35 protein-coding genes and 1 pseudogene (1 of these 36 running past the window's edge) are annotated in these 57,671 nt (G+C 59.5%); 22 read left to right on the top strand and 14 right to left on the bottom strand.

The genetic code is table 11. The features are described from left to right. Nucleotides 1–1,424 carry the 5' portion of a helicase HerA-like domain-containing protein gene (locus EJA71_RS25240; RefSeq protein WP_158960432.1) on the bottom strand. It extends 64 nt beyond the left edge of the window, so 1,424 of the gene's 1,488 nt are visible here — the first part of the coding sequence; its start codon is at nucleotides 1,422–1,424; its stop codon lies beyond the left edge, outside the window. Between the two features lie 189 nt (nucleotides 1,425–1,613). On the opposite strand from EJA71_RS25240, the pseudogene EJA71_RS27900 reads away from it, so the two are divergent. The 5 genes and pseudogenes from EJA71_RS27900 to EJA71_RS25220 all read left to right on the top strand — a co-directional run. Beyond that, nucleotides 1,614–2,645 (top strand): annotated as a pseudogene (locus tag EJA71_RS27900) (cache domain-containing protein); the annotation flags it as partial. 93 nt (nucleotides 2,646–2,738) lie between these two features. Then, a complete protein-coding gene (locus tag EJA71_RS27895) occupies nucleotides 2,739–3,503 on the top strand; it encodes a methyl-accepting chemotaxis protein (protein WP_371043227.1) in 765 nt (254 codons plus the stop codon). Between the two features lie 176 nt (nucleotides 3,504–3,679). Beyond that, nucleotides 3,680–4,771 (top strand): glycosyltransferase family 1 protein, encoded by a 1,092-nt coding sequence (locus EJA71_RS25230; RefSeq protein ID WP_178113746.1) that lies wholly within the window; start codon nucleotides 3,680–3,682, stop codon nucleotides 4,769–4,771. Next, nucleotides 4,764–5,540: a DUF2334 domain-containing protein gene (locus EJA71_RS25225; protein ID WP_158960427.1), complete on the top strand. Its 777-nt coding sequence runs from the start codon at nucleotides 4,764–4,766 to the stop codon at nucleotides 5,538–5,540. Before EJA71_RS25230 ends, EJA71_RS25225 begins: the two co-directional genes overlap by 8 nt. Then, entirely contained in the window at nucleotides 5,537–6,535 is a 999-nt protein-coding gene (locus tag EJA71_RS25220) for a lysylphosphatidylglycerol synthase transmembrane domain-containing protein (RefSeq protein ID WP_158960424.1), read from the top strand. The genes EJA71_RS25225 and EJA71_RS25220 overlap by 4 nt, the downstream gene beginning before the upstream one ends. Here EJA71_RS25220 and EJA71_RS27405 read toward each other — a convergent pair. After that, nucleotides 6,519–6,695, bottom strand: a complete 177-nt coding sequence (locus EJA71_RS27405; RefSeq protein WP_178113745.1) for a hypothetical protein — start codon at nucleotides 6,693–6,695, stop codon at nucleotides 6,519–6,521. The genes EJA71_RS25220 and EJA71_RS27405 overlap by 17 nt on opposite strands. Before the next feature lie 85 nt (nucleotides 6,696–6,780). Beyond that, complete coding sequence (gene purU / locus EJA71_RS25215) at nucleotides 6,781–7,629, bottom strand: formyltetrahydrofolate deformylase (protein ID WP_158960421.1); 849 nt, start codon at nucleotides 7,627–7,629, stop codon at nucleotides 6,781–6,783. 338 nt (nucleotides 7,630–7,967) lie between these two features. Between purU and mvaT the strand changes: the two genes are divergently transcribed. Next, complete coding sequence (gene mvaT / locus EJA71_RS25210) at nucleotides 7,968–8,345, top strand: histone-like nucleoid-structuring protein MvaT (protein WP_007912775.1); 378 nt, start codon at nucleotides 7,968–7,970, stop codon at nucleotides 8,343–8,345. Nucleotides 8,346–8,443: 98 nt separating this feature from the next. On the opposite strand, the gene sbcB is transcribed toward mvaT, so the two are convergent. Further along, nucleotides 8,444–9,874, bottom strand: coding sequence for an exodeoxyribonuclease I (gene sbcB, locus EJA71_RS25205; protein WP_158960418.1), 1,431 nt, complete (start codon nucleotides 9,872–9,874; stop codon nucleotides 8,444–8,446). Between the two features lie 181 nt (nucleotides 9,875–10,055). Between sbcB and EJA71_RS25200 the strand changes: the two genes are divergently transcribed. Genes EJA71_RS25200 through EJA71_RS25175 form a run of 6 tightly spaced genes read left to right on the top strand, consistent with a single transcriptional unit; the run spans nucleotide 10,056 to nucleotide 16,784 of the window. Then, a complete protein-coding gene (locus EJA71_RS25200; RefSeq protein ID WP_158960415.1) occupies nucleotides 10,056–10,781 on the top strand; it encodes an RDD family protein in 726 nt (241 codons plus the stop codon). Beyond that, complete coding sequence (locus EJA71_RS25195; RefSeq protein WP_158960412.1) at nucleotides 10,778–11,755, top strand: stage II sporulation protein M; 978 nt, start codon at nucleotides 10,778–10,780, stop codon at nucleotides 11,753–11,755. The genes EJA71_RS25200 and EJA71_RS25195 overlap by 4 nt, the downstream gene beginning before the upstream one ends. Further along, nucleotides 11,742–13,298, top strand: a complete 1,557-nt coding sequence (locus EJA71_RS25190; protein ID WP_158960410.1) for a DUF4129 domain-containing protein — start codon at nucleotides 11,742–11,744, stop codon at nucleotides 13,296–13,298. Before EJA71_RS25195 ends, EJA71_RS25190 begins: the two co-directional genes overlap by 14 nt. Beyond that, nucleotides 13,295–14,458 (top strand): DUF4350 domain-containing protein, encoded by a 1,164-nt coding sequence (locus EJA71_RS25185; RefSeq protein WP_158960407.1) that lies wholly within the window; start codon nucleotides 13,295–13,297, stop codon nucleotides 14,456–14,458. The genes EJA71_RS25190 and EJA71_RS25185 overlap by 4 nt, the downstream gene beginning before the upstream one ends. Further along, nucleotides 14,455–15,456: a MoxR family ATPase gene (locus EJA71_RS25180; RefSeq protein WP_158960404.1), complete on the top strand. Its 1,002-nt coding sequence runs from the start codon at nucleotides 14,455–14,457 to the stop codon at nucleotides 15,454–15,456. The genes EJA71_RS25185 and EJA71_RS25180 overlap by 4 nt, the downstream gene beginning before the upstream one ends. Further along, nucleotides 15,453–16,784, top strand: a complete 1,332-nt coding sequence (locus EJA71_RS25175; protein WP_158960402.1) for a DUF58 domain-containing protein — start codon at nucleotides 15,453–15,455, stop codon at nucleotides 16,782–16,784. Before EJA71_RS25180 ends, EJA71_RS25175 begins: the two co-directional genes overlap by 4 nt. A gap of 9 nt (nucleotides 16,785–16,793) precedes the next feature. Here EJA71_RS25175 and EJA71_RS25170 read toward each other — a convergent pair whose 3' ends face one another. The 6 genes from EJA71_RS25170 to EJA71_RS25145 all read right to left on the bottom strand — a co-directional run bounded on the left by EJA71_RS25170 (nucleotide 16,794) and on the right by EJA71_RS25145 (nucleotide 32,910). Further along, nucleotides 16,794–21,134 carry a hypothetical protein gene (locus EJA71_RS25170; protein ID WP_158960400.1) on the bottom strand — a complete coding sequence of 1,447 codons (4,341 nt, stop codon included), beginning with the start codon at nucleotides 21,132–21,134 and terminating at the stop codon, nucleotides 16,794–16,796. Beyond that, entirely contained in the window at nucleotides 21,127–25,209 is a 4,083-nt protein-coding gene (locus tag EJA71_RS25165; protein ID WP_158960397.1) for a neuraminidase-like domain-containing protein, read from the bottom strand. Before EJA71_RS25165 ends, EJA71_RS25170 begins: the two co-directional genes overlap by 8 nt. Before the next feature lie 320 nt (nucleotides 25,210–25,529). Continuing rightward, nucleotides 25,530–28,916 carry a Tc toxin subunit A gene (locus tag EJA71_RS25160; protein WP_256671809.1) on the bottom strand — a complete coding sequence of 1,129 codons (3,387 nt, stop codon included), beginning with the start codon at nucleotides 28,914–28,916 and terminating at the stop codon, nucleotides 25,530–25,532. Between the two features lie 146 nt (nucleotides 28,917–29,062). After that, the gene (locus EJA71_RS25155; RefSeq protein ID WP_158960394.1) at nucleotides 29,063–31,771 is read right to left on the bottom strand and encodes a hypothetical protein; all 2,709 of its coding nucleotides are present in this window, start codon (nucleotides 31,769–31,771) and stop codon (nucleotides 29,063–29,065) included. Nucleotides 31,772–31,932: 161 nt separating this feature from the next. Further along, nucleotides 31,933–32,292, bottom strand: a complete 360-nt coding sequence (locus tag EJA71_RS25150) for a PilZ domain-containing protein (RefSeq protein WP_158960391.1) — start codon at nucleotides 32,290–32,292, stop codon at nucleotides 31,933–31,935. Between the two features lie 231 nt (nucleotides 32,293–32,523). Beyond that, complete coding sequence (locus tag EJA71_RS25145) at nucleotides 32,524–32,910, bottom strand: tol-pal system YbgF family protein (protein ID WP_064391841.1); 387 nt, start codon at nucleotides 32,908–32,910, stop codon at nucleotides 32,524–32,526. Nucleotides 32,911–33,082: 172 nt separating this feature from the next. On the opposite strand from EJA71_RS25145, the gene pyk reads away from it, so the two are divergent. Further along, nucleotides 33,083–34,534 (top strand): pyruvate kinase, encoded by a 1,452-nt coding sequence (gene pyk, locus EJA71_RS25140; RefSeq protein ID WP_122589649.1) that lies wholly within the window; start codon nucleotides 33,083–33,085, stop codon nucleotides 34,532–34,534. Between the two features lie 291 nt (nucleotides 34,535–34,825). Then, nucleotides 34,826–36,214 (top strand): hypothetical protein, encoded by a 1,389-nt coding sequence (locus EJA71_RS25135; RefSeq protein WP_158960389.1) that lies wholly within the window; start codon nucleotides 34,826–34,828, stop codon nucleotides 36,212–36,214. A gap of 168 nt (nucleotides 36,215–36,382) precedes the next feature. Here the strand turns inward: EJA71_RS25135 and EJA71_RS25130 are convergent, their stop codons facing one another. The 4 genes from EJA71_RS25130 to EJA71_RS25115 all read right to left on the bottom strand — a co-directional run bounded on the left by EJA71_RS25130 (nucleotide 36,383) and on the right by EJA71_RS25115 (nucleotide 39,882). After that, nucleotides 36,383–37,132 (bottom strand): enoyl-CoA hydratase-related protein, encoded by a 750-nt coding sequence (locus EJA71_RS25130; protein ID WP_158960386.1) that lies wholly within the window; start codon nucleotides 37,130–37,132, stop codon nucleotides 36,383–36,385. 29 nt (nucleotides 37,133–37,161) lie between these two features. Then, nucleotides 37,162–38,097, bottom strand: a complete 936-nt coding sequence (locus EJA71_RS25125) for an iron-sulfur-binding ferredoxin reductase (RefSeq protein ID WP_158960383.1) — start codon at nucleotides 38,095–38,097, stop codon at nucleotides 37,162–37,164. Beyond that, entirely contained in the window at nucleotides 38,090–39,196 is a 1,107-nt protein-coding gene (locus tag EJA71_RS25120; protein WP_158960380.1) for a diguanylate cyclase, read from the bottom strand. Before EJA71_RS25120 ends, EJA71_RS25125 begins: the two co-directional genes overlap by 8 nt. A gap of 269 nt (nucleotides 39,197–39,465) precedes the next feature. Continuing rightward, a complete protein-coding gene (locus EJA71_RS25115; RefSeq protein ID WP_158960377.1) occupies nucleotides 39,466–39,882 on the bottom strand; it encodes a hypothetical protein in 417 nt (138 codons plus the stop codon). A gap of 392 nt (nucleotides 39,883–40,274) precedes the next feature. On the opposite strand from EJA71_RS25115, the gene EJA71_RS25110 reads away from it, so the two are divergent. The 8 genes from EJA71_RS25110 (at nucleotide 40,275) to EJA71_RS25075 (ending at nucleotide 57,519) form a co-directional block, all read left to right on the top strand. Further along, on the top strand, nucleotides 40,275–41,798 hold the full coding sequence (locus tag EJA71_RS25110) for a fumarate hydratase (RefSeq protein ID WP_007916251.1): 1,524 nt from the start codon (nucleotides 40,275–40,277) through the stop codon (nucleotides 41,796–41,798). A 189-nt stretch (nucleotides 41,799–41,987) separates the two neighbouring features. Next, nucleotides 41,988–46,481 (top strand): SpvB/TcaC N-terminal domain-containing protein, encoded by a 4,494-nt coding sequence (locus tag EJA71_RS25105; protein WP_158960375.1) that lies wholly within the window; start codon nucleotides 41,988–41,990, stop codon nucleotides 46,479–46,481. After that, nucleotides 46,478–49,312 carry an RHS repeat domain-containing protein gene (locus tag EJA71_RS25100; RefSeq protein WP_158960372.1) on the top strand — a complete coding sequence of 945 codons (2,835 nt, stop codon included), beginning with the start codon at nucleotides 46,478–46,480 and terminating at the stop codon, nucleotides 49,310–49,312. The genes EJA71_RS25105 and EJA71_RS25100 overlap by 4 nt, the downstream gene beginning before the upstream one ends. Further along, nucleotides 49,305–51,992 carry an RHS repeat domain-containing protein gene (locus EJA71_RS25095; RefSeq protein WP_158960369.1) on the top strand — a complete coding sequence of 896 codons (2,688 nt, stop codon included), beginning with the start codon at nucleotides 49,305–49,307 and terminating at the stop codon, nucleotides 51,990–51,992. The genes EJA71_RS25100 and EJA71_RS25095 overlap by 8 nt, the downstream gene beginning before the upstream one ends. Nucleotides 51,993–52,105: 113 nt before the next feature. Then, the gene (locus tag EJA71_RS25090; RefSeq protein WP_158960478.1) at nucleotides 52,106–53,866 is read left to right on the top strand and encodes an ATP-binding protein; all 1,761 of its coding nucleotides are present in this window, start codon (nucleotides 52,106–52,108) and stop codon (nucleotides 53,864–53,866) included. Further along, a complete protein-coding gene (locus EJA71_RS25085; protein WP_158960366.1) occupies nucleotides 53,866–55,197 on the top strand; it encodes a sigma-54 dependent transcriptional regulator in 1,332 nt (443 codons plus the stop codon). Before EJA71_RS25090 ends, EJA71_RS25085 begins: the two co-directional genes overlap by 1 nt. A gap of 319 nt (nucleotides 55,198–55,516) precedes the next feature. Then, on the top strand, nucleotides 55,517–56,836 hold the full coding sequence (locus EJA71_RS25080; protein ID WP_103306415.1) for an MFS transporter: 1,320 nt from the start codon (nucleotides 55,517–55,519) through the stop codon (nucleotides 56,834–56,836). A gap of 407 nt (nucleotides 56,837–57,243) precedes the next feature. Then, complete coding sequence (locus EJA71_RS25075) at nucleotides 57,244–57,519, top strand: hypothetical protein (protein WP_034153461.1); 276 nt, start codon at nucleotides 57,244–57,246, stop codon at nucleotides 57,517–57,519. Nucleotides 57,520–57,671 lie beyond the last annotated feature (152 nt).

Raw genomic sequence — 57,671 nt, 5'->3', positions numbered from 1 at the left:
TTATTGGCCGCCTGACGCATCGCCGACTTCAGCGCCTGCCCGGCTGCCGTTCCGAGAAATTCCCCAGCCCTGTCGGCCAGGCTTGGCTCTTCAGCCGCAGGTTTCCCGGCAGGCACTTCAGCTTCTGGCGCCAGGCCTTTGCGGCCCATCAAAATCTCGTATGCCGATTCCCGATCAATCGGTTTGTCATAACGCCCCTTGAACGGCGAGCCGGCGATCAGCACCGTTCGCTCAGTCTCGGTCAGCGGCCCGATCCGCGATTGCGGCGGCGCCACCAGCACGCGCTGGACCATTTCCGGCGTGCCTTTCTCGGTCAGCGTACCGACCAGCGCCTCGCCAATCCCCAATTCAGTCAGCACCGACAAACTGTCGAAGGCCGGATTCGGCCGGAAACCGTCGGCCACCGCGCGCAGGGATTTCTGCTCCTTGGCGGTGAATGCGCGTAAGCCGTGCTGGATGCGCAAACCCAGCTGCGCCAGCACGTCATCCGGCAGATCCGCCGGCGATTGGGTGACGAAATACACGCCCACGCCTTTTGAGCGGATCAGCCGCACTACTTGCTCAAGCCGTTCCTGCAAGGCCTTGGGCGTATCGCCGAAGAGCAAATGCGCCTCATCGAAAAACAGCGCCAGCAACGGTTTGTCGGCATCGCCGCGCTCCGGCAATTGCTCGAACAGTTCCGCCAGCAACCACAACAGGAAAGTCGCGTAGACCTTCGGCGCTTCATGCACCAGACGGCTGGCGTCCAATAGATGAATACGCCCACGGCCATCGGCGGCCGGGTGCAGGATGTCTTCGAGCTGCAGCGCCGGTTCGCCGAATAAAGCTTCCGCGCCCTGCTGCTCCAGCGTTGCCAAGCGCCGCAACAGCGCCTGACTGGACCCGGTGGTCATCAGCGCGGCGTCTTCGCCCAATAGCTGCGGGTTGTCCTTGAGGTGATTGAGCAGCGCTTTCAGATCTTTCAGATCGAGCAACAACAGACCTTCGCGGTCGGCGACCTTGAACGCCGCGTACAGCGCCGACTGCTGGCTGTCGGTCAGTTCCAGCAGGCTGCCGATCAGCAGCGGGCCCATTTCACTCAAGGTGGTGCGCAATGGATGACCGGACTCACCGTGGATATCCCACAACGTCAACGGATACGCCTGCGGCGTGTGGTTGAGCCATGGCATCCCGGCAATGCGCTCGGCCACTTTGCCCTGCGGGTTGCCGGCGGCACCGAGGCCACACAGATCGCCCTTGATGTCGGCAGCGAAAACCGCAACGCCCGCATCACTGAAGGCTTCGGCCAGGCGCTGCAAAGTGACGGTCTTGCCGGTGCCGGTGGCGCCGGCGACCAGCCCGTGGCGGTTCGCCAGGCGCATGGCCTGAGCGACCTGTTGCCCCGCGAGATCGGCGCCGATTACGAGTTGTGATGAGTCAGGCATTTTGTCACCCAATGGTTAATCTTTGATTACACATGGCCGATACAGATTGATGTAGGACCCGACCAAAAGTCAGGACGGACATTTCCCTAAGGAGAGACGGAAATATCAGCTTACTTTCACCGTTGCCCATTTTGCGCGCTTCTATAAAAGCACGCCCTGGACATTAAGACCTTAGCGGAACCCCAAGCCATGAACAAAAATCTGCGCTTCAGCCATAAAATTTTGCTTGCCGCCGCTCTCATCGTCATCGCCGCTTTCGCCTCGTTCACGCTGTACAACGACTGGTTGCAGCGCAACGCAATCCGCGATGACCTGAACAACTATCTCAACGAGATGGGTGAGGTTACCGCCGGCAATATCCAGACCTGGCTCACCGGTCGCATCCTGCTGATCGAAAACGCCGCCCAGAACATCGCCATCAACCCGGAACCGGCCACCGTCGCCAGCCTGCTGGAACAGAAGGCCCTGACCTCGACGTTCATGGCCACCTATCTGGGCGATGCCACCGGCCATTTCACCATCCGCCCGGACACCAAGATGCCGGACGGTTTCGATCCGCGCGTGCGCCCTTGGTATAAAGGTGCCGAAGGCAGCAGCGCGTCGACCCTGACCGAACCCTATATCGACGCGGCCACCGGTCAGCTGATCATCTCGATTGCCACCGCTTCGAAAAAGGCCGGCCAGAGCGTCGGCGTGGTCGGCGGCGACCTGAGCCTGCAATCGCTGGTCGACACCCTCGCCGCCCGGGATTTCGACGGCATGGGTTATGTGTTCCTGGTCAGCGCCGACGGCAAGATCCTCGTGCACCCGGACAAAGCGCTGTTGATGAAGTCGCTCAAAGAGGCTTATCCACAGGACACCCCGCGCATCAGCAGCGACTTCAGCGAAGTCACCGTCGATGGCAAGACCCGCATCGTCACCTTCGCGCCGATCAAAGGCCTGCCGTCAGTGAACTGGTACATCGGTCTGTCGGTGGACAAGGATCAGGCGTTCGCGATGCTCAGCGAATTCCGCACCTCAGCAGTGATTGCCACGGTGATTGCCGTAGCGATCATCCTTGCCCTGCTCGGCATGCTGATCCGTATTCTGATCCAGCCGTTGCACGTCATGACCCGCGCCATGGAAGACATTGCCGACGGCGAAGGCGACCTGACCAAACGCCTGACCATCGTCAACAACGATGAGTTCGGCGTGTTGGGCACCGCGTTCAACCGCTTCGTCGAACGTATTCACGGTTCGATCCGTGAAGTCTCGTCGGCCACCGGCCAGGTCAATGAAGTGGCGCTGCGCGTGGTCGCAGCGTCGAACTCGTCGATGTACAACTCCGATCAGCAAGCCTCGCGCACCAGCAGCGTGGCTGCGGCGATCAACCAGCTCGGCGCCGCCGCGCAGGAAATTGCCCGCAACGCCGCCCAAGCGTCGAACCAGGCCAGTGACGCCCGCGGACTCGCCGAAGACGGCCAGCAAGTGGTCGATCGCAGCATCAAGGCGATGAATCAACTGTCGAGCATGCTCAGTGCGTCGAGCAGCAACATCGAATCGCTGAACAGTAAAACCGTGAACATCGGCCAGATCCTCGAAGTGATCACCAGCATTTCCCAGCAGACCAACCTGCTGGCGCTCAACGCCGCGATTGAAGCGGCGCGCGCCGGTGAGGCTGGCCGTGGTTTTGCCGTGGTGGCGGACGAAGTGCGCAATCTGGCGCACCGCACGCAAGAATCGGCGCAACAGGTGCAGACCATGATCGAGGAGCTGCAAGTCGGCGCCCGTGAATCGGTGAGCACCATGAGCGACAGCCAGCGTCACAGTCAGGACAGCGTCGAGATTGCCAACCTCGCCGGTGAGCGCCTCAACAGCGTGACCCAGCGCATCGGCGAAATCGATGGGATGAATCAGTCGGTGGCCACCGCGACCGAGGAGCAGACCGCTGTGGTCGAGTCGATCAACGTCGACATCACCGAGATCAACACGCTGAACCAGGAAGGCGTGGAAAACCTCCAGGCGACGCTGCGAGCTTGCTCGGATCTGGAGCAGCAGGCTTCGCGTCTGAAGCAACTGGTGGGCAGTTTCCGCATTTAAGGCGCGCTCGCCGGCCCCTTCGCGAGCGTGCTCGCGAAGGGGCCCTTTCAAACAGCACAAAAACTCACTGCACCCCCACCGCTCAATCCCGACCGAACATCTATTCTGGATAAAGGTCAACCAAGGGAGAACTCAGCAGCGGAGGGTTGATCACCGTGCACATCGCCGACATCACCATGTTCTACGCCCCGGCCAGCGGTGGCGTGCGCACTTATCTGGATGCCAAGCACCGCCGGTTGGGTGTCAGACCCGGTATTCGCCATAGCCTGCTGATCCCCGGCGCCGACTTCGGCGAACACGACGGCCTCTACACGGTGCCGGCCCCGGCCTTGCCCTTCGGCAAGGGTTACCGTTTTCCGCTGCGTCTGGCTCCCTGGCGAAATGTCCTGGAGGATTTGCAGCCGGATCTGATCGAAGTCGGCGATCCCTACCTCACCGCTTGGGCGGCGCTGGACGCACGGCGGACGCTGGACGTGCCGGTCATCGGCTTCTACCACTCGGACCTGCCGTTGCTGGTCAGCAATCGCATGGGCCATTGGGTCACACCGAATGTCGAGGCTTATGTCACCAGGCTTTACGGCAACTTCGACCGCGTGCTCGCGCCAAGCCAGGTCATGGCCGACAAACTCATCGGCCTCGGCGTGCGCAACGTCTACGTGCAACCGCTGGGTGTGGATCTGCAAACCTTCCACCCCGAGGCTCGTGATCCCGGTCTGCGCGCAGAATTGGGTCTGGCCGAAGACACGCGTCTGCTGATTTTCGCCGGACGCGGCTCCAAAGAGAAAAACCTGCCGGTGCTGCTCAAGTGCATGCAGCGCCTCGGCCCGCGCTATCACCTGCTGCTGGTCGGTTCATCGATGCCGGCGCTGGTGCCGGATAACGTGACGGTGATCGACGAATTCTGCCCGGCACCGAAGGTTGCGCGATTGATGGCCAGTGCCGATGCACTGCTGCACGCCGGTGATCAGGAAACCTTTGGTCTGGTGATCCTCGAAGCCATGGCGTGCGGCATTCCGGTGGTCGCTGTCGCTGCCGGCGCGTTCGAAGAAATCGTCGACGAATCCTGCGGTCTGCTGTGTGCGCCAAACAATCCGCAGGCGATGGCCAATGCGGTGCGCGAGTTGTACAGCCGCAGCTGCGCAAAACTCGGTCAACAAGCACGGCAGCACGTGGAGCGCCATTACGCTTGGGACACCGTGGTCGACAGCCTGCTCAGTCACTATCACGCCGTCCTCGGCCACACCTTGCCACGGGTGGCCAATGCTTGAGTCCTCGCGTGCGCCCGCGGTATTACTGGTGCTGCATGATGTGGCGCCGTCGACGTGGGCGGATTATCAACCTTTTGTCGAAGCCGTTGATGCATTGGGCAATGTGCCGATGACCTGGCTGGTGGTGCCGGATTTCCACCGCCGTGGTGCCCTCGACGACCATCCGGCGTTCTGTCGAATGCTCGATGAGCGCGTCGCCCGTGGCGATGAGTTGGCGTTGCACGGGTATTTCCACGACGACCAGGAGCCCACCCCATCCACGCCGCGCGATTGGTTCATGCGCCGCATTTACACCCATGAAGGCGAGTTCTATGGTTTGTCCCGTGAAGCCGCCCTCGCCCGCTTGCGTGCCGGCATCGACGTGTTCCAGCGCCATGACTGGCCCCTGCACGGTTTTGTCGCCCCGGCGTGGTTGATGAGCGATGGCACCCGCCAGGCTCTGCGCGAATTGCCGCTGAGCTACACCAGTGATCCTCAGCATCTTTATCGATTACCGGAATTCACCGCCATGGACGCGCCGGGTCTGGTCTGGAGCGCCCGCAGCGCCTGGCGTCGGGGCTTGTCGAAGCTGGTCAGCGAACAGCGTGAGCAGCGCTGGCGCGAGGCGCCGGTGATTCGGCTAGGCTTGCACCCCGTGGACATGCGTCACGGTTTTTCCCGAGATTACTGGCTGCACACCCTTGAACGTTTGCTCGCCGAAGGACGCGAACCGATGACCAAAATCAACTGGCTCGCCCGACAGCGCGGTCAACTGGAACGCGCCGCATGAGCCGCAGTGTTTTGTTGCTGATCGGCCTGCTCGCGGCCGTGCTGATCCCGATCGTACTCGGCGGTGGCGACACCTGGACGCGTCTGCAAAGTTTTCCGCTGCAGTGGTTGTTGATCATGTTCGGCATGATTCTGCTCTGCTGGGGCATCAACACCCTGCGTTTGCGTCTGTTGCTCGGCGATCAGCGCGACCGGGTCACGCCGCTGAAAAGTCTCGGCGTGGTGATGGCCGCCGAATTCGCCTACTGCGCCACACCCGGCGGCAGTGGCGGGCCGTTGACAATCATGGCCCTGCTTGCCCGTAGCGGTGTGCGCCCGGCGCGGGGCAGCGCGGTGTTCGCCATGGATCAACTGAGCGATCTGCTGTTCTTTCTTTGTGCGCTGAGCGGGATTCTGATTTACGCGCTGTTTCAGCACCTCAGCGATCGCCTGGAATGGCTGCTGATGGTCAGCGCGGTGTCGTTGTTTGGTGGGTTGTTCAGTTGCGTGCTGGTGGCGCGTTATCACCGCGCCTTGATTCGCCTGAGCGGGCACTTGTTGGCCAGGATGAACGTCAGCGCCATGACTCGACGGCGCTGGGCGCGCAAGTTGCTGCACTTTCTCGCGGCATTCACCGACACCTTGAAGTTGCCTTGGCAAACACTGGTCAAAGTGTTTGCCCTGACGTGCGTGCATTGGTTGCTGCGCTACAGCGTATTGTATCTGGCGTTGCGCGGGCTCGGCGCGGACTTGCAGTGGGCCTGGAGTTTTCTGGTGCAGATGCTGTCGCTCGGCGCCGGGCAATTCAGTCTGTTGCCGGGCGGTGCCGGGGCGGCGGAATTGACTTCGGCGGCACTGCTGGCGCCGCTGGTGGGTAAATCCACAGCAGCGGCGGCGATCCTGATCTGGCGAGTGGTGACGTATTACTTCTATCTGTTGGTCGGTGGCCCGGTGTTTCTGTTGATGCTGGGTCGGCCGTTGTTGAAGAAGTTGATGAGCGTCAGACAGACTTCTTAGTTTCTTCCTGTTGTTCTTTGAGTTGTTCCCACAATTGCGCGGCGTCCGGAAACTCGGTGCCGTCTTCAGGACTCAGGTCATCCGGGTCATAGCGACTCAGACATCCCTCGCCCAACGTCGCGGGCGCTTTGGAAGTGGCTTTGTCCAGTGGATCACTCATGAGCATGTCCTCGGATATCAAAAAACAAAGGGCTTGAGCGATTGAACGCCCAAGCCCTTGGTTTATCAAGTCTGCGTGAGTTAGATCAGAACACTACAGTCTTGTTGCCGTGCACCAGCACGCGATCCTCGAGGTGATAACGCAGGCCACGGGCCAACACCATCTTCTCGACGTCACGGCCGAAACGCACCATGTCTTCAATGCTGTCGCTGTGGCTGACACGCACCACGTCCTGCTCGATGATCGGGCCGGCATCCAGCTCTTCGGTCACATAGTGGCAGGTCGCGCCGATCAGTTTCACGCCACGCAGGGAAGCCTGGTGGTACGGCTTGGCGCCGACGAACGATGGCAGGAAGCTGTGGTGAATGTTGATCACCTTATGTGCGTATTCACGGCACATGTCCGGTGGCAGGATCTGCATGTAGCGCGCCAGCACCACCACTTCAGCGTCGTGCTGTTTGACCAGACGCGACACTTCGTCGAAGGCCGGTTGCTTGTCCTGCGGATTGACCGGGACATGGTAATAAGGAATGCCGTGCCACTCGACCATGCTGCGCAGGTCATCATGGTTGGAAATCACGCAGGAAATTTCGCAGTCCAGTTCGTCGCTGTGCCAGCGGTGCAGCAAGTCCGCGAGGCAGTGCGATTCGCGGCTGGCCATCAATACCACACGTTTTTTCTGCTCGGTGTCGGTGATACGCCAGTCCATCGAGAACTCTTCGGCGATTGGCGCGAACTTCTCGCGCAACACTTCGATTCCAAACGGCAACGAATCGGCACGAATTTCGTGACGCATGAAGAACCAGCCGACCTGATTATCCGAGTGGTGGCTCGCTTCGGTGATCCAGCCATTGTGGGCTGCCAGAAAGTTACTGACTTTGGCAACGATGCCAACGCGGTCCGGGCAAGAAATCACCAGACGATAGGTGCGCATGAGGGGGAAACTCCAGAACTTCGCAAAGGCCGCCATTCTAGCGACTGCGCAGGAAAACTGCAGTATTGATGACCATTGGCGCCGGCAGGCTCTCGTCGCAGGGGTTTTCGACGGGGCAATCGACAGGGTGATGGCGCTCTAATGGCGAGGTTTGATCCGACAACTGTGAATATCTGTGATGACTGGATCACACTATTTAACTGAATATTCAAAGGGTGGCTGTTTCTCGTAACTAATTTAAATAAAAACCCCGGTTAAATGTTTACTTGATGAAACAGCCTGACTATTATTGCGGCACTGTCCCCCTGCCATTCAGCATTCTACATAAGGTAGTAATCATGTCCTTGATCAACGAATATCGCGCCACCGAAGAAGCTATCAAAGAGCTGCAGGCCCGTTTGAAGAACCTGTCGCAAGACGACAAACTGCAAGCCGAGCTGGAATTCGAAGGCAAACTGCGCACCCTGATGGGCGAATACTCCAAGTCCCTGCGTGACATCATCGCGCTGCTGGACCCGGAAGCAAAAACCAAAGCAGTACGTGGCGGCGCAGTCAAAACTACCGGCACCAAGCGTGCTCGCAAAGTTAAACAATACAAAAACCCGCACAACGGCGAAGTCATCGAAACCAAAGGTGGCAACCACAAAACTCTGAAAGAGTGGAAAGCCAAGTGGGGCGGTGACGTGGTTGAAGGCTGGGCTACCCTGCTGGGCTAAGCCGCAATCGCATCGCAGCCCCGTCTGCGATAAAAAGAAACGCCAGCGAATGCTGGCGTTTTTTTATGCGCGGAATTTAACCGCGGTCATGTTCGATTTCAAAGATTCAAACGTTTGCGTAATGCCTCGACATACTTCTGCCATTCAGTGAGCACCTCTCTCTGCATCGGCGATGCACTTACCAGCCATTGCTCTGCTGCCTCTGCAAATGAATTCAAGGTATTCGGCGCGCCCCATTTTGGGTCGGACAAACGCTGCTGACAAAATATCCGCCAGCGTTCTTGCTCTTCAGAATTCAACGTCTCGGCAAAGTTGCGCGCTCGATATCGAAAGAGTAATTCGGGTAAACGTTCATCATCGAAAGGCCATTGCTCTTGCGCTAATTGTGCAGGGTCAGCCGTTCTCACTTGTTCGCATAGACGCCGATCGCGATCACCGATAAATCCGTCGTACAACTGTTGTTCCGGATCCTCACTCGGGGTGAAATCTTCGCTGGCATAAATGGCCGATATTTTATCTTTCCAAAGTTGTTGTGCGTCAGTTAGTCGCAGCGCGCGCTGCTGATACAGCGCCATGTCCAGGCCCAGCCGTTGCTGATCCTGCGTACGCAATACCGAGAGTGGCGCCACGACCGGACAGCGGTTGATGTGAATCAGCTTGAGCGGCACCGGCAATTCGCCTTCGAGCAAATCATCGCGGCGGGTGTACAGACGCTGGCGCAGGGTCTGGGCATCGAGGTCGAGCAAACCCTGCGGGTCCAGATGCAGATCGCAGACGATCAAGGCATTGCGGTTTTTCGGGTGCCAGGCCATTGGCAGCACGACGCCGACATAGCTGCGCGCCGCCGAGAAACGCCCCGAGATGTGTACCAGTGGCTGCAACAGACGGATCTGATCCATCACTTTCTGTTTGCTGCGCAACTGAAATAGCCAGTCATAGAGTTTCGGCTGTTTCTCGCGAATCAATTTAGCCAGCGCGATGGTTGCGCGCACGTCCGACAAGGCTTCGTGAGCGTGCCCGTGATCGATATTGTTGGCTGCGGTCAGGCGCTCGAGCTTGAGACTCACGCGGCCCTCGCCATCGGTGGGCCAGACCAGGCCATCGGGGCGCAACGCGTAGGCGGCGCGTACCACATCGATCAGGTCCCAGCGACTGTTGCCGCCCTGCCACTCACGCGCGTAAGGATCGAAGAAATTGCGATACAGGCTGTAACGGGTCATCTCGTCGTCGAAACGCAAGGTGTTGTAACCCGCGCCGCAGGTGCCCGGTGCAGCCAGTTGCGCGTGCACCCGGGTCATGAAATCGGCTTCGCTCAAGCCCTTTTCGGCGAGCTGGCCGGGGGTGATACCGGTGATAGCGCACGCGGCCGGGTGCGGCAGGATGTCTTCGCTGGGCTGGCAATAGAGATTGACCGGCTCGTCGATTTCGTTGAGCGCGTGGTCGGTGCGAATCCCGGCCACCTGCAGCGGGCGGTCGCTACGGGGAATGATGCCGGTGGTCTCGTAGTCGTACCAGAAGATGGAAGTCACGGGCGGTTCCTGAACTGAAGATCGGCGAAGTCTAGGCGCTCAACCGCTGTCGCGGCCAGCCTCGCGTCATTCAAGCAGCTTGCCTCACATGATGTGCAATACATAGTTATGTCGTTTTCCCCCGAGAGGCTGCTAGCATCGGACTCACTTGCACCCCGAACAGGCCAACATCAGGAAGCCCATGCTCGAGCCGACAGCACCGCCAAGGAAAGCACCGCTGGCCCCGCCGCTGGACACGCGGCATCAGGTCGAAACGCCGGAAGGCATCGACCTGCCATTGCGTCCGGCCGGGTTGATGGTACGGGCCGTGGCGTTCACCATCGATCTCGCCCTGCGTGGGCTGATTCTCGGCGCCCTGTTCATTGCCCTCGCCTTCCTCGGCAAACTCGGCATGGGGCTGGGCTCGCTGCTGCTGTTCGCGGTGAGCTGGTGGTACATGGTGCTGTTCGAAGTGCTGCGCCAGGGCCGTTCACCGGGCAAACAATGGATGGGCCTGCGGGTGGTGCACGATGACGGCACGCCGGTCGGCTGGTCCGCTTCGCTGCTGCGCAATCTGCTGCGCTTTGTCGATCTGCTGCCATTCGGCTATTTCTTCGGCGCCATCAGTTGCCTGCAACATCCGACCTTCAAACGCCTCGGCGACATCGCCGCCGGCACCTTGGTGGTTTACAGCGAAAAGCCTCTGCAGCGCCCGCAATTGCCTGACGCCGAAGCCCGGCGATCCCCGGTTGCACTGACCCTCAGCGAACAACGCGCCGTGCTCGGTTTCGCCGAGCGCCAGAACGAGCTGTCCGCGGAACGGGCCAACGAGTTGGCTGCACTGTTGGCGCAGCCGCTGCATATTTCGGCCCCCAGAGCGATCACGGAACTCAACGGCATCGCTCGCGGCTTGCTGGGGCCAACATGAAGCAGAGCCTTTTCGAAAATCACCACAAGGCCGAATGGGAGCGTTTCACTCTCGCCCTGGAACGCCTTGAACATGGCAAGGACACCTCACAAGTCGCCGGCTTCCCCAAGGCCTATCGGCGACTTTGCCAGCAACTGGCGCTGGCACAGGAACGTGGTTACAGCAGCTTTCTGATCGACTCGCTGCAACAGCAAGTCCTGCGTGGCCACCAACAACTTTACCGTCATCGCAGTCGACTCGCCGCCAACCTGCTCGGGTTCGTCCTGGCCGATTTCCCGCGACTGGTGCGTGCCGAATGGCGTTTTGTACTCGGCGCCGGGTTGCTGTTTTTCGGCAGCCTGATCGGCGTCGGTGTGCTGGTATACCTGTTTCCCGACCTGATCTTCCACCTGATTCCCGCTGATCAGGTACGCGAGACGCAAGGCATGTACGACCCTGTCGCCGGTCATCTGGGCCGCCCCATCGAACGCGCGGCCAGCGAAGACTGGGTGATGTTCGGCTACTACGTGATGCACAACATCGGCATTGCCTTCCAGACCTTCGCCAGTGGTTTGCTGCTGGGCGTGGGCAGCGCGTTCTTCCTGTTCTACAACGGCATGGTCATCGGTGCGGTGGCCGGGTATCTGAGCGAGATCGGTTTCGGTCAGACCTTCTGGTCGTTCGTCATCGGTCACGGGGCTTTCGAGCTGACGGCAATTGCCCTGGCGGGCGCGGCGGGGTTGAAACTCGGCTGGGCATTGATTGCGCCGGGACGCCTCACACGCGGGGAGTCATTGCGCGTGGCGGCACGCAAAAGCGTGCTGTTGGTCTGCGGGGTGATGTTGTTCCTGTTGATCGCAGCGTTTATCGAGGCCTACTGGTCATCGAAAACCAGCGTCACCCCGCAGATCAAATATGCCGTCGGCGCCGCCCTGTGGCTGATCGTCGCCATTTACCTGCTGTGCGCCGGAAGGACCCGCCATGCGCCTGAGTGACGCCACCGTGGTGATCCGTCCGCGCACGACCTGGGAAGCCATGGACCTGGGTGTGCTGATGAGCCAGCAACATCGGCGTCTGCTGATGACCAGTTGGGCCATCGTCACCCTGCCGCTGTTCGCCTTGCTCAGCCTGTTGCTGTGGGATTCACCTTCGCTGGCGATATTCCTTTTCTGGTGGCTGAAGCCGGCATACGAACGCCTGCCGCTGTTCATTCTGTCCAAGGCGCTGTTCGGTGAAACGCCAACACTGAAACAGGCTCTGTGGCATTTCCCGACATTGCTCAAACCGCAATTGCTCGCCAGCCTGACGTGGCGTCGCCTGAGTTTGAGCCGCAGCTTTCTGCTGCCGGTGATGCAACTCGAAGGCCTCGACGGCAGCGCTCGACAACAACGCCTGCAAGTGTTGCTGCAGCGCAATGCCGGCGCCGCGCAATGGCTGACCATCATCGGCGTGCACCTGGAAACGGCGCTGTGGATCGGTTTGATGGTGCTGTTCTACATGCTCCTGCCCCAGCAGATCGAAACCGATTGGGACTGGCAGTCGCTGGTCTTCGGCCCGGAGCATCAGTGGCGTCGGCTGGAACATCTGACCAACGCTTTTTATGCCTTGATCCTCGTGGTGTGGGAGCCGATCTATGTCGCCTGCGGATTCAGCCTGTACCTGAATCGCCGCACGCAACTGGAAGCCTGGGACATTGAACTGGTGTTCCGGCGCCTGCGCCAACGCCTGAACAACGGTGTACTCGGTTTGTTGCTGGCGGTCTGTCTGTTGTTGCCAACCCTGCAACCCGTGTGGGCCGCAGAACCGGACACTGCCCCGGATGCTCCGAGCGCCCCACGGCTGTTGAATCAGCCGCTCACCAGCCAGGCCTCGCGCGACAGCATCAAGGGTCTGCTGGAACAGGCACCGTTCAAGAACAAGGAGTCGGTCACGCGTTACCGTTTCGGTGACGACCCGGCCACCGAGGCTAGGGACAAGCAATCCGGTGAGGCCCCGCAATGGTTGAAAACCCTGTTGGGCTGGCTCGATGGTCAGCACCTCAATGCCTTGGCAAAAGTCATTGAAGTGCTGTTGTGGGGCGCACTGCTTGCGGCGCTCGGCTGGCTGATCTGGCGCTATCGCGAATTTTTCCGGACCTTCGTCAGTCGCCGGCCGACATTACCCAAACGCAACAAACGACCGCTGCCGCAACACGCTTTCGGCCTCGACCTGAGTCGTGAAACCTTGCCCGACGATATCGCCGGCAGCGCCGAACAACTCTGGCTGTCAGAGCCCCGCGCCGCACTGGGGCTGCTTTATCGAGGGCTGCTCAGCCATCTGTTGCACGAGTTCGACCTGACGCTCAAACCCGCTGATACCGAAAATCAGGTGCTGACCCGCATCGAACAATTGCAGCGTCCGCAACTGCTCGCCTACAGCCGCCACTTGACCACTCACTGGCAAAACATGGCCTACGGGCATCGGGTTCCGCCCGCGCATCTGCAACAGGAACTGTGCGATGGCTGGCGTGCGCTGTTCGACAAAGGCGTCGCCCGTTGAACCGCCGCACGCTGTGGCTGCTCGGGGCGTTGCTGGTCGTCGTGCTCGGGGCGTTGAGCGTTTATCTGTACCTCAAGGCCACGCCGTATCAGGAACTGGTCGATCACGGCCCGTCTCCCGCTGCACAGGCCAACCCGTATCTGGCTGCAGAAATGTTCCTGCGTGAACGCGGCCTCACCGTCAATCATGCCGAGACGTTGGCCGAGCTGGCAGACATCGATCCACACGGGCACACCTTGCTGTTGTTCGGCGAGCGCTCGCGGATGTCGCCACGTCAGGCCGATCAGGTTCTGAACTGGGCCCGCGCCGGTGGACGACTGGTGTTTGTCGCCGAATCCCTGTGGGATGAAAAGGCCCAGCAAAGCAATGACCTGCTGCTCGACCGGGTGCAATTGCATCAATCCCTGAGCCATGACCTGAAGGACCCGCCAAAGGATCTGGAAAAAGACCGCTACCCGAATCTGACCAAGCTCTATCTGGAAGACGAAGACGCACCGGCCTATGCGGGATTCAACACCTTCTTTCATCTGGATGACCCGAAAAATCTTGCTCAGGCCTGGGCCAACAGCGCGAAGGCCACGCACATGATGCAACTGGCGTACGGCCTCGGCACGATCACCGTCGTCACCGATGCCGAGCTGTGGAAAACTTCCGACATCGGTCAATACGACAACGCCTGGCTGCTCTGGTATTTGACTGCCGACACCGACATCACCCTGATCTTCAACACTGAACACGATGGCCTGTGGGCATTGCTCTGGCGGTATTTCCCCCAAGCCATCGTCGCGCTGTTCGCCTTGATCGCCTTGTGGCTGTGGCAGGCAGCCCTGCGTCACGGCCCCGTGCAGGCGCCGACGCCGAGCGGCCGTCGGCAATTGCAGGAACACCTGCGTGCCAGCGCTGATTTCCTGCTGCGCCACAACGGTCAACACGCACTGTTGCAAGCCTTGCAACAGGATGTGTTGCGCCGCGCCCGTCGCCGTCATCCCGGCTTCGACCAATTGAACGTTGCCGAACAATGGCTGGTGCTATCGCGCCTGACCCGGCAACCCACCCGCGCCATCAGCCAGGCCCTGAGCCCGCGAGCGAATCAGCGTCTCTCCAGCGCTGAATTCACCCGTCAGGTTGCCCACCTGCAAACCTTGAGGAATGCGTTATGAGTGAACAGATCGAGCCCGGCAGCGCGAGCCATGCCGCCCAGCAACGCCAGCGCGCCAGCCAGTTGGCGCAAGCGCTGCGCAGCGAATTGCACAAGGCGCTGATCGGCCAGGGCGCGGTGATCGATGACGTGTTGACCGCGCTGATTGCCGGCGGTCACGTTCTGCTCGAAGGCGTGCCGGGGTTGGGCAAGACCTTGCTGGTGCGGGCATTGGCCCGTTGCTTCGGCGGCGAGTTTGCGCGCATTCAATTCACCCCGGACTTGATGCCCAGCGACGTCACCGGCCACGCCGTGTACGACCTGCAAACCGAGCAGTTCAAACTGCGCAAAGGCCCGCTGTTCACCAACCTGCTGCTGGCCGACGAGATCAACCGCGCGCCGGCGAAAACCCAGGCCGCGCTGCTCGAAGCCATGCAGGAACGCCAGGTCACCCTCGAGGGTCGCGCGCTGCCGATTCAACAGCCGTTCATGGTGTTGGCCACGCAGAATCCGATCGAACAGGAAGGCACTTATCCATTACCGGAAGCCGAACTCGACCGTTTCATGCTCAAGGTGCGCATGGATTATCCCGAGGCCGATCAGGAGCTGGACATGGTGCGTCAGGTCAGCCGTTCGACCCGCGCCGACATGCTCGACGTCCAGCCCCTGCGCACGATCCTGCAGGCCAAGGATGTACAAGCGCTGCAGCGTATCGCCAGTGACCTGCCACTGGATGATCAGGTGCTCGACTACGCCGTCAGACTGGCGCGCAGCACTCGCACGTGGCCGGGGCTGACGCTGGGTGCCGGGCCACGCGCCTCCATTGCTCTGGTGCGTTGCGCCCGCGCCCGTGCCTTGCTGCGCGGTGGCGAATTCGTGATCCCGGATGACATCAAGGGCTGCGCGCTCGCGGTGCTGCGCCATCGCGTACGCATTGCCCCAGAGCTGGATATCGAAGGCCTGCAAGTCGATCAGGTGCTCCAGCAATTGCTCGATCAAGTGCCGGCGCCACGCCTGTGAAACCTGCGCGCCTATTGTTGATCTGGCTGGCGGCCCTGCTCGCCGTCAGCGTGGTGTTGGGCACCTTGCAGGCGCTGCAAGTCGAAGTGCCCGCCAGTCTGCTGCCGATCAACTGGGGCTTGCTGCTGGCCTTGCTCGCACTGGCGATCATCGATGGCCTGCGCCTCAGGCGCCTGCCTTCGCCCGAGGTCAAACGACAACTGCCCGGCAGTCTGCCGCTGGGGCGTTGGGGCGGCGTGAGGCTGGACGTCCAACACGGCTTTGTCGAACCGGTGCACGTGCAGATTTTCGATCATGTGCCGGACGGTCTGAGCTTTGAAAACCTGCCGTTGACCGTCGAATTGCAACCCGGACACATCAGCCAGATCGGCTATCGACTGCGGCCATTACGGCGCGGTCATTTCAGCTTCGAACAGTGCGAAATCAACCTGCCGAGCCCGTTGGGATTGTGGTCAGGCAAGCGCCTGCTCAATGTCGTGGACAGCACACGGGTCTATCCGGATTTCGCTCGTTTATATGGCGGCGAACTGCTGGCGGTGGACAACTGGCTCAGCCAGCTCGGCGTGCGTCAGCGCCAACGGCGCGGTCAGGGTCTGGAGTTTCATCAACTGCGCGAATTCCGCGAAGGCGACAGCCTGCGCCAGATCGACTGGAAAGCCACTGCCCGCCAGCGCACACCCATTGCCCGCGAGTATCAGGATGATCGCGATCAGCAGATTCTGTTCATGCTCGATTGTGGCCGGCGCATGCGCAGCCAGGACGGCGAGCTGTCGCACTTCGATCACGCGCTCAATGCCTGTTTGTTGTTGAGCTATGTGGCCCTGCGGCAGGGCGATGCGGTGGGCATCAGCACCTTTGCCAGCGATCAGCCGCGTTATCTGGCGCCGGTCAAAGGCACCGGGCAATTGAACGTGCTGCTCAACAGCGTCTACAACCTCGACAGCAGCAAACACAGCGCCGATTACCAGGCTGCCGTGACTCAGTTGCTCGCCCGCCAGAAGCGTCGGGCGCTGGTGCTGCTGGTGACCAATCTACGCGATGAAGACGATGAGGAGCTGTTGAGCGCGGTCAAGCGATTGAGCCAGCAGCATCGGGTGCTGGTGGTGAGTCTTCGCGAAGATCTGCTCGATGCACAGCGACAGGCAACGGTGCAGACCTTGCCCGAGGCGTTGACCTATTGCGGCACGCTCGCTTATTTGAATGACCGCGCCGAACTCCATGAGCGCTTGGGCGCCCATGGCGTGCCGGTGGTGGATGCGCGCCCGATGGAGCTGGGCGCGGAACTGGTGACGCGCTATCTGGGCTGGAAAAGAGCCGGGGCTACCTGATGACCATGTTCAAATGATCGTCAACAGAAAACTGTCGTTTGAAGGGCTGCCTACCGGATTCTCGAAAGTCACGGAAACCCATACGGAACCTGGCTCCCTTACCCAAATCTCCCAACCGAATTTTCCTTCCGCGTTCGACGTCAGATATGTGGGTGTCTGCGAATCCAAACGCAATTCAAGTCTCTTGAATGGTAAAGCCTCGCCCGTAGCACTGGCGACAAGAAATCCTTCCAGTTTAACGATCGAGTGCGCCCCCACAGGGTTCTCCAGAGCGCGAAAACCTTCGAATTTTCCATGCCCGGGGTGCGTAGCAGGATGCAGTACCGTCAATGTCAGGCTCTTGGAACTTTCATCGAGATTGACGACGGTGGCGCTCAAGTCATGCTCGCCAACAGCCACTGGCCTATACGTGATATGGGCCTTTCCATCATGACCCGTCGATGTCGTTCCGATGTCCTCTGCGGCCAAAGTCCAGTGAACGCTGGCCGCTTCAACCGGCAATCCTGTTTCACGGCCCTGCACTTTCGCCCAGATTCGAACGAACTCTCCAGGGTAAACGGAATCAGGGTCAGCCTGGATTTCGACGAGATTCCAGTAATCATCCCGCAAGGTGATCAACAGCGTTTCAGAGTCCCAACCAGCCAACCCTCCTTTGACGATAGCGGTCAAAACACCTGCCTGCTCAGCGACGAAAGCGAACACCAAATCGGCGATACCTCGCGCATCGGTCCATGAAGAACCTAGTTCGTGTTGATTGTAATCCCAGAAAACCTCGACCCCAGCCAAAGGCTCACCCGTCAGGGCAGACACGACCTTGGCATGGGCATGGGCTTTGGACACATCCGGCGCAAGTCTGGAGTCAACCGACTCATACAAAGCACTGATCTCGCGCGGCTCGTTCAGCGTGAAATCCAGTCCCACCGACTCTGAATACACCTCATCCCCCACCCTCGCCTTCAGCACCGAAGCCCCTGGCGTACGAGGCGTGAAGCGCAGCCTCGCGACACCATAGAAATCCGTCAGGCTGGTCTGCGTGCCGAACTCCGCGTGGGTCCAGGTCACTTCGATGCCGACCATGGGCTTGCCGGAAATGGAGGAGATCAACGTTACGTGCTCGATCAGTTCCTCGTTCCAGTCCAGCACCTGCCGGGCCCGCGCACTGTCGGCGAATTTCAAGACCTGCGTACCGACACCGACCGACATGGCATTCGCCGGCGACAGGCTGACCAGCCGCTCGGCCGCCAGTTGCAGGCTAAAGTTGCCATCGCGTACGTCGCCCACGACAAACGGAAAGACCAACCCCACGCCTTGGAAAGGCAGGGGTGTACCAAGCCCTTTTCCGGATTCGAAACGAATATCCAGTTCGGCGGGACCGGTGCCGGTCATGCCCAGTGTCAACTGACGACCGATCAAAGGGTTGTCGTCGGGCGCCAGCAGTTCGATACGATGTTGGCCCTTGCGCCGTGGAAAGACGGTGTTCTGGCCCCATGGATACGCATTGCCCCCGTCAAATCTGACGCTCAAGCTTGCCCAAGGATCATTGGCCAGCGCCATGACCGACATCGACTGGCGCTGTTCATAACCATCGTAGGGACTGACAACGCTAACGAATACCTCGTGGGCGCCAGCCGTCAGCGGGGCGAAGGCAAAACTGCTCCAGCCGTGAGCATCGGTGGGGCTTGAATGTCCACTTGTCCATTGAACGGGCGCGCCTTCGACCGGCGCTTCGGTGTAGTGCGAGACCACTCGAGTCCACAGCGTGGCCGGTTGCTGCCCGACGACCGGATCCACCGGCAACTCGCGTGATGGCTCGATCTTGAGCCGGTTGTGGTCCAGGTTGATCTGGTTGTTCGATGCCAATTTACGCAGGGCGTCGATGAAAAAATGCAATTCGAAAGCAACAGGCGCGCGACTGCTCGAGAAGTCAAACATCCAGCTGGCGCCGCCATCCGTCAGCACCTGTTCAACGCCAAACGGAGGCTCCACGGTTGCACCCAATTCTTCCGGCTCGACTGAACAGGCCAGAGGCACACCAAGCCCCACCAACGGGCTGAGCGCATGGGTTCTGAAGCTATATAGATGAAGCGCGCCGAGACACGGATAAAGCACCTGGCCAGGCGCCGCAACGACCTGATCCAGCACAACATTCATTTCCTGCGACAGGTCGGTGGCTATCAGCCGTCCGGACAATTCGCGATCCGTGATGCCTTCGCTCGTTAATTTCAAGTCGAACAGACTGCTCAGGCTTTGGCTCTCTTCAGAGCTCAGCGTCCAAGTGAGGCCGCCGGTCTCAGGGAGTGGCGTGGCTGACTCCAGGCCGCTCACCTTTAAACCGATGGCTGGATCAGCGCCCCTCCAGTGCAGTGAGATACTTTTGCCAATCAGCATACTGTCGGGCAATGCCTCGACTTTGAGCGTGTGAGATTGACCACGCCAACACAGCAAACCCAGCACCTTGCGGTCGACTTCCGTCTCATCCAGCAGAATGCGTACCGCAGTGGCCCATGGACTGGTGGCCAAGGCTGTCACACTGAAAATACGCTCGACCGCCAGCGCTTCGGAATGGGCCCGAACCTTGGCAACGATCGCCATGTCACCGGCGACCGTCGGCGTATAAAGCACACTTGCCCAGCCTCCCGTACCGGTGCTTGCCTGACGCAGTTCCCCGCCGGGCAGTTCCCATTCAACCAGCGCATTGACTACCGGATCACCATCGCCCAACGCGACGTCATGCAGCACCTGCACCCGTAGCAGGACACTTTCCTCTTCATCGACGACCGGGTATTTGTTGGCCTCACGCACCTCGCCGATCCTCACCACGTTGCGCGCCAGTGACATGCGCTTGAAGGGCGAAGGCAATTTCAGTTTCGAGCAGGACAACTGCAAATTGAACAGGCCGTCGAGGCGATCTTCGCTGGTCAGTGTCCACGATAGATCGGTTGCATCGACGGGCAGCGGAACGTCGAGCGCCGGACTGATCATCACACCCAGTTGTTCAGGCGAATCGCCACTCCAGGCCAGCGCCAACGAGGTTCCCTGCAAGACAGCGGGGACTTTGATTTGCAGCGGGTAGTTCGCGCCACGATTGGGATAGCCGGTCCGGTCCGGCCACGGCGCTTGCCCCGCGTCGGTCACCGCCAGCAGTTCTTTCCACGGATCCGTGGCCAGTACCTTCACCGCAAAGGTCTCGGAAACGATACCCGCCTGGTAATACGGACTGTCCACTGAGGCCACAATCGTGAAGTCGCCATCGGTCATCGGCAAATAGTCGAAATAGGCCCAACCGTTGTCATCGGTGTTGCTGGCCGCTTTGAATCCCTGGCCCTCCACCGCCCAGTTCACCGTGCGCCCTTCGAGTACCTGCGAGGTGTACCAGGAAATCACCTGCACCCCCAGACGTACGGATTGGCCATATTCCAGCACCGGGTAATAGGCGGCCTCCAGTGCATCGCGAAACGCCAAGCGGTGATGCCCCAGTGATACGTCGAGCGAATAGGGTTGTGCGGTGTATTGGTTGAGCAGTTGCAAGGTAAACAGATAGGGTTCGTCGTTGCCGATCAAGGGGCAACTGAGCTGCCATTCATTGTCCAGCGGCTGATCGAACCCCCAATCGGGGCGAGGCAGAATCGCGCCTTGCGGATTGTTCTGGATCGTCAGCGCCGCTTGCGTGCCCAGCCAGTCGCTGTCGTCCGTGGGGGAGAAACGCAAACGGTGACCTGCGCTGTGCGAGTCGAAGTCTGCCCCCAGACACAAATGCAGGGGCATATCCGGGGGTAGCGACTCTTCATCAAGTTGCAACGCTTGCAACTGCAGCGGCAGATCCAGATGCAAAAGCAATTGAATGCGGGTCACGCGAATGTCGGAGACGAAGTCATTTGCTTCATTGTTCGGGCTGCTGATTTCCACGCGCAGCGTTTGACCGGGCAGTAATTCAAGATCCAATACCGTTTCACAAGGCAGCAGATCCAACGCCAGGGGCTGCCCTTGTGCCGCCTGAAACCGGCGTTGCTCCAGGGCTGACGCTGGCTTTACCGGGAGCTCGATGTCTTGTCGCTGCTCAGACCCCTCGACACTGATCCGCACGTTGCCTGAATCGTTATGGTTGTTCTCATACAAAAAGCTCAGCACGTAGCGCACACCCGGGCTGATCGCTTTCGGCACTGTGAGCCGTTGAAACGCCGAGTGAAGATTGCTGGCGCTCAAATATTTGATGGGCTCGCTGCCATACATGTCCCCATAGATGGTCACCCAACGTGAATTGCTCGGGTTTTTGGTCCAGTGGGTAATGCTTTCGCTGAAGTCACCGTTGAGCAGCAGACTCTGGTCAGCTTGAATAATCGGCTCACCCATGATGTTCACTTCCTCTAAGCTTGCGTGGCTCGCGGGTTTCAACCTGCCCCACCATGTCCTGCGCAACCCGCAGGAATGTCGCGTCGCCGACCTTTGCCGTGTAGCGGATACGCACGATGATATCGGTCAATGAAGCCAGCATGGTTTTCTGCGGATCCTTGCCCGGCCATGGAAAGTTCAGTATCCAGCGCGACACCGCCCCGGTGCATTCGAAGGGATTGAGCAAGCCTTCATCGGGTTTCAGAATGGTCATGCCGTTGTCACCGAAACCACTCGACAGGGCAATTTGCTGGCTACTGCGCAGGTTGATCTGCACATCCGCCGGCCCCACCGCTCCTGCCGGCGCATACAAATATTCAATCGACTGACGCGTGGCCTTGGTCGCAGTCATGCTGCCGACCTGCAGCAGTGTTGCGCGCACATCCTCGTAGGGGCCGGTCAGTACGGGCAGATCGACCTCCACTGAATTGATCTGCCGGCAGTAATGGCCCGGATGATCGCGGTCAAACAACAGTTGCGAGAGGTTGAATTCCAGCGTTCCGCTGGCCAGCAATCGGCTCAGTGCCTGCGGCCAATTCTGAGCACCTGTTTGCGGGTCAGTCGTGTCTTCGAACAGGCGACGCAACGAAACGGTTTTCACCAGTTCCAGCCGCCGTTCGAAGCGTTGCAGATACTCGCGCTCCATCCGCAGCAGATATTCACGCAAGTGCTCACCGGCAGTCAGGCCGTGACGGCTGTCCAGCCAGATCTGCGGCAACGGGATCTGCGCGTCGTAATCCGCAGTCTCGGCGCTGAGCGACGCCTGGGCGCTGATACACAGGCTGACCACGGCGTCATACGCCTGATAGTGCAAGGTTTTGAGTTGGCCCAGCAGCCACCCCAGCAGTTCGGTGTTGCACGCACGCTTTTTCAGGAAGTTATAAAACGTCAAGGCTTGCGCATTGGCACGCAAGGTTTGTTCAAGGCCGGCGCGGGCCGAGGCCACCGCATGACCCTGCGCGGTGATCTGCTCATCCAGTGCACGGATCTCCGCCAGCGCCTGATTGCGCTGCAGGTTCCATTCGTTGCGACGACGGCGATAAGCCTCGGTGGTCGCCTGTTTGTCGGCATCCAGTTGAACCCCCTGAGCACTGATGCCGAGAGCGAAACCGACCGCTTGAAGGCCTTCTTCCAGCCGATGGCCGCCGTTGGCCAGACCGAAAATATTCGGCAACGACGCTAGCACCGCCCCCGCCGTCTGGAATCCTGAGGAGGTCACGGCGAGTATTTTCGAGAGCTGAATACTTTCCATCACCTGGTATTCAACCGCCGAGACGTTTTCGTCATACACCCGCGCGTATGCCTCGGCCCGTTCCTGGGCCATCACCTTGCTCTGCTCAAGCGCCGCCACGCTTGCTTGCAGCTGCGCAATGACCTGCTCCTGAACGGTCTGCGCATAAGCGCCCAGTTCCACCAGATGGTTCTGTTGCAGTTCTTCCTGTTCGGCACGATCGCGTTGTTCGAGCAGACGCAGCACCTGATTGCCGTAGTCCTGCAGCGTTTGCACGGCGCGCAGGGCGGCTTCGTAGGTAACCCGCCAGCGGAACGCGCCGACTTCCAGCCGTCCGCCCATGGGCCGTGGAGAACCGACATTGCCTGCGGCCAGATCCCGTAGCAATTGATTGGGATCGGTGGGCGGACTGAACAGCGGCAGCAACAGCGGCCGACCATCGAGCGTAAGGTTATTGCGCAAATTGTGCAGACGCTGAGCGGGCAAGGCGAACAGATCGAGCAATTGCTGATTGAGCGGCAGTTTGAACGGCTCGACCGCCAGCAGCCCCATCAGTGGCGCACGATCAGCGGCCACGGGGAATTGCGCCAGGTTGAAATCCAGCGCCTTTTCAAACTGCTCCAGACTAGAGCGCGAGCCTCCCAGCGCCAGCAATTGCTCGACGGTTTTGGTCTCCCATTGGTTGACCGTACGTGCGGACGGCGCCTTGCCCATGAAGAATTCGGCCTGGATGTAACACAGCTTGGCGGCCACCAGACTGTCGCGGGTCAGTTGCCGGTAATACCAGTCACCCCAGGCCATGAGGTTGTTCACGTATTCGCTGAACACCAGAATCTTCAGGTGTCGGGGGGCCGCATAACCGATCGCGTCGGGATCGGTCGGCGCCCAGGCTTCACAGCCTGAATTGCCGTCACTCGTCAAGGGGCGGCAACGCCAGTATGGCGGGCGAGGATTGCCAGTTTGCAGCTCGGCCACGCTCGTTGGATCGGCCGGCCCCTGCGGATCAAACAGATAATGCAACCAGTCTTGCGCCTCCTGGAACCGGTCCTCGGCGCGCAGACGGGTCGCAATCAAGTGCGGCACGTGGAAAAACAGTTCCCAGAAAAACAGGCCGTTGGCGCCATCGAATGCACCGTTCGGTTCCTCGAAATCCGTCTTTGCGTTTGGCCCGGGTTCCGGCAGAAATTGCGTTTCCCAGTCCAGGATAGCGTCGACGGAAATGCTGGCGCGTTGCACCAGTTCCGGACCAAACAATGAGTTCAGACGGACATATTCGAGTGCGTTTTCGTCCTGTTTAAAGTGCAGAAACTGCGCGGCGTCCGCAGTATTTTTAAGCAGTGCCGAGGGCGCCCATGGGGCAAGGTTGACGGCAGCCAAGGTGAACGTGTTAAGCCCCTCGGCCGCCGAACCAAACGTGAAGACAGGATTGCCCACGGCACCGCTGTTACGCTCGAGCCGGAGCCACCCAGTGGCGCCTCCCAACCTAAGGGTCATGGTTTTGGTGGACGGTTCTGGGTCACCGCCCGCCGGGTTTTCCAGTGTCAGGGTGACTGACGCAGTCCCTTCCAGTGTGGATGGCAGCAAAACGCCCTGAACCATCAAGACATCTTTGGCTCCCAAACGAAAAGCCATCGCCCGAAGCCTTAGAAAAGGCACCAAACGCCCTGTCGCCCCATGGACTGAGGTTATGGTCACCTGACTCAACACTGGATGCTGAACGATGTCCGGAGTGGTGAAGCGCGCTTTCACCATTTCATCAAGCCATTCACCGTCGTCTTCCACCGGCCGAAACAAGACATCCCTGAAAATATCGATTTTCAGTTGGAGGTCGGTCGAGGTCTGGTTGATGAACTGGATGCCCAGTTTACCCTTGGGATTCAACTGATCAGCCCATAAGGTCGCAATCAACCTTGCTCCTTGGGAATGATCTTTTTCATAGTTCTTCTCGAACAGCCGCAACGGCGCCAGCCACTGGCCGTTCTGGGTCATGAACGCGAGGTTGATCGTCAGTTTGTGCGGGATGTATTGCGGCTCCGTTTTCTCTCCCACGCTGTCGCGCCATTCAGCCCAGATCAGGCACAAGCGCCCGTTCCAGAACAGCGGTCGCATGTCGACAATCCGCGCCTCTGCGGCAATGTCCACCGCTTGCCATTCGCTCCAGGCGGCCGGGTTGATTCCGGTGCACGTCGGTGACAGTTCCACCTGAGCCTTGCGCCAGAAATATTGAAAGGGCTGCTCGCGCTGCCGTCCGACAAAGTAATAGTCAGCCTTTGTCGGCGACTCGCCGTCCATGTAGGCACTGATCACGTCGAGGTTGCAGGTCTGTTCGAAGGTCTGCAGGTAATCGCGCATCGCCAACTGCACGGAATCGGCGTTCAGGCGTGTCTGGTTCAGGCTGTTCTCAAGGTTTTTGAACAGGCTGCTCTTGCGCTGGCGCACGAACGGATTGATGAAGTTCTCCGGGTAGACCGCGATCATCTGCAGGGCAGCCCAGTCCGGATAATTGCTATACAGCGCCCAGTCGGCCAGATCCTGCTTATCGAACTCGGTCTTGACAAACCCCGGCTCCATCTTGCGATACACGGCGTGAATGTATTGCTGGGCACTGCTGATCGCCTCTGCAACCCAGGAGCTCTGCACCTGATAATTGTCCAGCGGATCCAGGCGCAGCAGTTCGGCCAGATCACTCGGTGTCTTGAGGAAGGTGTAATCCCTGTCGGTCCTTCCATCTGCGCCGCCGATGCAATACTCGACCAGCGCCGAGCGACGTTTTTCCAGTAATTCGCCGAGAATGTTCACTGCCATGATCCTTGCTCCTGAGCCTGTGCCATGCGGGTGCTCTGACGCCTGAACAGTGTTCAGACGGCGGGTTGATCATCCTGAAAAGTGATAGGGTCAAAATCCATGGAAGTTTCGCTGCTTTCGCTATGCACAACGACGATGAACGTTCCTGGAACTGCGCTGGAAACCACCGCTCGAGCGAGTCCGTCCTGATTGGTGTATGACTGACGAGGACGGATATTCAATCTGTCCTCTGAATCCGATGAGCTCGCCTCCCACCGCACCAGCCTGTTCGCTCCCGGATTTGAATATTGGTCCTGCAACGTGGCGTACAACTCGACTTCCTACCCCAGGCCCACGGGCCCCGTGGGTGACGGAGAGCTCGTAGGCCCAACAAATTTCAGGTTCTTGCCGTCGCTGACCACGTTGATAGCAGGAGCAAACTGCGGATCGATCAAATTCAGCCAGAACGTCGGCGTTTCTGTGCCCATGACGTTGCCCGGGGTGTATTGAGCCTTGAGCGCACCATCCGTGCCGGTAACGCCGTTGCTGATCGTTCCCAATGAGGCTTGCCAGTAAATCGGAATTCCGCTCAGAAGTTGCCCGGTTGCATCCTTGAGCGTCACGGTGAAGAGCGCTTTTTCTCCTGGTTTGCCCGCCACGACATCCTGCTGATCAAGCGTGCAGTGGGCACTGACCAGGTTTTTCAGATCGCCATCAAGCTGGGCTGGCGGAATCGCTGTCTCGGTCACGCTCAACAAGGCGTGTTCTGCGGCAATGGCATAGCCAGCCCGGCTGACCTCTTCCGACAATTTGCCAATCAGAAACAGCGTTAAAGCATCCATGTTGGTGCGCTTCGAGAGCACGCGAATCCGTGTCAGCAGGTCCAGTTGTTGCAAATTCTTGAGGATCAGAGGCCCAGGCGGACTCTCCTCAGGCTTCATCCGCTCGATGCACTCACGGACCTCCTGAACGCTCCAGCCAAAGAACTCGGCCAGCCTGATCGCCGCCGCTTTCTGCACCAGTGCCTTTGCATTCGCTCCAAGATCTTCTGGCAGGTGATTGACCTGACGCAGGTAGTCCAGCAACTTCTGTTGCGGCTGCTCGCTGAGCCCGAAGGCTCGATCAAGCACGCTCAAGTAGTAAAGGGTGCTCATCGAAAAGGCGTGTTTGTCCGCTTGGCCCAGCCAGGCTTCATGGCCGTAATCGAGATAGTCCTGGAGCGGTGCCGCACTCAGATCCAGTTTTGCCACCACCGCGCTACGCCGACGTAGATCAGCCAATAAGTTGAGCAGCGGGTCTTGCGGCAGGACTGGCCCGACCACCGTACCGTCGCCGTCCGGATCATTGGCCTCCAGCGCTTGCCTCAAGAACTGGTAACCGTCTGAATTGGCCCAATGCAACACGGCTAGCGCTTGCTCCGCACCAACCCCGGCATACACCGCCAGGGACTCTTTGACCACCGAGGTCTGTACCTGCCGGACCTGCAACAGCACACGGAGCATTTTTTCGACGATGGTAGCGAGCAACTCGGCATCGATGTCCCCCAGGCCTTCCTTGACCGCTTTCTGCAGCCGCCGTATCGCGGACACCCGGTACGCCTCCTCATCAGCGTCGAAAGCGAGCACCAGACCTAGAGAGTCCACCAGCGGAGCATCCTCGCCATATTGCCCACTCAAAAAGTCCAGCCAACTGGCGGAAGGCAATGGGGGTACGCCCGCCATCTGCAAGCGGGCATCACTGAACAAGGCGGCCTCGATCAGGTTGCCGATTTTCTCGAACAACTGCCGGTCCTGCTCGGAGGGCACATTGGCTGCCTCGGGTGGCGCAACGTGCTGCAAGACCCACAGCACCGGCAGATCGCGTTCGCGACACCAATCGATGCAGGTTTCCAGGGCATCTATCAGGCACAGCACGTCCAGTGTTTGACTGGTCTCATCAATCACGGGCTCGCCGGCCAAACCGTTGAGCCACTCTCCCCCCCCCAGCAACGTCAACATCAACACGCCTTCCATCGGCGTGATGCCCAACAGGCGAGGCAGCCTCACCAGGCGGAAAAAGCTGGAAATCACCGACGCGTTGCGCTTCAGTCGATCACCATCGCCTCGCGCTTCGGCAATCGCCACCGCCAGATACTGATAAGTCTGCAGGTCAATCCCCAGCCCGCTGCACAATTGATTGACGGTCAGGTCGGTGACACCCGCCTGGGGCAATACCGGAAATTCACCGTTATCGAGTTTCAACGGTTGTCCGTAGTTGCCTTGGGTGTTGAAGACTCTGTCGAAATGCGATGCCCTGTCACCCCGGCCATACACCGAGATCGTATCGATAAACGCAGCGAAGTCTTCCGCCGTGCACTGGTGATGCTCGCGTAGCGCCTGAAACAATCCCAGCGCGTGAATGACGTTGTTGCTGATCTGCCAGTCAGCGGTTTTTTCGTTGCCCCGCGCTTCGGCATTGATCGCGGCGACCAGCAAGGCGTCGGTCTGTTCGCTGGGCAACTGGAGCCAGTTGTCCAGGCGGATCTTGCGGTTGATGCGGTCAAAACAGGGAATGTCTTTTGCGGCATTGGGGCGCAGGCTCAAACGATTAACCAGCCCAGTGAAAATGATACCGACTGCAGGGCTTTGATTAGCATTCAGGTAGACCGAACCGGAGCGCCAGTTTTCGGGCGACTGAGGCGGGCTCGTTGAATCGAAGTCAACATTAGGCGAGCGGACCGGCGCGTAATCGCGTACCGAAAACAGCGCCTCGATCTTTTCACTGTCGAGCTTGGTTCGTTCACCGAAAAACGGCACCTGATCGAGATTCAGGGATTGCGTGCCTGGCGCGCCATAATTCTTCTCATAAAACGCAATCCTCCCGTCATAATCAGCCAGCCCCTCAGTCAGCATGGCGCGCTGATAAGGCCCAAGCCGCGAGGCGTGAGCCAGGCCTCGCGCAAGGTCCGCATCCCATGCCTGCGTCTGCAGAAAATAGGGAAACTGCAGATCGGTTCTCTGCACCAGGTGCCCTACCGACAGGCTGTTGTGGCGGGTAACGCCGTCGATCGACACCCAATGTTGGTAGTACGGCAGCCCATTGGGATAGCGCGCCTCCAACAACCTGTCGTCCAGCTCGATCTCCGCATCGCCGGCTCGAATGAACGTCTCCAGCACCGGGACAATGATGTCCACCGCTGACACCGAACTGTGCACGGCACTGTAATCGACGGAGAGTTTCTTGATGTCTGTGCGCCGTTCGTGAAAGGGGTACTTGTCCTCGGCCACCCCTTGAGGATCGATGCGCTGCTCGATCCAGCGCAACAGTTCCATCAAATAGGCCACCGGCGACGTAATGGACTCCAGAGACTGCGGCGGGGTCAGCTGTTCAAACAGAGGGTTGAACAAAATCTGGAAGCTCGGTCCGGGGATCATGGATAGCAGTCCGCTGGATGGCTGTACGACGACGTCCTCCTCATCCTCATCTTCACGCGCACCGGCCAACCTATGCTCAATGAATTGCCGGCGCAGATAAGTCGCCATGCTGTTGGCCCGCCGCAGCAATTGGCGAGCGTGTGCCGGCTCGAGATTGAACTGCCTGACCAGGCCCGAGACGCCCTTTTCGATCAAGGGAAAGATGGAGCCGCCCTCTTCGAAATACCTCGCCAGGGCGGCGTATTTTTCCACCTCCTCTTGAGCAAATGCCTGATTGAGCATCTGTAACGCAGGGCGATCGTTTGCGTCGGCCATCATCGAAATCCTTGAGTCGGTTGCCCACCTGGACAGCCTCGCGCGGAGGCTGGGGGTCTGTTTGCGTCCATGCCATTGGGCGCGGGATGCGGATCGGCGTCTACTGTCAGAACTGACAGTAGAGACGACCGCTCATCGGAAATGGCCTAGCTTGAGGGTGGTAATGGCAGCACTTCAAAGCGCTGACTCTCGGTCCAGTCAGAGGCACTGGCCGGGTCGGTGCCAGCCGCGAAAGTCTGCCGAAAGCGGCACCAGTTGCCCCCCGGCGCCAGTGGTTGCGCGGCTGCGCCCTGCCACTGGCCGTTGCTCACCGCAAGATCGGCGGCCCAGATCACGTCTGGGTTGAACCAGCTCACCACCTGCCCGACGCCGGCCTTGCCAGTCCCGGCGAAGGTCACGGGCAAAGCGACCCAACGACCGGCTGACGGTGCGTTGATGACGGGCAACCATGTGTTGATTTGCACCGCTTGTGGCGCGGAGACCGCAGAGACGAAATCGCCAGACGCGGCCTCAACGGTCAGGGCACCCGGGCCACCGGGATGGTCAATGTTTGCCGACAGCGACCACGTACGATCCTCAAGCACCGGGCCGGAACCCAACGTCGCACCGCCGCCCGCAAGCTTCACGGTGACCGTATCGCCGGGATAACCGAATCCGCTGATCACCACAGCCGAGCCGATGGCTGCGTCCTTTATCGGCGACTCGATAACCGGCGTCGATGGCACGACCCTGACATCGCGCAGCAAATCTTTCGACACCTGGTCGGCGAAGGTCTGCCGCAACCGCAAACGGTGACTCCCGACCAGATTCAGCGACACCTGCCCGCTCCACTGCCCGGCGGCATTGACCGACACTTCGTCCAGCAAGGGTTCGTCACGCCCTTGCAGCCAAACGCTGACCCTCGCGCCAGGCCAACCGGTGCCGGACAGGATTGAGTGCCGCGGCAAGTCGCGGCCCTCGGCCGGTGTGAGCAAAACCGGTGGCAACAGCACCACGTTGCAGACCCGAATGTCGCTGTGGACAGGCCCGGAAGTGTCGAGTGTTTGCCGGGCGGTCAGGGAATACACGCGGTATTTCAGGTTTACCAACTCGATAGACCAGTCGCCATCGCTGGTTAACTGTTTGGAATTGAGCTCGTCGCCCATTTGCTCATCCCACACCGACATCCTTGCGCCGCTCATCCCGTTCTTGCCGCTGATCGTCGTGTTGCTGCTGACTTCAGCCCCTTCGGCAGGCACGCTGATTAGCGGTTTGAGCATGGCCCGGCGAACGGTAAAACTGCCCGTGGCCGGTACAGAAGTCTGCGAGGCAAAGGTCTGGGTCACGCTGAAGGAATGGGTTACGTCAGGGGTAAACGGCAGGTCGCGGCGAAAGGTCCAGGTTGCGCCGGTGACCGTGGTTCTGTGTTTGACGAAGTCATTGTTGTACTCAAGGATGACCACCGCGCCTGGCCAGCAGTTGCCGCTGATACGGGGTGACTGGTCGTTTTCGACCACTGTGACCGAGTCGGGCGCCAGCGGGGGAATGCTCACTTCGTAGTCGACCCACGCACATTCTTCGACCAGGATTTGCTGGATGTGGATCCCTCGCTTCCAGACCGGGCCCCACGCTTCCAAAGCTGTGGATGACCACTGGTTATTGCTGACGCGCACATCACGAGCAATGGGCGTAAGACAGTCAGCGGCAAAGAGCTTTATCGTCGCTCCATTAACTCCTCTCCCGGAAAAAACAGGTGTGTAGACCTCGGTATGGGTGACATCACTCGGAGCGGGGAATGCATAGTCAACCTTGAACCTGAGTGGCAGTGACTCGATCCAGCCGCCGGCGTTGTCCGACACCTTCTGAACCGCACTCAATAGGTATGAGCCGAAAGGCCAATTCGCCGAGGCTGTTTGCCATTTACCGCCGCTGACTACCACGAGAGGGGGCGGGGTAGCGGCCGGACCGCTGACGATCGTGATCTGGACAGTGGCACCGCTGTAGCCGTCACCGGAGAATTCTGCCGTTGTAATGGTGGGGTGTTCGACTTTGATAGGCGTCAGCACGGGTGGCTGGATTTTCAAGGCATGAGGAGCGCTACGAGTGGAACCTACTCCGCCATAAAACTGCTGAGCGACAAGGGACACGTGTCCTGGATCGAGACTGACGGACGCAGTCCAGGAAGACCCCGTCAAGGTCGATGACTTGCCGACCATGTTTTGAGTCATATCCAGAAAGATCCTGACCTCAGAACCCGGGCGGCCGCCGCTTCCGGAAACGGAAAAGACCTGCGGCTGCAACGAACCTGCATCCGGTGCTGTAATGGACGGCGTCGCCACCGCCATTGTGAATCTGACTGGGAGACTGGGATCCGGCGTGCCCGTCGAAATATTTTGAGTGGCGGTGATGGACACCTCACCGTCCGCAGGAGTGATATCCAATGCCCAATGACCAAAACTTCCCACTGTCGTCGTCCCCAGCGCTCCCTGCCGCGGATCTCTCACGGTGACTGTGGCACCACTAAGCGCCAAGCCCTCGACACGCAAAGAAGATGAAAAGAAACTGCCATTTTCAGGCTTGGTTATTTGCGGTAGTTGCGAGTAGTCCTGGATATAGACATGGCGTGTCTCGCTTCGCGTACCTTGGGTCGCTGTAATCTGTATTACAGTCGAGCCGAAGTCCTGCAGATCCTCTTCGATCCTCCAAGAGCCTGAAGCAATAGCGGGGTAATACGTTTGCCTTGCAACGACTTTCAGTACACCGGTAGTTGCACAGGTTCCAGATATCCTCAGCCTGGAAGCCACAAGCATATCCGGTGCCGGTTCGATAATGGCCAAAACGCTCTTCGACTCGTCTTCCACTCGATGCTGACTCATTAACCTGCACTCCTTTCAGACATGCAGATGTTATAGGCGCAACGGTCTTTGGCTGGATACCTGTCAAAGCTGACAGTCCCGACCAACGGTATGGGTGGCGCGAGCGTATCGCGGCATCTGGGCGTTCTGTTCTAATCGCTATACATCTAGCGAGGTTTGAATCAGGCCGAGGCCGGCAACGCCTGAAAACTGAAGTACTGCTTCAGCGCCTGCACCAACTGCCCATATTCAGCAGGGGGCCGTCGCAGGATAAACCCGGCGTCGAAATGCTGCGGCGTGGCATCTTCATGGCACCACAGGCAACACGCCGTCAGGTCGACGACTTGCTGGCAGCCATCGCCCATGGGGATTTTCAGACGCAGATTGAAATCGACGCCGATCATCATCGGCAACTGACTGATGAGCATCAGTCCGTCTTCGGAGACGTTTCCCAGAAAGCCGATGGGTTTGTCGGTGACGCTGTTGAACACTCTGAGGAAATACGGCAACTGATGCCGTTCGATCCGCCGGTCGGTAAACATGCGCAGTTCGCCATGCAGGGCTCCATCACAGAGCCGCACCTTTGCTTCGGAACAGGCCCGTACCGCCGGCCCGCTCTCCCCGCTTCCGGTGTGACGGTCGCTACATCGCCGTCACGTGACCACTTGCCAGTCGCAGGTGTTGCGTCGGTGCTGGGCCTTCACGTCCAGCACCGATTCATTCGACTATAGCTCAGCTTGTACACCCGGCCAGAATTTGTATGACAACTGTCATCAGAATCGGGTCGGGCGCACCACGGCTGCGGCGCTGCGCGTCGGGTAGTGGCCCAGGCTTTCCAGGGTTTCCAGACGGGCGCGGGCGCGGTAGGCGTATTCGCTGTTCGGATAGGAGGCCATGATGAACTGGTAGGTCTGCGCCGCATCGACGAACATTTTCTGCCGTTCGAGGCACTGGCCGCGCATCATCGACACTTCCGGCCAGACGTACGGGCGGGCACGGCTGGCGCGTTCGACCTTGGAAAGCTCGAGCATGACCTGCTCGCAATTGCCGCGATCGTAGGCGCTGTAGGCATTGTTCAAATGATGGTTCATCGACCAACGGGTGCAGCCCGTGACGGCGAGGACGCTGAGGGCAAGGGCGGCAATGGGTACGAATCGCATGAGGGTTCTCCTGTCTTGAGCAATGTATCGACCCAGGGTCGGAAATCTTCAGGCGCGTTTGTCCCAAAGTTGTCGTGTTCAATAAAGAAAGTATTAAGTAGTGCATTCGAACAATGACTACACCCCAAGAGCATAGTAGCCTTCGCTAGCGCTTGAACTCAGGAGTCTTTGCATGTCCGTCCGTCGTACCAAAATCGTCGCTACCCTTGGCCCGGCCAGTAACTCGCCGGAAGTTCTCGAACAGCTGATTCTGGCTGGCCTGGACGTTGCCCGTCTGAACTTCTCCCACGGCACCCCCGACGAGCACAAGGCTCGCGCGAAGCTGGTGCGTGACCTCGCTGCCAAGCACGGTCGCTTCGTCGCCCTGCTGGGTGACCTGCAAGGCCCGAAAATCCGTATCGCCAAATTCGCCAACAAGAAGATCGAGCTGAAGATCGGTGACAAGTTCACCTTCTCCACCAGCCATCCGTTGACCGAAGGCAACCAGCAAGTGGTCGGCATCGACTATCCGGATCTGGTCAAAGACTGCGGCGTAGGCGACGAGCTGCTGCTCGACGACGGCCGTGTGGTGATGCGCGTTGATACTCAAACTGACGATGCGTTGCATTGCACCGTGACCATCGGCGGCCCGCTGTCCGACCACAAAGGCATCAACCGTCGCGGTGGCGGCCTGACGGCTCCGGCCCTGACTGAAAAAGACAAGGCCGACATCAAGCTCGCTGCTGAAATGGAAGTCGACTACCTCGCGGTATCCTTCCCGCGTGACGCAGCCGACATGGAATACGCCCGTCAACTGCGCGACGAAGCCGGCGGCACCGCTTGGCTGGTGGCGAAGATCGAACGTGCTGAAGCCGTAGCGGACGACGAAACCCTCGACGGCCTGATCAAGGCTTCCGACGCTGTGATGGTTGCCCGTGGTGACTTGGGTGTGGAAATCGGCGACGCCGAGCTGGTGGGCATTCAGAAGAAAATCATTCTGCACGCACGCCGCCACAACAAGGCTGTGATCGTTGCGACCCAGATGATGGAGTCGATGATCCAGAACCCGATGCCGACTCGCGCCGAAGTGTCCGACGTGGCCAACGCCGTGCTCGACTACACCGACGCCGTGATGTTGTCTGCCGAATCCGCTGCCGGTCTGTACCCGCTGGAAGCCGTGCAAGCGATGGCGCGTATCTGCGTCGGCGCTGAGAAGCACCCAACGGGCAAAACTTCCAGCCACCGTATCGGCAAGGAATTCACCCGCTGCGACGAAAGCATCGCGCTGGCGACCATGTACACCGCCAACCACTTCCCGGGCGTCAAAGCGATCATCGCCCTGACCGAAAGTGGCTACACCCCGCTGATCATGTCGCGCATCCGTTCCTCGGTGCCGATCTATGCGTTCTCGCCGCACCGTGAAACGCAGGCGCGTGCAGCGATGTTCCGTGGCGTGTACACCGTACCGTTCGATCCGGCTTCGCTCGAACCGCACGAAGTCAGCCAGAAGGCGATCGACGAGCTGGTCAAGCGCGGCGTTGTGGAAAAAGGCGACTGGGTCATCCTGACCAAGGGCGACAGCTACCACACCACCGGCGGCACCAACGGCATGAAGATCCTGCACGTGGGCGACCCGCAGGTCTGAGTGACGCGCTGAAAAACAAAAGCCCCGCCATGTGAATGGCGGGGCTTTTTTATTCGTGTAATCCGCGCAATGCCCACTTGGAAATACCCTGCATCAGAAAACGATCAGACGTCATGTTGATGCGGCGATTTAAAGTTATTTAAAACATTTAATTAATCACAAAGAACTCTAACAAACCTGTCAGAACTATCAGTTGGCGGAGTAAGTACTTCTGCATTCTTATAGGGATGCGCTTACTCTGAAAAAACCTTCATGCGCACGCGTCCTTCGCTTTCAATCGAGACATGACAGATGAATTCTGAATATCAGCATGGAAGCACCGATACTGGACTCGATCCCAGCTTCGCCGATCAGGGAATTGCCAACCTTCAATCACCGGCGCCTCTCTACCCTGAATACACGACCCAGGTCGTGGCCGTCGGGCCTGACCATAAGGTATATATCGCGGGAAGAGCCTCCGAAGGCTTGAATTACTCAGTTCACACGTTGACGCGTCTTACAGATGCCGGTCTCCTTGACACGACTTTTGGTGACAACGGTCACTTTAGCGGCTATTTCTACAAATCAGACCGTTCATCTTTCTTCGCTGAGCAGATAGCGTTTACCGGCGTAAAGATCCTCGTAACCGGCTATCTTTTCCATTATGAAAATGGTGCATTACGGCGGGACGCTGCCGCTGTTCGCTTTCTTGAAAACGGAACAATCGATGAAACTTTCGGGGAGCAGGGAAAGTTCGTTTTTTATACTCCTGACCTAGATGCGGACACGTCGCTGAGCACGGCCTACCATGAGAAGCTTTTGGATGACGCTTCATTGCGAAGTGGATCTCGACACCCAAGAACTATCTACCCTGGTAATGCTTATCAAAACACCCCGGTGACTGAAGAACACATTTTCCTTCTCCATCACTCGGGAAATTTTGTCAATCAACACAGTTGGATTATTCGTATCACCCAGCATGGACTATTGGATACCACGTTTAATGAAAGTGGATTTGTACGTGTAAGACACCCCATCTACCCTCGCCTGCGTCTTTCCAGTCTGACAATTGATGATGATGGGAACTACATCTGTAGCGGTGAGGTTCGTGTTAATTACTCTAGCTTCCCTGATGCAATCGTGATGGTAAAACATGATAAAAACGGCAACCTGGATACTTCATTCCAACAAAACGGTTTTCTGCAGATAATGCACGAAACCCCGGGTCATTTTTTCTTGCTCGAAAAAACCGTAAAGCAACCCAACAATCGATTGCTCTGCCTGGGTCTGGCACTCAACAACGACCAGAGCGAGATATCCGCTGTATTAATCAGCCGTGAGGCTGATGGCTCCAGCAACATACAATTCAATAGCGGAAAACCCGTCTTTACCACCATCAATTCATCCAGTGCTGCATGGACCAACGCTCAATTCCAGCCGAATGGCAGTTTCCTGACAGCGGGACTTGTCAATATCGAGGATTCATCGAAAACCCATTACGTGGTTTCACGTTTTTTGGATAACGGCACGCTTGATAAAAATTTCGGCAATGGTACTGGCTCTTTAATCTTTGAGCAGGCAACGAATTTTGTTTATCACTCGTCAGCCTTTACCGAGAGCAAAGTACTGTTCGACATTCAGAGTTACGAACCGGGCGCGCCGTTTTACGACTATGCCGTTGGTCGAGCGCTGATTCCTTAGGCAATTAGAAGCCCCACCATGTGAATGGCGGGGCTTTTTGTTTTCTGCTCTGGAAGATGTGTCGACTGACCCAATGTCATCGCGAGCAGGCTCACTCCTACAGGGGTACGCATTTCAAATGTAGGAGTGAGCCTGCTCGCGATGGCGTCAATCCATTCAACAAAAATCTCAATGCCGTTTGATAAACCCGGTCAACGCCGCCAATGCTTCCGGCGAACGCAGCCGCTGGGTAAACAGTGCGCCCTCCTCCTCAATCACCTGACGGATCAACTCGCGATCTGGCGCTCTCATCAATTGCTTGCTGATGCGCACCGCTTCCACCGGCAACTCATCAAACCGCAGGGCCATTTCCCGTGCTTTGCTCAACGCGGCATCGCCGCTGCCCAGTGCCTCGGTGGCAATCCCCCACGCGGCGGCCTGTTCGCCGCTGAAGCCTTCGCCGAGCAGCAACAATTCGGCCGCTTTGGCCTGCCCGAGCAGGCGCGGCAGGATCAGGCTGGAGCCGAATTCCGGGCACAAGCCGAGGTTGACGAATGGCATGCGCAAGCGCGCGTCACGGGCGACATAAACCAGATCGCAGTGCAGCAACAACGTGGTGCCAATGCCCACCGCGGCGCCGGCCACGGCGGCAATCACCGGTTTGCGGCAGTCGAGCAGACTGAGCATGAAGTGAAACACCGGGCTGTCGAGGTCGCTGGGCGGCTGCTGGACGAAATCGGCGATGTCGTTGCCGGCGGTGAAGCACTCGGCGCTGCCGGTGATCAGGATGGCGTTGATCGCGGGATCGCTGTCGGCCTGTTGCAGCGCTTCGGCGAGACGGCTGTACATCGCCCGATTCAGGGCGTTTTTCTTGTCCGGGCGGTTGAGGCGCAGGGTCAGCAGACCGCGTTCGCGTTCGAGCAGGATGGCGTCAGTCATGGTGGGTCTCGCGTCTGAAAGTTCAGCGCTCAACCACGGCTGAGGAAGACGTCGGCCAGCAGTTGATTACGCGGTAATCCGGCCAGGTACAAACGCCGGGCGAAGGCATCGACGCTGGCTGTCGAGCCGCAGACTAAGGCCAGGGTCTGCCGGGAAACAAGGCGCAGTTGCGCCAAAGCGGCGGCTGACTCTGCCGTCGTCCACCGCTCGACGCTGAGGTTTTCGCGCTGCGCGGCCAGCGCGGCAAGGGGTTTGGCCAGATAGTGTTCGCGCTCGTCATGGGCCAGGTGAATGACGCGGATCGCGCCTTGGTGATCTTGCCGCAATGCCTCGCGCAGCACGCCGAACAATGGGCCGAGACCGGTGCCAGCGGCCAGCAGCCACAACGGTCGCGTGTGCCAGTCGGGGTCGTAATGCAGCGCACCGCCACGCAGTTCACCAAGGCGAATCGGATCGCCAATCTGCAAGCGCCGCGCGGCGTCGCTGAATTCGCCGGGCAAGCGACAATCGAGGTGGAATTCGAGAAAGCGGTCTTCTTCCGGCAGGCTCGCCAGCGAATAAGGCCGGGCAATGTGATCGATCCACAGCACCAGATGTTGCCCGGCGCTGTAGCGCAATGGCCGTTGCGGGGTCAGGCGCAAGCGCAGGACGTTGTCGCTGAGCCAGTCCAGCGCTTCGACGGTTGCCGGGCGACCGTCGGTGAGCGGGTCGAAGGTATGCACCTGCAGGTCTTCGATGACCTGACACTGACACGCCAGGCGCCAGCCGTCCTGACGCTGTTCGGCGCTCAGCGCATCCGGGCGACTGTCGGCAGGCGAACCTTGCACGCATTGCACCAGGCAGGCATGACAACTGCCGGCACGGCAACTATAGGGCACGGCGACCCCGTTCTGATTCAGCGTATCGAGCAGATTGCTGCCTGATACCACCGACCAGTGCCGTTCACCGACACGAACTTCAGGCATCGATGTTCTCCCACGCCGCCGCACAGCGATTGCGTCCATCGCGCTTGGCCCGGTACAACGCCTGATCGGCGCGCTGCAAAGCGTCGTCCAGATCATCGCCCAGCTCCAGCAGGGTCATCCCGGCGGACAGACTGAGGTTACGCACATCCAGACCCACCAGTTCGACATCGGTGAAGGCGATGCGCAAACGCTCGCAACACGCGGTCAGGCGTTCGGCATCGCAATCGGGCAGCAGCACCACGAATTCCTCACCCCCATAGCGCGCCAGTACATCACCGTCGCGCAGGCAGGCGCCGGCGACACCGGCGAAGGCTTGCAACACCTGATCGCCGGCGGCGTGTCCGTGCAGATCGTTGATGCGTTTGAAGTGGTCGAGGTCGATCAGCGCCAGACCGTGGGCCACTCCGGTGTCCATCGCGTTCAGCTCGCGCGAGGCCAGACGCAGGAAATGCCGGCGGTTGAACAGCCCGGTCAGTTCGTCGGTGGCCACCAGATCTTCGAGCTGGCGCATCATCCCGCGCAGGGTGTCCTGGTGCGCCTGCAAGGCAAACCGCCGCTGGCGCATGCGCTGTCGCGAAACCTGGACGAAGCGCGCGTACAAAACCAGCCACGCCAGCACCATCGCCAGCACGCAGACCTGCAACGCCGCGAGCGCGGGCTCCGGCAACAGGAAGTGGTAGCCGTCCCACAAGGTGATCGCGCAGAAGCTGAAGAACACCAGCAACGCACAGCGAATGAATGCACGCCGCGTGAGATGGAACAGGCCGAACAGCAAAATCATCACATAGAAGACCAGAAACGCCCCGCGCGCCTCATCCAGATGGGCGATCAGCCAGGTCTGCCAGCCGAGCCCGAGCAGCACTTGGACTTCGGTCAGGCTGGGGTCGGCGAAGCGCTGGTTGCGCCCGCTCCAGAACAGCACGAACAGGGTCGCCTGGCTAATCACCACGAGGGCGCTGCCAATGGCCACCGAGCCGAGGGTCTGGTCGTAATGCCCGGTAAAAAACGCCAGCCACAGCAGCAGCAAAGCCAATCCATAAGTGGCAGTGGCAAGGGCGAAGCGTTTAAGCAAAAGACGTTGAATGGCGTTATGGGTCAATCGTTGACTCACCGTGCGATAGGAGGCTGACCGAGTGTCCTACTCTACAGACCGGCTGCCACTTTAGAGGCCCAGTCGATAAATGACCACCGATTTTCAGGCCCGAAAATTGACGTCAAAAAGCCTGCTATTGATGCGCTGCGCCCCTGCCGCAGCGCATGGGGCTGATCCCATCGAACAGTGGCTTTGGGCGCGCCAAAAAAAAGAGCGTACTTTAACGAAAAGAACGCTCCGGTACGTTCTCGAGACCTGAGAACTTGGTCGTAATTTTACAAATTGATATCAAAAGTCCCGCCCGTTAAAGAAAGATTCCTACAAGAGAAATTTCCTTTGTATATCTTTCCAGGCGCAACAATCTCCAGAGTAAACGTTGGGCCTAGACCTGGAAGCGGGGGAATGCCGCCACCATAGGAAAATAGTAGCGCAACTTGCTGTTCGCCCAACCCGAAGTCCACGGGCTTCAGCGCTGGAAGTGAGTTGGGAAAAGTAAACATGATGACACCCGCAGCAGGGTATTGCGGACTATCGAACGGGACGGGGGACGCCACAAGTATTGTTCTTCCAAGTACGCTGCAATAGACATTTGTCCACTCTACCGTTGTCACACCCACCTCAAATGAAACTTTTCCATCGGCAGGTTCAAGTTCAGTGTTTTGAAGCATGTCTAGCAATTGATCCGTATCCATAGGGAGCATCCTCGGCAAATTAGGTAAATGTCATTCAGCCTCCCTGAATCTAATCCGCCAAGCACATTTGCCCAACTGTCATATTTGACAGTTGGGCATACTCATTTCGTATAACCCATCGCAGAGTTATGCCATTTCAACTGAACACGCCGACACTGCGACCATCGTTTGCCGCCGAATGGATGTGCCCACCCACAAGGCGCGGTATACTGCCGCGCCTTTTTAGCGTCGCGCCAGCAGCCCCGGCGTGCCCGGCCCCAAGGGCCAGCTTCAAGTTGCAAGCTCCAGGCCGCAAGTTCAAGCAGTCCGCGTACTGCTCCAACTTGCCGCTGATCGCTTGAAGCTTGTAGCTGCCCCATAGAATGTTCCCGTCTTTTAGAGGAGCGCGACTCATGACCGTGATCAAGCAAGACGACCTGATTCAGAGCGTTGCCGACGCCCTGCAGTTCATTTCCTATTACCACCCCGTGGATTTCATCCAGGCGATGCACGAAGCCTACCTGCGCGAAGAATCGCCAGCGGCCCGTGACTCGATGGCGCAGATCCTGATCAACTCGCGCATGTGCGCCACTGGCCACCGCCCGATCTGCCAGGACACCGGTATCGTTACGGTGTTCGTGCGCGTCGGCATGGACGTGCGTTGGGATGGCGCCACCATGGGCCTGGACGACATGATCAACGAAGGCGTGCGTCGCGCCTACAACCTGCCGGAAAACGTCCTGCGTGCCTCGATCCTCGCCGACCCGGCGGGCGCTCGGAAAAACACCAAGGACAACACCCCTGCCGTGATTCACTACTCCATCGTCCCGGGCAACACCGTGGAAGTGGACGTGGCGGCCAAGGGCGGCGGTTCCGAGAACAAGTCGAAAATGGCCATGCTCAACCCGTCCGACTCGATCGTTGACTGGGTACTGAAGACCGTTCCGACCATGGGCGCCGGCTGGTGCCCACCGGGCATGCTCGGCATCGGCATCGGCGGCACCGCCGAGAAAGCTGCTGTCATGGCCAAGGAAGTGTTGATGGAATCCATCGACATCCACGAACTGAAGGCCCGTGGCCCACAGAACCGCATCGAAGAAATGCGTCTGGAGCTGTTCGAGAAGGTCAACCAGTTGGGCATCGGCGCCCAGGGCCTCGGTGGCCTGACCACCGTGCTTGACGTGAAGATCATGGACTACCCGACCCACGCCGCTTCGCTGCCGGTGTGCATGATCCCGAACTGCGCCGCCACCCGTCACGCGCACTTCGTGCTCGACGGCTCCGGCCCTGCTTCGCTGGAAGCGCCACCGCTGGACGCCTACCCGGAAATCGTCTGGGAAGCCGGCCCGTCGGCCCGTCGTGTCAACCTCGACACCCTGACCCCGGAAGACGTGCAGAGCTGGAAGCCGGGCGAAACCGTCCTGCTCAACGGCAAGATGCTCACCGGTCGCGACGCTGCGCACAAGCGCATGGTCGAGATGCTCAACAAGGGTGAAACCCTGCCGGTCGACCTCAAAGGTCGCTTCATCTACTACGTTGGCCCGGTTGATCCGGTCGGTGACGAAGTGGTTGGCCCGGCTGGCCCGACCACCGCAACGCGGATGGACAAGTTCACCCGGCAGATCCTTGAGCAAACCGGCCTGTTGGGCATGATCGGTAAATCCGAGCGCGGCCCGACCGCAATCGAAGCGATCAAGGACAACAAAGCCGTGTACCTGATGGCTGTCGGCGGCGCGGCTTACCTGGTGGCTCAGGCGATCAAGAAGTCGAAAGTGCTGGCGTTTGCCGAACTGGGCATGGAAGCGATCTACGAGTTCGAGGTCAAGGACATGCCGGTCACCGTAGCGGTGGACAGCAAAGGTGAATCGGTACACATCACCGGCCCTGCGATCTGGCAACAGAAGATCAGCGAAAGCCTGGCGGTCGAAGTGCAGTAAGCGCTTCGCCCCATCAGAAACGGCCGGCTAACCTGCGAGGGTAAGCCGGTCGTTTTTTTTGGCGATAAAAAAGCTGTTGGTCAAAACTATTCGATCTTGCTTCCCTGTCAGATCTGACAGGTTACGCCACGCCCCGGTCTTGTTAGCGTCAGTGCACTTACGCTCCCCGTACCTGCACCGGACGCAACCATGGCTGATCAAGAGCTGAACATTGTCACCCCCACCATCGCCAAGAGCTCGACGATCGCCACCATCGGCAAGAGTTGGGGCGCGGTCGGGCCGACCGGTTCGGCGTCATTTGAATTGCCACTGCCCTTGTCGGCTGGGCGCGGCTGGGATCCGCAACTGACCCTTTCCTATAGCAGCCAGGCCGGTAACGGCTCCTTTGGCATCGGCTGGAATCCGGGCATTGGCCAGATCAGTCTGCGCACCCATAAAGGCGTGCCGCGTTACACCGATCACGACGAGATCATTGGCCACGACGGTGAAGTGTGGATGCCAGAGCTCGGCGACGACGATCAGCCCGTGTCTCGTCTCGAAACCACGTACAACGGCGTTGCCATCGGTGAGCATCGCGTCGTGCGTTACTGGCCACGGATCGAAAGCGATTTTTCCCTGCGTGAACGCTGGCAGAGCACCGCCGCCGGCGCGATCCCCTTCTGGCTGGTGCATGGCAGCGACGGCTCGCTGCACGTTTATGGCAAAACCGCCCACTCGCGCCGGGCCGATCCCGACGACGCACAACGGGTGGGCGCCTGGTTGCTCTGCGAAAGCATGAACACCCACGGTGAACACATCTGTTTCGAGTACAAGGCCGACGACCAGGACCTCGACCCCGTGCACGATTACCGTGCCCAGCGCTATCTGTATCGGGTGTTGTACGGCAACGCTGCGGCCAGTCAGCACCTGTATGCCTGGGGCGAGGACAGTCCGGCAAACCTGAAATGGCACTTTCATCTGCTGCTCGACTATGGCGAGCGCAGCCGCTCGCTGACAGACGTCCCGAACTATAACGGCACGCAACCCTGGCTGAAGCGCGACGATCCTTTCTCCACTTACGGCCAGGGCTTTGAAATCGGTACGCGTCGGTTGTGTCAGCAGATCCTGATGTTTCATCAGTTCCCGGCCACAGAGGACAACCCGCCGGCGCTGGTCAGACGGTTGTTGCTGGAATATGCGAACACCTCTTCCACCTGGTCTTTCAGCCAGATCAGCGCGGCGCATTACCAGGCCTACGATGCCAGCGGTTGTGTCGAAAACTCACCGCCGGTGGAGTTCGATTACTCCACCTTTGAACTCAACCAGACACCCGCGCGCCTGCTGGAAACGGACACCATGCCAGGCATCGACGACGGACAGTTCTATCAATGCGTCGACTTGTATGGCGAAGGCGTTCCGGGTTTTCTCTGTCGCCATGACCAAGCCTGGTATTACCGCGAACCGTTGCGCTCAATGAGCGGGCCAGACGTCATCGACTACGGACCGTGGACTGCACTTAAAGACATTGCCGTTGCCCGTCGCGATAAATCCGTGCAGCAAACGCTGACCGATCTGACGGGCGACGGTCGCCTGGACTGGGTCATGGCGCAGCCCGGCATGAGCGGCTTCCGCACACTGAACGCCGATCACAGCTGGGCGCCGTTCAAAAACTTCACGGCATTCCCTCTGGAGTATTTCCATACACTGGCGCAATTGTCTGACCTGTCCGGTGACGGACTCAGCTCGCTGGCGCTGATTGGTCCGCGATCCGTGCGCCTCTACGCCAATCGCCGCGAGGAAGGTTTTGCCGCCGCCGAAACCGTCGAGCATGCACCGCAAGACGATCGCCTGCCGCTGTTCAGCAATAGCCCGAACGAGCTGGTGTTACTGGGCAATCTGTTGGGCAGTGACATGCCCGAGTTGAGCCGCATCCGTCACAACGAAATCAAATGCTGGCCGAATCTGGGCCATGGTCGATTCGGCAAGGGTCGGGTCATCAGCGCCCTGCCCTTCACTTACGATGAGTTCAATGTCGAGCGAGTGAGGTTGGCGGATCTCGATGGCTCCGGCGCGCCGGCGCTGATCTATCTGAAATCCACGGCGTTCGAGATTTACCTGAATCATGGCGGCAAAGGACTGGCACAAACACCGATCATCGTGCCGTGGCCCGAAGGCGTGCGCTACGACCGCTTGTGTCAGGTCAGTTTCGCCGATCTGCAAGGCCTGGGCTGCGTCAGCCTGATCCTCTCGGTGATGCACAGCTCGCCGCAGCACTGGCGCTATGACTTCGTCGCAGCCAAGCCGTATCTGCTGACCGCAAGTAACAACAACATGGGCTGCAGCGCCACGGTTCAATACCGCAGTTCGGCCCAGGAATGGCTGGATGAAAAGCACTACGCACTCAAGCTCAAACGCTTGCCGGCCTGCCACTTGCCGTTCCCGGTCGCGGTGGTCAAACAACAGCGTCAACTGGATGAAATCACCGGCAACTGCCTGGTCCAGTCGTTCACTTATGGCGAGGGTGTCTACGATGGCCGCGAGCGCGAATTCCGTGGGTTCGGCCACATCCAGCAGACGGACAGCGAAAGCGCCTCGGGCGATGACGATATCGGTTTCAGCGCACCGGCCAAGGTCTGCACCTGGTTTCACACCGGGCAGTCCATGGACCGCCCGCGTGACGGCTACTTCAGTGGCGATTACGACGCCGTCGAACTGGGCGACACGCTGTTCAGCCGCCATCATCCGGGTGACGACTGCGACGAGCTGATGCTGCCCCCCGACGCTGACACGCGCTATGAAATTGCCCGGGCGCTGGTGGGTTCTATTGTGCGCGTCGAAACCTGGGCGAAAGACGACGAGCCGCGCACCGCCATACCTTATGCCGTGGAGGAACATCGTTATCGGGTCCGCGAAGTTCGACCAAGGGGCACCCGTTATGCCGCCTCGGTGTTACTGCCCATGGCGCTGGAAACCATCACGTATCAATACGAACGCTTTGTCGATGACCCCTTGTGCAGCCACACCATCAACTTGTGCAGCGATCAGTACGGCCAATCCACTCACGGCATGACCGTGCACTACGCACGCCGACTGACCGAGGAGGCCGAACCACCGTTTACCGATCCGGATGAACAACAGTGGTGGCGCGACGCCCACGATGAGGCCCAGCAATCGTTTTACCTGAGCGAGTCGCGCACCCGCCCTATTCATCTGGACGATGACCCTCAGCACTGGCGGCTGGGTCTGCCGTGGCAACAACGCAACGATGCACTGGTGTTGCCCAAAGGTGCGTTGCCCAACGGGATGACAGCCGAGCAGGTCTCCTATGAGCACCTGACGCTGCATCACGGCTCCGCACAGTGGAACGCTCAACGGGTGCTGACCGCGCAATCGGTGCAGCGTTATCTCAGAACCCTCGATCAGAGTGTCCTGCCCGATGGCGTGGCAGAGTTTGCCGCGCTGGCCGGCCCGCTGGAACTGGCGCAAATGGACAAAACCGCGCTACAGGCCTACGACGTTTTACCGCCGCCGTTCGATATCCGCGCCGCACTCAGAGAAATCGGTTACCTGCCGATGCCGTTGTTATTCGAGTCGCCAACTGCCGACAGCGAAGACAATCTGTGGTCCTCGCACTTCAGTTTCGCCCAATACAACGGCCTCGAAGGTTTCTACAAAGTCTGCCAGTTCAACGAAACCCCCAGTCACGGCATCACCGAGGCCAGCTACGACACCTACCATCTGGCAATCACCGCCGTGAAGCTGCCGGACGGTTGCCTGACGCAAGCCGAATACGACTATCACGCCTTGCAAGCGTTGCGCATCATCGATGCCAACGAGAACATCCAGGAAGCCATTTACGAACCCTCCGGGCAACCACTGGCGACCAGTTTCCATGGCAGCGAAAACGGCATGGCTGCCGGGTTTCATCCATTGAGCGAATACGTGCGCCCGGCAGATCATCGTCCCGACACAGCCATCGACGATCCGCAGGCCGCCGTGCAAAAAGCCGCCAGCACCCTGCGCAAGGACCTGTTCAGCTGGATGGGAGAGCTGCCAGCCACCGCCCACGAAGAGCGCCTGTTTGGCGACTGGATCAGTGCCCGGCTGATTCTGCCCAGCGGCCACGTTCGCGCCAGCGCCCGTCACTATCTGTCGTGCAACGCGGAACTGACGCCAGCGGAGCAAAGCTTGCGTGAGCTGATTGCCACGGTGGATCGCGAGCCGGTGCACACGGTCATTCTCAGCGCCGACCGTTATCCGAACGATCCGTTGCCGGCGCAAATCCAGATCAGCAAGGCCTGTGTCGATGGTTTTGGCCGGGCACTGCAAACGCAACAGCTGGTCGAGCCCGGCGAGGCGTATGCCGTGGCCGCTGACGGTAAGCTGATCGTCGAAGACGGCAAGATTCGGCAGAGCAACGCCGAGCGTCGCTGGCGCGTCAGCGAGCGCATCGAATACAACAACAAAGGTCTGCCGGTGCGTCAGTTCCGGCCGTTTTTCGCTGATCGCGCCGGTTATGTCGACGACCAATGCCTGCGCGCACTGGGCTATTACGATCAACTGTTCTATGACCCTTTGGGGCGGACGATCAAGTTGATCAATGCGAAAAAGGACTTCTCCCGCGAGACCTATCACCCCTGGTATCACATCAGCGAAGACTTCAACGACACCGCCGATTTCACGCCGGAGCGGGGGCGCTCATGAGCGCCAATGTGCATCGGCGTACACCGGCGCTCTCGGTCATCGACGGGCGCGGTTTACCCGTGCGGCAGATCGCCTATCTGCGCAGCAGGGCCGAGGCGCCTGCCACCGCACTGACATCGCGACAACACCACGACGCCGCCGGACGCGCGATTGCACAGTGGGATCCGCGACTGACAGCGCCCAATCTGGCAACGGTCTATAACCTCGCCGGCGCAGCGCTGAACATCGACAGTGTTGATGCCGGTTGGCGTGTGAGTCTGTTGGGCCTGGCCGGGCAGGCACTCGAGCGCTGGGATGCACGGGGCAGCCATTGGCGCATGACCCATGATGATTTTCTGCGCGTCGTCGCCGTTGAAGAAAACGCCGTGGCCGATTCCGAAGTCTTCACCTATGCGGGGGCGACCGCAGATGCCGGACGCAATCTGCGCGGGCAGTTGATCGCCCTGCGCGATGTCTCCGGCGGCATGGACTTTCACGGCTACAGCCTGCTCGGCCAGGCGCTGAATGAAACCCGAACCTTTCACGATGCCGAGGTGTACACCAGCCGCCGCGTGCACGGCCCGCAGGGCAGTGTGCTGGAACACACCGATGCCGGTGGGCACAGCCAGCAATCGGGCTTTGACCTCGCCGGGCAACTGAAACACGTCAAGCTGCGCCTCAATGGCCAGTCGGCGTGGCAGCCCATTCTGCAAGCCGCGCAGTACAACGCCAGCGGGCAAATCATCGAACAGCATGCCGGCAATGGCGTGATCAGCCGCTGGGCTTACGACCCGGCCAATGGCACCCTGCAGCGGCAAACGGCGCACAAAACCGCCGAGTCGATCCTGCAGGATTTCGAATACACCTACGACGCGGTCGGCAACATCCGCCGCATTGTCGATCACACTGTCATTCCCAGCCATTTCGCCAATCAGCGCGTCGATGGTCATCGCCAATTCAGTTACGACTCGCTGTATCGACTAGTGCAAGCCAGCGGTTACGACGACGGCCCGCCCGTGGACAGTCCCGGCCTTCCGCATCCGACCGACCCGGCCGATCGGCGCAACTACACGCGTCGCTACGCTTACGATGGCGGCGGCAATCTGATCGAAACCGTACACGTGCGCGACGGCGCCAGTCATACCCTGCGCCTGCTCATCGACCCGGCCAGCAACAAAGGTGTGCGCTGGAAGACCGGCGATCCGCTGCCGGACTTCAAGGCGCGGTTCGATGCCAATGGCAATCAGCGCCTGCTGCAACCGGGCCAGGATATGCACTGGAACGCCACGGATGAGCTGGAAGAGGTGATCCTGGTCAAACGCCCCGGCGCCGTCGACGATGCCGAGCACTATCGCTACAGCCAAGGCACGCGTGTGCACAAACGCCTGGAAACCGCGACCGGGCACTTTCACGACGTGCGCTATCTGCCGGGGCTGGAGATCCGTCGCAAGGACAACGGCGAAGAACTGCACGTCATCAGCCTCGCTGCCGGTGCAGGCAATGTCCGTTGTCTGCATTGGCTGACGGGAAAACCCGCCGGCATCGATGCGGATCAACTGCGCTACGGCCTGGAAGATCATCTGGGTTCGAACCTGATGGAACTCGATCAACAGGCCCGGATGATCAGCCACGAAGGCTACTACCCGTTCGGCGCCACGGCGTGGATGGCCGCTCGCTCAGTCATTGAGGCAGGCTACAAAACCGTGCGCTATTCGGGCAAGGAAATGGACATCAGCGGTCTTTATTATTACGGCGCACGCTACTACGCGCCGTGGCTGCAACGCTGGATCAGCGCCGATCCGGCGGGGGACGTCGACGGACTGAATCTGTATGGGTTCGTCGGGAACAATCCTGTTCGCTACGTGGATCCGTCAGGCGGATCGAGAGCCGAGGGGGTGATTCTTCTCTACTCGGCCTTCATTTCAGTGCTCAACGCGCATGCCGAAAGTACGCTGGAGCAAATTCACAATGTGATTCATGAGGAAAATGTCCCGCTGAACATGCTGATAAATGTGTTGGGCGAAACAGCGCTGGGGGTAATGGGTTATGAAGCCGGCGTGATTGGCGGTGAACAGGCGGGACTGCTGCTCCCAGACCTCCCGCACGCCAAAATGTACACAGATCCCACCGCATTGACGGGCGGCAACATGGGCGGTGATTTGGCCGGGGCGTTGGCGGCGCCTGTGAGTAACAGTTTCGGGCGTTTCGGGCCGCTCATTCCGCAGACATCCAAGATGTCTATTGCAGAGATAGACAAGCAATTGGGTTTATCAACGAGCGGTAAAAACATTGCCAGCTGGGGTGACCTCAAGGACGAAGTGATTCACCCGGCGCTCAACAGCGTGCTGAACCCCGAGTTCGCCATCAACCGCGTGCTGAGTACTTGGATACCGTTCATTCCTGGTTTTCTCAACCTGATGCAAAGGGCGGTTGAGGCTGAAGACATCAAGAACCGCCTCGATCCGGTGAAAATCAACAAGATCGACATGATGCTCGTCGAATGGAAAAGCGCCGTTGAAGACCGTTGGGCGGAGACAGAAAAGGCGTTCGACGCCCTGGGCAGCGATGTGATGTATCCGGCCACGCTGATGCCGAACGTCAACGCAATGACCCCGAAAGAAGCCATAGCACCGATTCATCGCGCGGCGCTGGCACAACAAACCCGTCATACACTCGACCTCATCGGGCGCATGCAAAAAGGCATGACTTGGTACAAAGAAATGGGTACCACCGATAACCAGCACTCGCTGATGGGTATCAAAAGCGAGATCAAGCCTGGAGCCATGCGCGCTGTCTTGCGTGCCGCCGGTAACTGGTGGAACAAGACCAATGGTGCCCCCCATCGTGTCTAGATCAATCCATTGGCACACTCCGTCGTTGCGGGTAAACGATGGGCGCGGCCTGTCTGTGCGACGTGTCGAGTACCTTCGCGATTCGAGCGGCGCAGAGGCTGAGCGGCTGGTGACACGCCAGCGTTACAATCCTGCCGGCCTGCAAATAGCTCAATGGGATCCGCGCCACGGCGGCGACGCGTTCCCCAATCAGAGCCATGTCCACACCTTGACCGGGGAGCCGCTGAAAATCGACAGCGTCGATGCCGGTTGGCGTCTGACATTGCCAGGGCTGGCTGGCGAGGCATTGCAACGCTGGGATGGCCGCGGTCAGCACTGGCTCAGCACTTACGATGAGCAGTTACGCGTCGTGGCGGTGGGTGTCGAGGGCGAGCCAGCCCTTGAAACGTTCACCTACGCCGACGCCCTGGCCGACGCCACACACAACCTGCGCGGTCAAATGACCGCGCTGAACGATCTCTCCGGCACGTTGACCTGCGACAGTTTTTCCCTGCTCGGCGGCTCCCAGGCTCAGACCCGGATTTTCGATGACGACCGCCCCCATCGCAGCCAACAGACCTTCGGCCCGTTGAACCAGGTGCTAGCGCAAACAGATGCCGGCGGTCACCGTCAGACCCTGCATTACGATCTCGCCGGCCAACTGAAACAGGTAGGGTTGCAGCTCGCGAGTGACACCTCGGCGCAAGCGGTTGTGCAGGATGCCAGGTACAACGCAGCCGGTCAGTTGATCGAACGGCTTGGCGGCAACAACGTCCGCAGCCGCTGGCAGTACGACCCGGCCAACGGGCGGCTGGCATCGTTGCAAGCCGCCGTCGCGGGACAGCCGTCCTTGCAGCATTTCGCCTATGTCTATGATCCCGTCGGCAATGTGCTGCGCATCGAGGATCAGACCTTCCAGCCGGTGTACTTCGCCAACCAGCTCATCGACGGTCATCGCGATTTCGACTATGACTCGCTGTATCGATTGACCCGCGCCAGCGGCCACGACGCCCTGCCCTCCCCCGACGCGCCCGGCCGGCCACAACCCAGCGACCCGGCCAACCTGCGCAATTACACCCAGCATTACGACTACGACAGCGGCGGCAACCTGATCAAACTGGCGCATGGTCGCGAGGTCGGGGGCTACACCCGGCAGATGCTTGTTGATCCGGGGAGCAACCGTGCCCTGCGCTGGCAGACTGGTGATCCGGCGCCGGACTTCAGCAGGTTTTTCGATTCCCACGGCAACCAACGCAAACTCCAGCACGGGCCGCAGTTGCAGTGGAATGCGCAGGATCAACTGCAACAAGTGACGCTGCTCAAACACGACAACGGTCTGCCCGATGACCGCGAGGTCTACCTTTACAGTCAGGGCGAACGCGTCAGCAAACGCCAGGAAAGCCACACCGCCAGCACCACGCATTTTCTCCAGGTGCGATACCTGCCGGGCCTGGAAATCCGCACCCGCGACAACGGCGAAGAGCTGCACGTCATCACGCTGCCCGGCCATGTGCGTTGCCTGCACTGGCAGGCAAAACCACCCGCCGATATCGATAACAATCAACTGCGCTATAGCCTCGACGATCACTTGGGTTCGAGCCTGCTCGAACTGGATCAGCGAGCCCGGGTGATCAGCCGCGAAACGTACTATCCGTTCGGTGGCACGGCGCTGTGGCTGCCGAGTTCCAGTGCGTCCGTGGACTACAAGACCGTGCGTTATTCAGGCAAGGAAATGGACGTCAGCGGTTTGTATTACTACGGCTCGCGTTACTACGCGCCGTGGTTAAAGCGCTGGGTCAGTGCCGACTCATCCCACGAGGATGGTCTGAACCTGTACGGGTTTGTGAAGAACAACCCAATGCGCTATGTCGATCCCGATGGGCAAGCCGGCCTCGACTTCTCCAGTCTCTTGAATCTGTTTCGCACAACGGCTAACGTCGCCAGCCAGGCCCATGACATCGCCACCGAATTCGATGGGGAGGATGAAGCGAACGTCAGCCAGAGCACCCGGGCCACAATGACCTTTCGCCGCTTTCTCTTCAGTAAAAAAGGCATGACCGCGTTCAGTCTCAGTGCGACGGTCGGAACCGCCATCGGTGGCGCTGCCGGCTCGTTCGCGCCAGTCATTGGCAACTCGATCGGCGGTGTTGTCGGTGGTTTGATAGGGGGGTTGGCAGGCGCTTACATCCGCTACCGTTTCTTCAAACGTGGCATTCAAGTGGCTGAAGCACTGCACACCGCCGACCTCCGTGACGTGACGCGCACCATCGCCGACGGCGCGGAAGATGTGGCCAACGGCGCAATCCCTCGCGTCATTCAGGACCGTCTCACTCAACTGAAGGAAAGTGCGGCCAACCTCATCTTTGATCAGGTCAAGGAGTGGAATCCTCTGGATCAACTGGACTTCGCGCAAATGATAGAAATGGGTAACTCGATCAACGATGCCTACCGAGCCATCATGGATCGAGCCAGTATTGCGCTCCCGCAACTCGCTAGCCCGAATGAAACGGCAGCCGAGCAAACAGTTGAGCCAGAACGCTCACAAAGCAGGGGACAGGTTGTTCTGGAGCTTAATCGATCGGGTCAGTTCGAGCGTCCTGCCGGATCTGTCAGGGAACAGGGACTCGCCGGCAGAGCGAATTCATATCGGCGTGCCACCCGTGCACCACGCAGACAGACCCGCTTCGAATCTGCAGTCTAGCGCCGATCTGCCGGGCGGATAGCCCACAGAGCGGCGGGGTTGAGGTGCATGCGTGGGAGACAGGTGCCGCGCATGCTATCTTGCCCGCCCGTCCTGCCGACCATTCGCCCAGCATGCTGCCGACTTCCCGTACCCTGCGTCTGTCGTTGTACTCCCTGCTGATTGTCGCCGGTGCGGCACTTGCCGCCACGCTTGCCATCCGCCACGCCGAACGTCAGGCGCTGGAAGAAGATGCCGCCCGCGCCAATCAACAACTGGCGCTGTACGCCAATTCCCTGCACACCCTGATCGACCGCTATCGCGCCCTGCCCGCCGTGCTCGCACTGGATCCGCAATTGCGCGCGGCACTGGCAGGTCCCGTGAGTGCCGAACAGCAGGCGACGCTGAATCTGAAGCTGGAAAAGATCAACGGCGCGGCGCAGTCCTCCACCCTTGAACTGCTCGACCAAACCGGCCTCGCCGTGGCCGCCAGCAACTGGCGACTGCCGAGCAGTTATGTCGGCCACAACTATGGCTTCCGCCCCTACTTCAGCCAGACCCGTACCCAAGGCACCGGGCGCTTTTACGCGGTCGGTGTGACCAGCGGCATTCCCGGTTACTTTCTCTCCAGCGCGGTGCTCGGCGACCACGACGAGTTCCTCGGGGCGATGGTGGTCAAACTGGAATTCCCCGAACTGGAACGGGAGTGGAGCCAAGGCAGCGACACCTTGCTGGTCAGCGATGCGCGCGGGATCATTTTCATCGCCAACCAGCCCGGCTGGCGTTATCGCGCGTTGCGGCCACTGAGCGCCAGCGACATGGCGGAGATCAAAGCCACGCGTCAGTACGACAAACAATCGCTGGTGCCCTTGACGCATCTGGCCCTGCGCAGCTTTGACGACAACAGTGATCTGCGCCGGGTCGAAGGCCCGGAAGGTACGGCAGATTATTTGTGGGAATCGCTACCGCTGACCGCCGAAGGCTGGACCCTGCATCTGCTGCGTCATCCACAAGTGGCGTTCGAAGACCTGCGCAATGCCGGCCTCGCCGCTGCCGGCGTGTGGCTGGCGCTGGTGTTCCTGTTGCTGTTCCTCAACCAGCGCTGGCGTCTGGCGAAGATGCGCCAGCGCAGCCGTGAAGAACTCGAGCAACTGGTCGAAGAACGCACCCGCGACTTGCGCACGGCGCAGGACGGTCTGGTGCAGTCAGCCAAACTCGCTGCACTCGGCCAGATGTCCGCCGCCCTGGCCCATGAAATCAATCAACCGCTGACCGCTCAGCGCATGCAACTGGCGACCCTGCGCCTGCTGCTCGACCATGGCCGTGTCGATGACGCGTACAAAGCGTTGAAACCGGTGGATGAAATGCTCACCCGCATGGCCGCTCTCACCGGCCACCTAAAGACCTTCGCGCGCAAGAGCCCCAGCGGCTTGCGCGAGCGGCTGGATCTGGCCACGGTGGTCGATCAGTCATTGCAGTTGCTCGATGCGCGACTGCGTGACGAGCAGGTCAGTCTGGTGTTGCACCTGACGCGTCCGGCGTGGGTGCGCGGTGATGCAATCCGCCTCGAACAGGTGTTGATCAATCTGCTGCGCAACGCGCTCGATGCGATGCACGGCAAACCGTGCAAACGTCTGGAGATTCGGCTGGAGGTTGACGAGCAACTGTGGCGTCTGAGCGTGATCGACAATGGCGGCGGGATTGCCGAAGCGCATCTCGGCCAGGTATTCGACCCGTTTTTCACCACCAAACCAGTGGGTGACGGTCTGGGTCTGGGACTGGCTGTCTCGTTTGCCATCGTGCATGAATCCGGCGGTCGTCTGAGCGCCGAAAATGGCGACAGCGGTGCGGTGTTCAGTCTGACCTTGCCGATCGACCTGGAGGCGCATATCTGATGCTCAACGCGGTGATGGTGGTTGATGACGAAAGCAGCATTCGCAGCGCCGTCGAACAATGGCTGAGCCTGTCAGGTTTCGAGGTGCAGCTGTTCAGCCGCGCCGAAGACTGTCTCGCCGCCCTGCCCGCGCACTTTGCCGGGGTGATCCTCAGCGACGTGCGCATGCCCGGTATCGGAGGCTTGGCATTGCTGGCCGAAGTGCAGAAGCGTGATGCCGACCTGCCGGTGATTCTGCTCACCGGTCACGGTGATGTGCCGATGGCGGTCGAAGCGATGCGCGACGGCGCGTATGACTTTCTGGAAAAACCTTTCAGCCCGGAAACCTTGCTCGGCAGCCTGCGCCGGGCGCTGGACAAGCGTCGACTGGTGCTGGAAAACCGTGCCCTGCATGAGCGGGCCGATAACCGCGCCAAACTGGACGCGACGCTGCTCGGCGTGTCCCGTGGTTTGCAAACCCTGCGCCGGCAAGTGCTCGATCTGGCCGCGCTGCCGGTCAACGTGCTGATCCGCGGCGAGACCGGCAGCGGCAAGGAATTGGTCGCCCGGTGCCTGCACGATTTCGGCCCGCGCGCAGGCAAACCGTTCGTGGCGCTCAACTGCGCGGCGATCCCGGAACAATTGTTCGAAGCCGAGTTGTTTGGCCATGAAAGCGGCGCGTTCACCGGTGCCTCGGGCAAGCGTATCGGCAAGCTTGAATACGCCGATGGCGGCACGCTGTTCCTCGATGAAATCGAAAGCATGCCGTTGGCTCAGCAAGTGAAATTGCTGCGCGTGTTACAAGAACAAAAGCTTGAACGGTTGGGCTCGAACCAGAGCATTCATGTCGACTTGCGGATTGTCGCGGCGACCAAACCGGACTTGCTCGACGAAGCGCGGGCCGGGCGTTTTCGTGAGGACTTGGCGTATCGCTTGAACGTCGCGGAGTTGCGTTTGCCGCCGCTGCGTGATCGCCGCGAAGACCTTCCGCTGCTGTTCGAAACCTTCGCCCAAGGGGCCGCGCAACGCCTCGGCCGGACTTTTCCACCGTTAACGGGCGCACAACTGAGTCACCTGCTCAGCCATGACTGGCCGGGCAACGTGCGTGAACTGGCGAACGTGGCCGAACGGCAAGTGCTGGGGCTGGATGAGCCGGCACCGGGGATTGATCCGGGGCAGTCGCTGGCGGCGCAGCAGGAAGCGTTCGAAGCGCAGTGTTTGCGTGCGGCGCTGACGCGACACAAAGGCGATGTGAAAGCCGTGCTCGAAGAACTGCAACTGCCCCGCCGCACGTTCAACGAAAAGATGCAGCGGCATGGGTTGAGTCGGGAGATGTTTGTTTCAAGCAGCTGATTTTTGCAGTGTTTGATCGGGCCTCATCGCGGGCAAGCCCGCTCCCACAGTGGTCAGTGGTGTCCACAAGTTCTGTGCTCAGCACAAACCCTGTGGGAGCGGGCTTGCCCGCGATGAGGCCGGTCCAGGCACAAATGATCCACCGGCCAAATGAGCAACTTTCCGCTCATCACAACTCAAACCTAAGCGGATTTCCGCTCACTCCACACTGCTCCCCCCTCTAAACCGGCCCTCTCCCCGTTGGCACAGCTCCTGCTATAGCCCCCGCAGGCTGCGTTTCAACGCGCTCCACAAAAACAATTAAACGAAGGATCCTTCAATGGATAACTCCAACGCCCTGCCTCTTGGGTCGGCTGCCGTGCCCGCCAAAGAAAGAACCACCGCCAGCCGGATCAAATCGATCTTCAGCGGTTCCGTCGGCAACATGGTCGAGTGGTACGACTGGTATGTGTATGCCGCCTTCTCGCTGTACTTCGCCAAGACCTTTTTCCCCGCCGGCTCCTCCACCGCACAATTGATGAACACCGCTGCGATCTTCGCGGTCGGCTTCCTGATGCGCCCGATCGGTGGCTGGCTGATGGGTCTGTACGCCGACAAGGTCGGACGCAAGAAAGCCCTGATGGCCTCGGTCTACCTGATGTGCTTCGGCTCGTTGCTGATCGCCCTCAGCCCCAACTACGAAACCATCGGCATCGGCGCGCCGATCCTGCTGGTGTTTGCGCGACTGCTGCAAGGCTTGTCGGTCGGCGGCGAATACGGCACCTCGGCGACCTATCTTTCGGAGATGGCGACCAAAGAACGGCGCGGCTTCTTCTCCAGCTTCCAGTACGTGACGCTGATCTCCGGCCAACTCATCGCCCTCGGCGTGCTGATCGTCCTGCAAAACGTGCTGACCACTGAACAGCTGTACGCGTGGGGCTGGCGTATTCCGTTCGCCATCGGCGCGCTGTGTGCAGTGGTTGCGCTGTACCTGCGTCGCGGCATGGAAGAAACCGAGTCGTTCACCAAGAAAGAGAAGTCCAAGGAAAGCGCCATGCGCACCTTGATGCGCCACCCGAAAGAGTTGTTGACCGTGGTCGGCCTGACCATGGGCGGGACCCTGGCGTTCTACACCTACACCACTTACATGCAGAAGTATCTGGTGAACACCGTCGGCATGAGCATCTCCGACTCGACCACCATTTCTGCCGCCACACTGTTCCTGTTCATGTGCCTGCAGCCGATCATCGGTGGCCTGTCGGACAAGATCGGTCGCCGTCCGATCCTGATCGCCTTCGGTGTACTGGGGACGATCTTCACCGTGCCGATCCTGATGACCCTGCACACCATTCAAACCTGGTGGGGCGCGTTCTTCCTGATCATGGCAGCGCTGATCATTGTCAGCGGTTACACCTCGATCAACGCCGTGGTGAAGGCCGAGTTGTTCCCGACCGAAATTCGCGCGCTGGGCGTCGGCCTGCCCTATGCACTGACCGTATCGATCTTCGGCGGCACTGCCGAATACATCGCGCTGTGGTTCAAGAGCATCGGCATGGAAACCGGTTACTACTGGTATGTGACCGCGTGCATCGCGGTGTCGCTGTTGGTGTACGTGACCATGAAGGACACCCAGAAGCACTCGCGCATCGTCACTGACTGATCGGGTTTCACAGCCACTGCAACGGTGGCTGTGAAGGCCCCATCGCTGGCAAGCCAGCTCCCACAGTGCTCGATGGTGTTCACAAATTCTGTATTCACCACCTGACCCTGTGGGAGCTGGCTTGCCAGCGAAGAGGGTCGCCGCGTTATCAAGACCTGCATGAACAATCCCTCACATCCGCCGCACAGCGATTAATCGCTAATTAATGCTGCCCCCTCAATCTGCAATCACCTGATCGATGACCTGCGCGACGCTCGCTCCGACGACGAAAGCGATTTGAATGCGCCGCCCTTAATATCAATTTAATCGATTGTTTTTAGCATTATTTTGCGCTTTTCAATCAATTTAGTTGGCGTAGCATTAAACCCATGCAAGACACACCCGCCAACGAATCTGGAGTAACGAACATGAAAACCAAACTGATCCTCGCCCTGACCCTGTCCGTACTGGCCGCCAACACCTTCGCCGCCGACGGTTCGGACAGAACCAAATCCGCCGACTTCATCAACGGCGCCAGCGCTGCCATCGAGACCAGCCACACCGGCACTTACGCGGCTGACGGTTTTGATAAAACCAATATTGGCAAAGCTGTGGCTGCCGATGGTTTCGACAAGACCAATCTGGGTAAAACGGTCGCTGCTGACGGTTTCGATAAAACCGGTACTGCCGCTGCCATCAGCTAACGCAGCGCAGTTCCTCCACAGCCCGGCCTTGGCCGGGCTTAGTCATTTATGGGGAATAGGAATTTTCTCAATCCCACACAAGCCCCTTGTAGGAGTGAGCCTGCTCGCGATAGCGGTGGGTCAGTCAAACATCTGTCAACTGACACACCGCT

This window comes from Pseudomonas sp. PB106 (genome assembly GCF_009764645.1).
Taxonomy (GTDB): Bacteria; Pseudomonadota; Gammaproteobacteria; order Pseudomonadales; family Pseudomonadaceae; genus Aquipseudomonas.
Note: the sequence above shows the minus strand (reverse complement) of the source record. Positions and strands in the feature narration are given on the sequence as shown.

What these genes read in the sequence shown, in the direction of transcription:
- EJA71_RS25100 (WP_158960372.1), top strand. Translation starts at nt 46,478, where the DNA reads ATGAGCGCCAATGTGCATCGGCGTACACCGGCGCTCTCGGTCATCGAC.
- EJA71_RS25195 (WP_158960412.1), top strand. Translation starts at nt 10,778, where the DNA reads ATGAAGCAGAGCCTTTTCGAAAATCACCACAAGGCCGAATGGGAGCGT.
- EJA71_RS25125 (WP_158960383.1), bottom strand. Translation starts at nt 38,097, where the DNA reads ATGCCTGAAGTTCGTGTCGGTGAACGGCACTGGTCGGTGGTATCAGGC.
- EJA71_RS25080 (WP_103306415.1), top strand. Translation starts at nt 55,517, where the DNA reads ATGGATAACTCCAACGCCCTGCCTCTTGGGTCGGCTGCCGTGCCCGCC.
- EJA71_RS25190 (WP_158960410.1), top strand. Translation starts at nt 11,742, where the DNA reads ATGCGCCTGAGTGACGCCACCGTGGTGATCCGTCCGCGCACGACCTGG.
- EJA71_RS25200 (WP_158960415.1), top strand. Translation starts at nt 10,056, where the DNA reads ATGCTCGAGCCGACAGCACCGCCAAGGAAAGCACCGCTGGCCCCGCCG.
- EJA71_RS25085 (WP_158960366.1), top strand. Translation starts at nt 53,866, where the DNA reads ATGCTCAACGCGGTGATGGTGGTTGATGACGAAAGCAGCATTCGCAGC.
- EJA71_RS25135 (WP_158960389.1), top strand. Translation starts at nt 34,826, where the DNA reads ATGAATTCTGAATATCAGCATGGAAGCACCGATACTGGACTCGATCCC.
- EJA71_RS25160 (WP_256671809.1), bottom strand. Translation starts at nt 28,916, where the DNA reads ATGGCCGACGCAAACGATCGCCCTGCGTTACAGATGCTCAATCAGGCA.
- EJA71_RS27895 (WP_371043227.1), top strand. Translation starts at nt 2,739, where the DNA reads ATGTACAACTCCGATCAGCAAGCCTCGCGCACCAGCAGCGTGGCTGCG.
- EJA71_RS25155 (WP_158960394.1), bottom strand. Translation starts at nt 31,771, where the DNA reads ATGAGTCAGCATCGAGTGGAAGACGAGTCGAAGAGCGTTTTGGCCATT.
- mvaT (WP_007912775.1), top strand. Translation starts at nt 7,968, where the DNA reads ATGTCCTTGATCAACGAATATCGCGCCACCGAAGAAGCTATCAAAGAG.
- EJA71_RS25165 (WP_158960397.1), bottom strand. Translation starts at nt 25,209, where the DNA reads ATGGCAGTGAACATTCTCGGCGAATTACTGGAAAAACGTCGCTCGGCG.
- EJA71_RS25225 (WP_158960427.1), top strand. Translation starts at nt 4,764, where the DNA reads ATGCTTGAGTCCTCGCGTGCGCCCGCGGTATTACTGGTGCTGCATGAT.
- EJA71_RS25170 (WP_158960400.1), bottom strand. Translation starts at nt 21,134, where the DNA reads ATGGGTGAGCCGATTATTCAAGCTGACCAGAGTCTGCTGCTCAACGGT.
- EJA71_RS25075 (WP_034153461.1), top strand. Translation starts at nt 57,244, where the DNA reads ATGAAAACCAAACTGATCCTCGCCCTGACCCTGTCCGTACTGGCCGCC.
- EJA71_RS25130 (WP_158960386.1), bottom strand. Translation starts at nt 37,132, where the DNA reads ATGACTGACGCCATCCTGCTCGAACGCGAACGCGGTCTGCTGACCCTG.
- pyk (WP_122589649.1), top strand. Translation starts at nt 33,083, where the DNA reads ATGTCCGTCCGTCGTACCAAAATCGTCGCTACCCTTGGCCCGGCCAGT.
- EJA71_RS25220 (WP_158960424.1), top strand. Translation starts at nt 5,537, where the DNA reads ATGAGCCGCAGTGTTTTGTTGCTGATCGGCCTGCTCGCGGCCGTGCTG.
- EJA71_RS25105 (WP_158960375.1), top strand. Translation starts at nt 41,988, where the DNA reads ATGGCTGATCAAGAGCTGAACATTGTCACCCCCACCATCGCCAAGAGC.
- EJA71_RS25145 (WP_064391841.1), bottom strand. Translation starts at nt 32,910, where the DNA reads ATGCGATTCGTACCCATTGCCGCCCTTGCCCTCAGCGTCCTCGCCGTC.
- EJA71_RS25180 (WP_158960404.1), top strand. Translation starts at nt 14,455, where the DNA reads ATGAGTGAACAGATCGAGCCCGGCAGCGCGAGCCATGCCGCCCAGCAA.
- EJA71_RS25115 (WP_158960377.1), bottom strand. Translation starts at nt 39,882, where the DNA reads ATGGATACGGATCAATTGCTAGACATGCTTCAAAACACTGAACTTGAA.
- EJA71_RS25090 (WP_158960478.1), top strand. Translation starts at nt 52,106, where the DNA reads ATGCTGCCGACTTCCCGTACCCTGCGTCTGTCGTTGTACTCCCTGCTG.
- purU (WP_158960421.1), bottom strand. Translation starts at nt 7,629, where the DNA reads ATGCGCACCTATCGTCTGGTGATTTCTTGCCCGGACCGCGTTGGCATC.
- EJA71_RS27405 (WP_178113745.1), bottom strand. Translation starts at nt 6,695, where the DNA reads ATGAGTGATCCACTGGACAAAGCCACTTCCAAAGCGCCCGCGACGTTG.
- EJA71_RS25150 (WP_158960391.1), bottom strand. Translation starts at nt 32,292, where the DNA reads ATGTTTACCGACCGGCGGATCGAACGGCATCAGTTGCCGTATTTCCTC.
- EJA71_RS25110 (WP_007916251.1), top strand. Translation starts at nt 40,275, where the DNA reads ATGACCGTGATCAAGCAAGACGACCTGATTCAGAGCGTTGCCGACGCC.
- EJA71_RS25230 (WP_178113746.1), top strand. Translation starts at nt 3,680, where the DNA reads ATGTTCTACGCCCCGGCCAGCGGTGGCGTGCGCACTTATCTGGATGCC.